The sequence below is a fragment of the Streptomyces sp. GC420 genome (assembly GCF_009916105.1).
GTDB lineage: Bacteria > Actinomycetota > Actinomycetes > Streptomycetales > Streptomycetaceae > Streptomyces.
Window position 1 is genome coordinate 1 of the sequence record NZ_JAAAXQ010000016.1, and the last position, 42042, is coordinate 42042.

At 72.2% G+C, this 42042-nt stretch carries 45 protein-coding genes and 1 pseudogene; 18 read left to right on the forward strand and 28 right to left on the reverse strand.

What is annotated here, in order from left to right:
- Positions 1–485 precede the first annotated feature (485 nt).
- The gene (serB, locus tag GUY61_RS03585) at positions 486–1712 is read left to right on the forward strand and encodes a phosphoserine phosphatase SerB (RefSeq protein ID WP_166628560.1); all 1227 of its coding nucleotides are present in this window, start codon (positions 486–488) and stop codon (positions 1710–1712) included.
- A gap of 220 nt (positions 1713–1932) precedes the next feature.
- Here the strand turns inward: serB and GUY61_RS03590 are convergent, their stop codons facing one another.
- From GUY61_RS03590 to GUY61_RS03600, 4 genes are all read right to left on the reverse strand, one after another.
- Positions 1933–2484, reverse strand: a complete 552-nt coding sequence (locus GUY61_RS03590; RefSeq protein WP_166628561.1) for a histidine phosphatase family protein — start codon at positions 2482–2484, stop codon at positions 1933–1935.
- Between the two features lie 237 nt (positions 2485–2721).
- Positions 2722–2937 (reverse strand): hypothetical protein, encoded by a 216-nt coding sequence (locus GUY61_RS03595; protein ID WP_166628562.1) that lies wholly within the window; start codon positions 2935–2937, stop codon positions 2722–2724.
- 240 nt (positions 2938–3177) lie between these two features.
- Entirely contained in the window at positions 3178–3294 is a 117-nt protein-coding gene (locus GUY61_RS41085) for an SGM_5486 family transporter-associated protein (protein ID WP_279576758.1), read from the reverse strand.
- A gap of 16 nt (positions 3295–3310) precedes the next feature.
- Positions 3311–4702, reverse strand: a complete 1392-nt coding sequence (locus tag GUY61_RS03600) for an MFS transporter (protein WP_166628563.1) — start codon at positions 4700–4702, stop codon at positions 3311–3313.
- 339 nt (positions 4703–5041) lie between these two features.
- Between GUY61_RS03600 and GUY61_RS03605 the strand changes: the two genes are divergently transcribed.
- On the forward strand, positions 5042–5749 hold the full coding sequence (locus tag GUY61_RS03605; RefSeq protein ID WP_166628564.1) for a FadR/GntR family transcriptional regulator: 708 nt from the start codon (positions 5042–5044) through the stop codon (positions 5747–5749).
- A gap of 51 nt (positions 5750–5800) precedes the next feature.
- Here the strand turns inward: GUY61_RS03605 and GUY61_RS03610 are convergent, their stop codons facing one another.
- The 6 genes from GUY61_RS03610 to GUY61_RS39695 form a co-directional block, all read right to left on the reverse strand.
- Entirely contained in the window at positions 5801–6184 is a 384-nt protein-coding gene (locus GUY61_RS03610; protein WP_208105517.1) for a hypothetical protein, read from the reverse strand.
- A 129-nt stretch (positions 6185–6313) separates the two neighbouring features.
- Entirely contained in the window at positions 6314–7093 is a 780-nt protein-coding gene (gene fabI / locus GUY61_RS03615) for an enoyl-ACP reductase FabI (protein WP_166628565.1), read from the reverse strand.
- Between the two features lie 5 nt (positions 7094–7098).
- On the reverse strand, positions 7099–7803 hold the full coding sequence (gene fabG / locus GUY61_RS03620) for a 3-oxoacyl-[acyl-carrier-protein] reductase (RefSeq protein WP_166628566.1): 705 nt from the start codon (positions 7801–7803) through the stop codon (positions 7099–7101).
- A gap of 271 nt (positions 7804–8074) precedes the next feature.
- A complete protein-coding gene (locus GUY61_RS03625; protein WP_166628567.1) occupies positions 8075–8527 on the reverse strand; it encodes a type II toxin-antitoxin system VapC family toxin in 453 nt (150 codons plus the stop codon).
- On the reverse strand, positions 8517–8756 hold the full coding sequence (locus GUY61_RS03630) for an AbrB/MazE/SpoVT family DNA-binding domain-containing protein (protein WP_166628568.1): 240 nt from the start codon (positions 8754–8756) through the stop codon (positions 8517–8519). Before GUY61_RS03630 ends, GUY61_RS03625 begins: the two co-directional genes overlap by 11 nt.
- Before the next feature lie 77 nt (positions 8757–8833).
- Entirely contained in the window at positions 8834–9151 is a 318-nt protein-coding gene (locus GUY61_RS39695) for a hypothetical protein (RefSeq protein WP_243766163.1), read from the reverse strand.
- On the opposite strand from GUY61_RS39695, the gene GUY61_RS41450 reads away from it, so the two are divergent.
- Positions 9150–9404, forward strand: a complete 255-nt coding sequence (locus GUY61_RS41450) for a hypothetical protein (RefSeq protein ID WP_313896497.1) — start codon at positions 9150–9152, stop codon at positions 9402–9404. The genes GUY61_RS39695 and GUY61_RS41450 overlap by 2 nt on opposite strands.
- Here GUY61_RS41450 and GUY61_RS41455 read toward each other — a convergent pair.
- The 3 genes and pseudogenes from GUY61_RS41455 to GUY61_RS03645 all read right to left on the reverse strand — a co-directional run.
- Positions 9297–9716 (reverse strand): annotated as a pseudogene (locus tag GUY61_RS41455) (hypothetical protein); the annotation flags it as partial. The gene GUY61_RS41450 and the pseudogene GUY61_RS41455 sit on opposite strands and share 108 nt — an antisense overlap.
- A 60-nt stretch (positions 9717–9776) precedes the next feature.
- Entirely contained in the window at positions 9777–10664 is an 888-nt protein-coding gene (locus tag GUY61_RS03640; protein WP_166628569.1) for an AlpA family transcriptional regulator, read from the reverse strand.
- A 574-nt stretch (positions 10665–11238) separates the two neighbouring features.
- Positions 11239–11697 carry an ATP-binding protein gene (locus tag GUY61_RS03645; protein ID WP_166628570.1) on the reverse strand — a complete coding sequence of 153 codons (459 nt, stop codon included), beginning with the start codon at positions 11695–11697 and terminating at the stop codon, positions 11239–11241.
- On the opposite strand from GUY61_RS03645, the gene GUY61_RS03650 reads away from it, so the two are divergent.
- The 4 genes from GUY61_RS03650 (at position 11687) to tyrS (ending at position 17017) form a co-directional block, all read left to right on the forward strand.
- The gene (locus GUY61_RS03650; protein WP_313896490.1) at positions 11687–12586 is read left to right on the forward strand and encodes a DUF397 domain-containing protein; all 900 of its coding nucleotides are present in this window, start codon (positions 11687–11689) and stop codon (positions 12584–12586) included. The two genes, GUY61_RS03645 and GUY61_RS03650, sit on opposite strands and share 11 nt — an antisense overlap.
- A gap of 163 nt (positions 12587–12749) precedes the next feature.
- A complete protein-coding gene (locus GUY61_RS03660; RefSeq protein ID WP_166628572.1) occupies positions 12750–14282 on the forward strand; it encodes a TldD/PmbA family protein in 1533 nt (510 codons plus the stop codon).
- Positions 14279–15670: a metallopeptidase TldD-related protein gene (locus GUY61_RS03665; protein ID WP_166628573.1), complete on the forward strand. Its 1392-nt coding sequence runs from the start codon at positions 14279–14281 to the stop codon at positions 15668–15670. Before GUY61_RS03660 ends, GUY61_RS03665 begins: the two co-directional genes overlap by 4 nt.
- A gap of 78 nt (positions 15671–15748) precedes the next feature.
- Entirely contained in the window at positions 15749–17017 is a 1269-nt protein-coding gene (gene tyrS / locus GUY61_RS03670) for a tyrosine--tRNA ligase (protein WP_166628574.1), read from the forward strand.
- Positions 17018–17082: 65 nt separating this feature from the next.
- On the opposite strand, the gene GUY61_RS03675 is transcribed toward tyrS, so the two are convergent.
- A complete protein-coding gene (locus tag GUY61_RS03675; protein ID WP_166628575.1) occupies positions 17083–17367 on the reverse strand; it encodes a GlsB/YeaQ/YmgE family stress response membrane protein in 285 nt (94 codons plus the stop codon).
- A gap of 210 nt (positions 17368–17577) precedes the next feature.
- On the opposite strand from GUY61_RS03675, the gene GUY61_RS03680 reads away from it, so the two are divergent.
- Together GUY61_RS03680 and GUY61_RS03685 are read left to right on the forward strand one after the other, a co-directional pair.
- Positions 17578–17964 (forward strand): DUF3099 domain-containing protein, encoded by a 387-nt coding sequence (locus tag GUY61_RS03680; protein WP_166628598.1) that lies wholly within the window; start codon positions 17578–17580, stop codon positions 17962–17964.
- 222 nt (positions 17965–18186) lie between these two features.
- Positions 18187–18435, forward strand: a complete 249-nt coding sequence (locus GUY61_RS03685; RefSeq protein ID WP_166628576.1) for a hypothetical protein — start codon at positions 18187–18189, stop codon at positions 18433–18435.
- Between the two features lie 121 nt (positions 18436–18556).
- Here the strand turns inward: GUY61_RS03685 and moaA are convergent, their stop codons facing one another.
- The 3 genes from moaA to GUY61_RS39060 form a co-directional block, all read right to left on the reverse strand.
- Positions 18557–19546 (reverse strand): GTP 3',8-cyclase MoaA, encoded by a 990-nt coding sequence (gene moaA, locus GUY61_RS03690; RefSeq protein WP_313896491.1) that lies wholly within the window; start codon positions 19544–19546, stop codon positions 18557–18559.
- A 185-nt stretch (positions 19547–19731) separates the two neighbouring features.
- Positions 19732–21312, reverse strand: coding sequence for a cation acetate symporter (locus GUY61_RS03695; RefSeq protein ID WP_208105523.1), 1581 nt, complete (start codon positions 21310–21312; stop codon positions 19732–19734).
- A gap of 71 nt (positions 21313–21383) precedes the next feature.
- A complete protein-coding gene (locus GUY61_RS39060) occupies positions 21384–21761 on the reverse strand; it encodes a DUF485 domain-containing protein (RefSeq protein WP_166628578.1) in 378 nt (125 codons plus the stop codon).
- 742 nt (positions 21762–22503) lie between these two features.
- Here GUY61_RS39060 and GUY61_RS03705 point away from each other — a divergent pair.
- Both GUY61_RS03705 and GUY61_RS03710 read left to right on the forward strand, forming a co-directional pair.
- Positions 22504–24036 (forward strand): S8 family serine peptidase, encoded by a 1533-nt coding sequence (locus tag GUY61_RS03705; RefSeq protein ID WP_166628579.1) that lies wholly within the window; start codon positions 22504–22506, stop codon positions 24034–24036.
- A gap of 218 nt (positions 24037–24254) precedes the next feature.
- Positions 24255–24578: a hypothetical protein gene (locus tag GUY61_RS03710; RefSeq protein ID WP_166628580.1), complete on the forward strand. Its 324-nt coding sequence runs from the start codon at positions 24255–24257 to the stop codon at positions 24576–24578.
- A 355-nt stretch (positions 24579–24933) separates the two neighbouring features.
- Here GUY61_RS03710 and GUY61_RS03715 read toward each other — a convergent pair whose 3' ends face one another.
- Together GUY61_RS03715 and GUY61_RS03720 are read right to left on the reverse strand one after the other, a co-directional pair.
- Positions 24934–25638, reverse strand: coding sequence for a lysoplasmalogenase (locus GUY61_RS03715; protein WP_313896493.1), 705 nt, complete (start codon positions 25636–25638; stop codon positions 24934–24936).
- Positions 25635–26537, reverse strand: coding sequence for a sterol desaturase family protein (locus GUY61_RS03720; protein WP_166628581.1), 903 nt, complete (start codon positions 26535–26537; stop codon positions 25635–25637). The genes GUY61_RS03715 and GUY61_RS03720 overlap by 4 nt, the downstream gene beginning before the upstream one ends.
- 188 nt (positions 26538–26725) lie before the next feature.
- Between GUY61_RS03720 and GUY61_RS03725 the strand changes: the two genes are divergently transcribed.
- The 5 genes from GUY61_RS03725 to GUY61_RS03745 all read left to right on the forward strand — a co-directional run bounded on the left by GUY61_RS03725 (position 26726) and on the right by GUY61_RS03745 (position 31814).
- Positions 26726–27772, forward strand: a complete 1047-nt coding sequence (locus tag GUY61_RS03725) for a DEDDh family exonuclease (protein WP_166628582.1) — start codon at positions 26726–26728, stop codon at positions 27770–27772.
- Between the two features lie 64 nt (positions 27773–27836).
- On the forward strand, positions 27837–28070 hold the full coding sequence (locus tag GUY61_RS03730; RefSeq protein WP_166628583.1) for a hypothetical protein: 234 nt from the start codon (positions 27837–27839) through the stop codon (positions 28068–28070).
- Between the two features lie 91 nt (positions 28071–28161).
- Entirely contained in the window at positions 28162–28980 is an 819-nt protein-coding gene (locus GUY61_RS03735) for an SURF1 family protein (protein WP_166628584.1), read from the forward strand.
- Positions 28981–29265: 285 nt separating this feature from the next.
- On the forward strand, positions 29266–31053 hold the full coding sequence (locus GUY61_RS03740; RefSeq protein ID WP_166628585.1) for a glycoside hydrolase family 15 protein: 1788 nt from the start codon (positions 29266–29268) through the stop codon (positions 31051–31053).
- Positions 31054–31058: 5 nt separating this feature from the next.
- Positions 31059–31814: an SDR family oxidoreductase gene (locus GUY61_RS03745; protein ID WP_166628586.1), complete on the forward strand. Its 756-nt coding sequence runs from the start codon at positions 31059–31061 to the stop codon at positions 31812–31814.
- Positions 31815–32501: 687 nt separating this feature from the next.
- On the opposite strand, the gene amaP is transcribed toward GUY61_RS03745, so the two are convergent.
- From amaP to GUY61_RS03770, 5 genes are read right to left on the reverse strand one after another with little or no spacing between them, the layout of a single operon-like run.
- The gene (amaP, locus tag GUY61_RS03750; RefSeq protein WP_166628587.1) at positions 32502–33089 is read right to left on the reverse strand and encodes an alkaline shock response membrane anchor protein AmaP; all 588 of its coding nucleotides are present in this window, start codon (positions 33087–33089) and stop codon (positions 32502–32504) included.
- Between the two features lie 9 nt (positions 33090–33098).
- Positions 33099–33788 carry a DUF6286 domain-containing protein gene (locus GUY61_RS03755; protein WP_166628588.1) on the reverse strand — a complete coding sequence of 230 codons (690 nt, stop codon included), beginning with the start codon at positions 33786–33788 and terminating at the stop codon, positions 33099–33101.
- Positions 33785–34138 (reverse strand): Asp23/Gls24 family envelope stress response protein, encoded by a 354-nt coding sequence (locus GUY61_RS03760; RefSeq protein WP_166628589.1) that lies wholly within the window; start codon positions 34136–34138, stop codon positions 33785–33787. Before GUY61_RS03760 ends, GUY61_RS03755 begins: the two co-directional genes overlap by 4 nt.
- A gap of 6 nt (positions 34139–34144) precedes the next feature.
- Positions 34145–34330 (reverse strand): hypothetical protein, encoded by a 186-nt coding sequence (locus GUY61_RS03765; protein WP_166628590.1) that lies wholly within the window; start codon positions 34328–34330, stop codon positions 34145–34147.
- A gap of 27 nt (positions 34331–34357) precedes the next feature.
- Positions 34358–34807 carry an Asp23/Gls24 family envelope stress response protein gene (locus GUY61_RS03770; protein ID WP_166628591.1) on the reverse strand — a complete coding sequence of 150 codons (450 nt, stop codon included), beginning with the start codon at positions 34805–34807 and terminating at the stop codon, positions 34358–34360.
- A gap of 147 nt (positions 34808–34954) precedes the next feature.
- On the opposite strand from GUY61_RS03770, the gene GUY61_RS03775 reads away from it, so the two are divergent.
- Positions 34955–35881, forward strand: coding sequence for a hypothetical protein (locus GUY61_RS03775; RefSeq protein WP_313896494.1), 927 nt, complete (start codon positions 34955–34957; stop codon positions 35879–35881).
- 161 nt (positions 35882–36042) lie between these two features.
- Here GUY61_RS03775 and GUY61_RS03780 read toward each other — a convergent pair whose 3' ends face one another.
- From GUY61_RS03780 to GUY61_RS03790, 3 genes are all read right to left on the reverse strand, one after another.
- Positions 36043–36834 carry an enoyl-CoA hydratase/isomerase family protein gene (locus GUY61_RS03780; RefSeq protein WP_166628593.1) on the reverse strand — a complete coding sequence of 264 codons (792 nt, stop codon included), beginning with the start codon at positions 36832–36834 and terminating at the stop codon, positions 36043–36045.
- Between the two features lie 174 nt (positions 36835–37008).
- Positions 37009–37230, reverse strand: a complete 222-nt coding sequence (locus GUY61_RS03785; protein ID WP_006123601.1) for a helix-turn-helix domain-containing protein — start codon at positions 37228–37230, stop codon at positions 37009–37011.
- A gap of 631 nt (positions 37231–37861) precedes the next feature.
- Complete coding sequence (locus GUY61_RS03790) at positions 37862–39460, reverse strand: ABC-F family ATP-binding cassette domain-containing protein (RefSeq protein ID WP_166628594.1); 1599 nt, start codon at positions 39458–39460, stop codon at positions 37862–37864.
- A 266-nt stretch (positions 39461–39726) separates the two neighbouring features.
- Between GUY61_RS03790 and GUY61_RS03795 the strand changes: the two genes are divergently transcribed.
- A complete protein-coding gene (locus GUY61_RS03795) occupies positions 39727–40131 on the forward strand; it encodes a VOC family protein (RefSeq protein ID WP_166628595.1) in 405 nt (134 codons plus the stop codon).
- Positions 40132–40262: 131 nt separating this feature from the next.
- Here GUY61_RS03795 and GUY61_RS03800 read toward each other — a convergent pair whose 3' ends face one another.
- Positions 40263–41690, reverse strand: a complete 1428-nt coding sequence (locus tag GUY61_RS03800; protein WP_313896495.1) for a hypothetical protein — start codon at positions 41688–41690, stop codon at positions 40263–40265.
- Positions 41691–42042: the final 352 nt, after the last annotated feature.

The following is a 42042-nucleotide window of genomic DNA, read 5'->3' on the forward strand; positions in this document are numbered from 1 at the left end:
GGACCGGGCCGTACCGGTACGCCGCGCCCGGCCGGCGGGCGGAGACCGGGGCCGCCGCGGGTCCCGGGCACGAGTCGGGGCAGGGCCCAGGGTCGGATTCCGGGCAGAATTCGGGGCGGGAGCCGGGGCGTGCCCGTCCCGACCAGGCGTACGGGCGCGGCCCCTACAGTCCCTCGCCGCAGTACCGGCCCGCGTCCGGGGAGACCAACCCCTACCTGAGGCCACCGGAGCCGCCCGTGTACGGTGCCCCCACGGTCCCGGGGAGGCCCGTCACTCCCCCGCCGCGGCGCGGCCGGCGGCCAGGGCCGCCTCCGCCCCCGGAGCCTCCGCCGCCGCGGCCGCCCGATCCGCCGCAGGGCCGCCACCGGGGTCCGTAACAGCGGGTGTCCGCGCAGTGACCTGCGGTTGTCGGTTCGGCGACGATTGCCCGCCGGGACAGCACCGGTGGGCGGTTTGTCGGCGGAGCCCGATAACGTGGATTCATCATGAACGCACCGCAGACCACTCCAGAAGCCCCGCGCAGCGAGGACGAGCCGACGCTGCTCGTCAAGATCTTCGGCAAGGACCGGCCGGGGATCACCGCCGGTCTGTTCGACACCCTCGCCGCCTACGCGGTGGAGGTCATAGACATCGAGCAGGTCGTGACACGGGGCCGTATCACCCTGTGCGCGCTCGTCACCCCGCCGACGGTGAGCAGTGAGGGCGATCTGCGGGCCACGGTGCACAGCTGGGCCGAGTCGATGCGGCTGCAGGCCGAGATCATCAGCGGCCGGGGCGACAACCGGCCGCGCAGGCTGGGGCGTTCGCATGTGACTCTGCTCGGTCATCCGCTGACCGCCGAGTCGACCGCCGCCATCGCGGCCTGCATCACCGGCACCGGCGGCAATATCGACCGTATCTTCCGGCTCGCCAAGTACCCGGTGACAGCGGTCGAGTTCGCTGTCTCGGGCACGCAGACCGGGGCACTGCGGACCGCGCTGGCGCCCGAGGCGGCGAGGCTGGGTGTCGATGTCGCCGTGGTCTCCGCGGGACTGCACCGGCGGGCGCAGCGGCTCGTCGTCATGGACGTGGACTCGACGCTGATCCAGGACGAGGTCATCGAGCTCTTCGCCGCGCACGCGGGCTGCGAGGAGGAGGTGGCCGAGGTGACGGCGCGGGCTATGCGCGGCGAGCTGGACTTCGAGCAGTCGCTGCACGCGCGGGTGGCACTGCTCGAGGGGCTCGATGCCTCGGTGGTGGAGAAGGTCCGCGCCGAGGTGCGGCTGACCCCGGGCGCCAGGACCCTGATCCGTACGCTGAAGCGGCTGGGCTACCAAGTGGGTGTCGTCTCGGGCGGGTTCACCCAGGTCACGGACGATCTGCGGGAACGTCTCGGGCTGGACTTCGCCTCCGCCAACACCCTGGAGATCGTGGACGGCAAGCTGACCGGTCGTGTCACCGGTGACATCGTCGACCGGGCGGGCAAGGCGCGGCTGCTGCGCCGGTTCGCCGCGGAGGCGGGCGTCCCGCTGGAGCAGACCGTCGCCATCGGCGACGGGGCCAACGACCTCGACATGCTCAACGCGGCGGGGCTGGGTGTCGCGTTCAACGCCAAGCCGGTGGTGCGCGAGGCCGCGCACACGGCCGTCAACTTCCCCTTCCTGGACACGGTTCTCTATCTGCTGGGCATCACCCGCGAAGAGGTCGAGGCCGCCGACAGCCAGGGCGTCTAGCCCGCCCCCGGCCCGCGTCCGGGGGACGGCGGGGGGCTGCCACGGGCCCGAAGGCCCGTGACACGGGGACACAGGTCGTGAGGACGGGATCGGCCCGCTGCCGGTGCGGTCCGGCGGCGTCACGGAGTCACGGAGCGAAGAGACCCGGGGCCGTGACGACACGCGGGGTGAGGGAGTGAGGACGCGCGGCTCCGCGGCGTGGGCGCGAACGGCGAGGTGCTCAGTCGTGCGGCGCCCAGTAGTCCAGCAGGGTGCCCACGCCGTGTTCCACGGACTTCCAGGGGCCGTTGAAGCCGACCACGGCGAAGGCCGAGGTCGGGAACCCGCCCCTGCTCATACGGGCCAGGGCGTCGGGCTCACCGTCGTCGGCCAGGGCATCGGCGAGGGCGTGCATGCCCGGGTTGTGACCGATGAGGATGAGGTCGTCCACGTCCTCCGGTGTCTCGTTGAGCAGCGCGAGGAGGTCTCCCAGCGATGCCTCGTACAGCCGCTCCTCGTACACCGTCCTCGGCCGGTGCGGCATCTCGTGCACAGCGAGCTTCCAGGTCTCGCGGGTCCTGACGGCGGTGGAGCAGAGGGCGAGGTCGGGGACGATCCCGGAGTCTGCGAGCTTCCGGCCGGCGACCGGGGCGTCCTTGCGGCCGCGGTCGGCAAGTGGTCGCTCGTGGTCGGACACCTGTGCCCATTCGGCCTTGGCATGCCGGAGTAGGACGATCCTGCGGGTCATGGAGGATCCGGAGGCTTGCCCCCGGGAAGACACAGCGGCGCTCATGCTCCCCAGCTTCGCACGAAAGCAGCCACGAGGCGCAGGGGGTTGGCGACTGCTTGCCGAGGAGGGTGAACGAGGCCGAATCGGCTCGATCGTGTGATGGCCGGCTCGCAGGCTTGCGGCGTTCCGGGCCGACCGGGGCAGCGTGAGCGTGCGATCCGGGACGCCGGGTGCGGTGTCCGGGGGCGCCCACGGCGATAGCCGGAGGGGGTGACCCGCCGTTCGACCGAGGCGGCGGACTCACGGCGTCGTGAGGATCAGAACCTGGTGGATCTGCTGGACGACATCGCCGAGACGCCCTTCTCCGCCCGCCGCCCGCGCACCGGTGGAGCCGGCCAGCAGCGTCAGCAGAGCGGCGAAGGCGATCGCGGGCAGCACCAGGGCCCACCAGGGCAGCCGGGCCCCGACGCCGCGGGCCGCACCGGACTCGGACCGGGTGCAAGTGGGGACCGGCATGGCCACCGCCTCCGTGGGCTTCGGACAGGGGCTCTCCCTGTCCGCTTCGAATCTACGGAGGACGAGCGCCCCTTCCCATCCGGTGATCCACCCACTTCACCCTGACACTGGCCCCCTAGGGGATGGTGGGGAAAACCCCCGTTCCCGCGGGCGGGACACCGGTCGTGGACACGGCCGCGGCTGCGGCGGCTGCGGTTGGATTGCCGCGGCGTGCGGCCGCGGCGGCGAGGGCTGCGGTTGCTAGGGAGCGAAGATGCTCGCGACGATGCCGATGACCACCGTGATGGCGATCATGGCGCCGAAGACGAGCAGCAGCTTCTTCTGGCCGTTCTGGGGATTCGGATCGAGCACTGGCATGGCGCCAGTGTCCCACTCAGCTCCCGTCCTCCACGAACCGGTCCCTCCCCGCCAGCGTTCCCGCCACGATCTGCGGGACCAGCAGCGCGGTCATCAGCCCGAGCGGTACTCCCCAGCCGCCGCTGTGCTGGTAGAGGACGCCGACGAGCAGGGGGACCGGAACGGCGATCAGGTACCCGGCGCTCTGGACGAACGCGGACAGGCCCGTGACGCCCGCCGCACTCCTCGCGCGCATGCCGATCAGGGTGAGGGCGAGCGGGAACGAGCAGTTGGTGAGGCCGAGGAGGATCGCCCAGAGCCAGGCGCCGCCGGCCGGGGCGAAGTGCAGGCCCGCGTACCCGGCCAGTCCGCAGGCGCCGAGTGCGGCGGCGAGGACTCCCTGGCTGCGCATCCGGGCCGCGACGCTCGGCAGCACGAAGGACAGCGGAACGCCGAAGCCCATGGTGAGGGCGACCAGCACGCCCGCGGTCGAGCCGGGGACACCCGCGTCGCGGAAGATCTGCGGCATCCAGCCCATGGCGACGTACGCCCCGCCGGCCTGGAGGCCGAAGAACACGGCGAGCGCCCACGCGGTGCGGCTGCGGGTGACGCGTACCGGCCGGGCGGATGCGGCCGGTACGCCGGCCGGCCCCGCGGCCGGCTCCGGCGCGGCCCGGTCGCGCAGGTGCGGCAGCCAGAGCAGTACGGCGATCACGGCGGGCACCGCCCAGACGGCGAGCCCGGTGCGCCAGTCGCCGCCCAGGACCCCGGTCACCGGCACGGTGACGGCGGCGGCGAGGGCGGCCCCCAGCCCGAGCGCCATGGAGTACAGGCCGGTCATCGGGCCCACCCGGCGCGGGAAGTAGCGCTTGACGAGGACCGGCATCAGCACATTGCTGAGCGCTATGCCGGCCAGGGCGAGCACGCCGGCGGCGAGGAAGCCGGCGGTGGTGCCGAGGAAGGGCCGCACGGCCGTGCCCGCCGCGATCGCGGCCATGCCCGCGCAGACGACGGCGGCGGGCCCGAAGCGCCGGGCCAGCCGCGGCGCGGCCACCCCGAACAGGGCGAAGCACAGGGTCGGTACGGAGGCGAGCAGCCCGGCGACGGTGCCGCTCATGCCGAGTCCGTCGCGGGCCTCGTCCAGCAGCGCGCCGAGGCTGGTGATGGCCGGCCTGAGGTTGACGGCGGCGAGGACCAGTCCGGCGGGTAGCAGCAGCGTGGCGAGCCCGGCCGGGTCGCGGGCCGGTCCGGGACCATCGGGCCGCCCCGGCACACCGGGAAGGGAAACGGGAACGGGAACCGGTCCGGGCGAGGTGGCGGCGGCCGTGCGGCGCTCGGGGCAGTGCACGGGCGCCGGCTGCCCCGACGGCGGTGCGAGGTCCGGCCCCTGGGTGTGTTCGGCGCGTGGGGACTGCTCGGCGTCGGGCATGCACCCATCATAGAATCATAGGATGAATTACCGTCCAGGGTTCCGTGGCACCGGCCGGCGTCCACTGGTGCCGCGTCGGTCGGGGTTTGCCCGCTGAGGAGCGGCGTCCGGTGCTCGGGGCAGGGGGAGCATCGCAAGGCGGCCGGAAGCCCTCGTAGTGGGCCTGCTCGGGCTTTCGGCCAACGCAGCGTGGGGGTACCTCCCGCGCCCGGAGGGCTGCGGGGGAGTGCCGTGCAGGGCGTCGCGACGGGGCGAACCCTGGCTGACTCGGCACTAGCCTCTGGCTGCCGCCACGGCGGCCCGAGGACCACGAAGGACACGAGGAACACGAGGAGTCCCATGCCGCTGTCCTCCCCCCGCCGTTCCGCGCTCGCCGATCAGGTGATCGCCGCCCTGCGCAACCAGATCACCTCGGGCGAGTGGCCCGTGGGCTCCCGCATTCCCACGGAGCCGGAGCTCGTCGAGCAGCTCGGCGTGGCGCGCAACACGGTGCGGGAGGCGGTGCGCGCGCTGGCGCACAACGGGCTGCTGGACATCCGCCAGGGGTCCGGCACCTATGTCGCGGCGACGAGCGAGCTGGCGGGGGTCATGCAGCGGCGGTTCGCCGGCGCCGACCCCCGGCACGTCGCGGAGCTGCGCTCGGCCCTGGAGGCATCGTCGGCGCGGCTGGCCGCCGAGCGGCGTACGGAGAAGGACCTGGCCCAGCTGGAGGCCCTGCTCAGGCACCGTGAGGAGGCCTGGGAGTCGGGCGACCGCGAGGCCTTCGTGGCCGCCGACTCCGCCTTCCACATGGCGGTCGTGACGGCCTCCCACAACGACGTGATGACGACGCTCTACGCGGATCTGGGCGATGTGCTGCGGGACTGGCTCCGCGAGGACGTGGACCGGGACATGCGGCCCGAGCGGCTGATGGACCACGGGCGCCTGGTCGCGGCGATCCGGGCCGGTGACGCGCGTGCGGCCGGGGCCGGGGCCGCGCGCTACGCGTTCGGATCGTCGGGTTCCTGCGCCCCCGCGCCCGGGGCCTCCGCACCGGACGGCGCGTGACCCGCGGCCGCGTCGCACCGGACCGGCGCGCCTGCGTCAGCCGCGCCACCGTCAGCTGCGCTCGTGGCTGACCCAGACCGCCCGGACCTCCTTCCAGCAGCGGCCCGTCAGCTTCACCGTCCGCGCGGGCCGTGCCATGAGGGGCGCGCTGTCCGCGTCGACGTCCCACCAGCGGTCGCACTCGATGTGCAGCCGCACCCGGTCGGTCGCCGGGTACGGGTTGAAGCAGTGCGCCGTGACGTGGGAGCCGTGGATGCTCGTACGGCACTCCGCACCGAAGGGATCTCTGGTCTGCACGGGGTGCCGCTCGCCGACCACGCCGGGCACGCCGGGCACGGTCGGCGCCGCCAGCGCCGGGACGGCCGCCGAGGGCAGGGCCGCGAGCAGGAACACCCCCGCCAGGGCCTGGGCCACACCACGCGAGCCACGGAACATGACTTCAGCGTGCCTGCGACGCGCCGGTCCCGCGCGGCACGGGACCCGAACGGGCGACGCCCCCGGTCCCTGTGGAGCAAGGGGACCGGAGGCGTCGTCGTACGGCCGGCGGGGGCGAACCCCGGAAGGTCAGGCGCCGATGGCGTGCAGACCGCCGTCCACGTGGACGATCTCGCCCGTCGTCTTCGGGAACCAGTCCGACAGCAGGGCGCAGACGCCGCGCGCGGCCGGCTCCGGGTCGGACAGCTCCCACTTCAGCGGGGAGCGGTCGTCCCAGACCGTCGCCAGGTCCTCGAAGCCGGGGATGGACTTGGCGGCCATGGAGCCGATCGGTCCCGCCGAGACGAGGTTGCAGCGGATGTTCTTCGGACCGAGGTCACGGGCCAGGTAGCGGCTGGTGGACTCCAGGGCCGCCTTGGCGACACCCATCCAGTCGTACTTCGGCCAGGCCACCTGCGCGTCGAAGTCCATGCCCACGACCGACCCACCGCGCTTCTCCAGCAGCGGCAGCAGGGCCATGGTCAGCGACTTCAGCGAGTACGCGGAGACCTCGACGGCCGTCGCGACCGAGGCCCACTCGGTGTTGAGGAAGTTGCCGCCGAGCGCGTCCTGCGGCGCGAAGCCGATGGAGTGGACCACACCGTCGAGGTTGGCGTCCTCGCCGAAGTGCTCGGCCACCTTGGCGGCGAGGGAGTCGAGCTGCTCCTTGTTCTGCACGTCCAGCTCGATGACGGGAGCGGGCTTGGGCAGCCGCTTCGCGATGCGCTCGACGAGCGAGACCCGGCCGAAGCCGGTCAGTACGACGTCCGCGCCCTCTTCCTGGGCGAGTCTGGCGACGTGGAAGGCGATGGACGCCTGGGTGATGACACCCGTCACCAGGATGCGCTTGCCTGCGAGAAGTCCACTCATGGCGATCAGTGACCCATGCCCAATCCGCCGTCGACAGGGATGACGGCTCCGGTGATGTACGAGGCGTCGTCGGAGGCGAGGAAGCGCACCGCCGCGGCAATCTCCTCCGGCCGCGCGTAGCGGCCCAGCGGGACCTGCGCGACGATGCCGGCGCGCTGCTCCTCGGTGAGCACCTTGGTCATGTCGGTGTCGACGAAACCGGGCGCGACGACGTTGAACGTGATGTTGCGGGAGCCCAGCTCGCGTGCGAGCGAGCGGGCGAAGCCGACCAGGCCGGCCTTGGAGGCGGCGTAGTTCGCCTGGCCCGCCGAGCCGAGCAGCCCCACGACGGAGGAGATGAGCACGACCCGGCCCTTCCTGGCCCGGAGCATGCCGCGGTTGGCGCGCTTGACGACGCGGAAGGTTCCGGTGAGGTTGGTGTCGACGACCGTGCTGAAGTCCTCTTCGGACATCCGCATCAGCAACTGGTCCTTGGTGACACCGGCGTTGGCGACGAGGACCTCGACGGGACCGTGTGTCTCCTCGATCTCCTTGTAGGCCTGCTCCACCTGTTCGGGGTCCGTGATGTCGCACTTGACCGCCAGGAAGCCCTCCGGGGGCTCGCCGGAGCGGTATGTGATCGCGACGTTGTCGCCCGCCTCCGCGAAGACGCGGGCAATGGCGAGGCCGATGCCCCGGTTTCCTCCGGTGACGAGAACCGAGCGGCTCAACGGATCACCCTTTCGATAGCGGTCTGGTACTGCGAAAACCTATCGGTCCCCGGACCGATCCGGGCAATCGGCCACCCACAGCACCTGCGCGCCGCGTCTGTCGGGTCCCTACAGAAGGCCGGGTCGCTCGATCAGGAGTGCGCAGGACTCCCGCTTCCCTTCTTGTGCTCTCGCCCCGAAGCGTCCTGCACTCCGGCCCAAACCGCGCCCGCGCGGGGCCGCGCAGGGGCCGTGCCGGGAGGACGGCCCCTGCACCGGTCCACCGGGGCACTCACGGCGGAGCGATGATGTCCAGACGCGGGAAGTACGTGCGGTAGCGCGCCGCGTCCCGGGTGAGCAGCCGGTGCCCGGCGACGGCGGCATGGGCACCGATGTAGAAGTCGGGCAGCGGCGAGCGCTTCTGCCCGCCGTTCGCCCGGTACCGCTTGAACGCCTTGCCCGCCAGGAAGCCGGCCGACCAGGGCAGGGGGTGCCGCTCGTAGTCGTCTCCGAGCATCTCGTCCAGGGCCTCGACCGTGTCGAAACCCACGGAGATCTCCGCGTAGATCAGGGGACTGACCACCAGGACGCCCTCGTCCCTCGCCCGGGCAATCCTGTCGGCAGACCATTCACTCCACGTGGGGTCGCCGGTCACCACGTCGAGGATGACGCGGGAATCGACGAGCACCGAGGCGGGCGACTGCGCCGCGCCGACCAGGCGCGGCCGGGAACGCTCAGTCGCCACGCAGCAACTCCATGATCTCGTCGGTGGACATACCGTCCACGTCCTTGCTCACGCGACTGCTCCGCATCCGGCGGACGAGCCGCTGTCCGGGTGTCTCAGCCCCTTCGACGCGGACGATCCGCAGGACTCCGTCATCCTCTATGACGTCGACCTCGTCGCCCTCGTGAAGGTTGTACTTGGCTCGCAGAGCGGCGGGGATGGTGACCTGCCCCTTGCTGTTGAGGAGCATCTCGACCTCCAGTCCGGCAGGGTATCGCGTGGTAGACGTACCACGTAATACTACCTCGGTCTCCGAGGCGCCTCGTGTCATGCCGTCCCGGAATCACTGCCTCCCGCGATGAGCAGGCGGTAGCCGTAGTCCATGGACTCCCTGGTCAGCAGGTCGGCGTGGCGGCGCTGCCAGGCTCCGGACGCCAGGTCCGCGTGCAGTTTCGCGATCGCCGGTTCGACTACGGACGCCGGAAGCTGGGCGAACGTGGAACTCGCCTGACGGATGACGGGGTCCAGGTAGAACTCCGGGCGTCGCCAGTAAACCGTCGGCGAAGTCGTGCGCGACGGGGAAGGGCAGCACGGTGTGCGCGCCCAGGGCTTCCACCACGGTGGACAGGGGCGTGAAGCGGGCATGTTCGAGCTGCCGGATCTCAGGAAGGTACTCCTCGATCAGCCACAGCTCCGGCAGATGCCGGGGATCCCAGGTGAACACGACCTGCCTGCGGGAGACACGCCGCAGTTCCCCGAGCCCTCGGTGAAGATCGGGCCAATGGTGCACGGTCATCACCGCCATCGCCGCGTCGAACTCGCCGTCCCCGAAGGGCAGGTTCTCCGCACCGGCCGGCACCTTCCGTCGACCGGGGTGCTGGTCCAGCATGGCCTGTGACGGGTCGACCGCGGTGCTGGTCCAGCATGGCCTGTGACGGGTCGACCGCGGTGACGTCTGCGTCGGCCGGCTCGTAGGACCCCGTGCCCGCACCGACGTTGACGACCGTGCGGGGCGCCGACCAGGGCCTCGCGTATGACAGCGGCCAGGCGCGGGTCGGGCCGGCGGACATGTCGGTAGCCGATGCCGATGCGGTCGTACGTCGCCGTCGCCGGGGCTCCCCCGGAAGCAGAAGCGTTCATACGCCGGATCCCACCAAGGCCGATCATCGACCCGGCAAGAGACCCGGCAGTCCTGCACCTGCCGCCTCATCGGCGGCCGCCTCGCCTGCAGCAGCGCGCTCACGGAGGTCCGACGGGTGCGCCGCGGTGTTCAGGACAGCGCGAGAGGCGTCGTCGGCTCCACAGAACCGGAGGCGACCACCAGCAGCAGGTCCCCCACGGTGGCGTTGCCGCTCAGTCCGAGCCGGGACAGCGGAACGGTGCCCGGCAGGGCCCGGGAGGCCACACCCAGCAGATGCAGGACGGTGTCGTCGCCCCGTACGGCGAGCAGGGCCGAGGCGTCGTCGGGTGCGATCTGTTCGAGAACGGCACTCAGCCGGTCCTGGACGACAGCGCACACCACGGACAGCCTGTCGGGCTCGCTGCGGGGCAGTGCCGCCACCGTGCGCATGACCTCGGACCGCCGTAGCGCGTCCTGGAGAACCTGCATCACCGCCGTGCGCTCGCCCTGCCATTCGTCCTGCGCGCAGAGAATTCTGACCATGGGCAGCCCGTCGTCCAGAGCATGCTGCCACTGGGGCAGCATGAGGTCGATCAGCAGTGCTTCCTCCCTGAGTGGCGCGGCCGAGCCGTCCCCGGCGCCGATCCCTTGAAGCCACTGGTTCACCTCGGCCCACCGCCACACGAGGGACCGGCCCACGGCTCCCTCGGGTTCGGGGAACGGCCGGTCGGCGTGACGCGCGCCATCCGCCCACTGCAGGACGTTCTGCCGGCTGCGGCCGGTCCGCTCGGCAATGTCGGCCACCCCCACCAACTCGGGGTCGAGCCGGACGATCCGCAGTCCCGGCAGTGCCCGGCGCAGCCGGGCGACGAGGCGGTGAGCAGCCTCGACAGCGTTCGCCCCGGTTCCTGCCACGTCCAGCAGGTGGCGGTTGCGGTGCCGGGTCAGCAACCCGTCGAACTCGTCGAAGACCACCCCGACGGCGATGTCGTCATCGACGTCGATTCCCTCCACGACAAACAGAAACTCGTACTCCATGGCCCCTCACTCCCCCGGGTCGCAGGCACCCTCCGAACCCCTGCGTCAGAGCCCGCCTCCCCTGTCAGCAGGGTTACCCAGCGGACCCCCGTTGTCAAACGACAACACTCCTTACGGGACACGCCTCGGATCGCCTTCCGGCAACGGACAGAGCGTGGCCCTGCCCGCGATCCTCCGGGCCGCGCGGTCGGCGTTCTGCGGAGTCCCCGGCACGGGAATCGTCAGGCACCGCCCTTCACAGGGGCAGTACAGTCGCCCCCAGTGGCCCTCCTTGCGGAGCGCCCACCCCTGGGCCAGCAGTCTGTCGAGGATCAGCCGGACCTCCTTCTTCGGGTGATCCGCGGCGGACAACTCACGCCCGACCATGCATGCCCTCCCCAACGGCCGTTCTGACACGAGAAGTTGACCGTCAGCCTCCCGTGCCGCACGACACTACCCCTGAAGTACGACATTCGACGAAACCGCACGTCAACATGGCAACCGGGATCAGTTCGGCCATACCGGCCCGCCTGGAGGTCCATCCGTACACACGCCCCACGCCCGGGGTGTCCCGGGATCACGGCACAGCCGGCGGTCAGCGGGCGAGGTGGCAGCGGATCTGCTTGCCGATGGCCGACCTGCGGATCTGCCAGCCGGGAGCGAGCAGGTCCAGCAGAGCCAGCCCCCACCCGGACTCCGCTTCCGCACTGTCCGGCGCGACGGCGCGGCGCCGGGGCAGCAGCACCGGGTCCGGGTCGTGGACGTTCACGGCGACCCCGAAGGCCGTGGCGTACACCTCCACGACCAGCGGCACGTGATCCCCCAGCGCACGGACCGAGTTGCCCGCCAGCTCCGAGACCACGAGCTGCGCACTCTCGGCGGCGTCCGCATCCACGTCGTACTCCGCGAGTACCTCGGCAGTCAGCGCGCGTACCGAACGGAAGGAGCGCACGGAGGCACTGAGGTGCGCGGCGAAGCCCTGGTTGCGGCGGCGGACCGCCAATGCCCACATCCGGCCGGCCGAGGTGTCACCTCTCCTGAAGGTGTACGGCATCGACGATCCCGAGGTGATCTCCGCTCTGGAAGGACTGGCCAAGGACGCCCGCAAACAGGGGTGGTGGCAGACCTACAGCGACATCGTCTCGCCGGCTTACGCGGACTACATCTCGCTGGAGTCCGATGCCGAGAGTGTCCGCGAGTTCGCCCCGCTCCTGGTGCCCGGCCTGCTGCAGACTGCCGCGTACGCGCGCGAGACCATCGCCGCCAACGCCATCACCCGTACACCCGCGGAGGTAGCCGCGCTCACAGAGGTCCGTCGGGCCCGCCAGGCTGTCCTGACCACCCCCGAACGGCCCCTCAAGCTGTGGGCCGTCGTTCACGAGGCCGTGCTGCATCAGCGCTTTGCCGTTCGTCCGGAAACCATGCGCGACCAGCTCCAACGCCTGCTCGACGTATCCCATTTGCCGAACGTGACCATTCAGGTCATGCCTCTCGACGCCACCCCTCACCCCGGAAGTGTTGGCGGTTTCAGCCTCGTTGGCTTCCCTGGCCCCATGCCGGACGTCGTCCTGCTGGAGAATCTCATCGGATCGTCCTACGTTGAGGGAGTCGACGACGTGCGAACCCTCGCCGATGCCTTCGAACGCATCGTGGCCGCCGCCAATGTCGACCGACGATTCGTTGGCCCTGATCGCCCGCATGGAAGAGAGACAACTCCGGTGAACGACGAGCGCACGGCCGAGCTGTACGCCTACGACCTGTCGGCTGCCGTCTGGCGCAGGGCGTCCGCCAGCGGCGGAGAAGGCAACTGCGTCGAGGTGGCCGACCTCCCCGGGGGCGGCAGGGCCGTGCGGGACTCGAAGCGGCCCGAGGCCGAGCCCCTGCGGTACACGGCGTCCGAGTGGGCGGCGTTCCGGCAGGGCGTGATCTCCGGGGAACTCTGACCCGGTCAGTGTGCTCGTGGCCGCCCGCCGGACGTCCGGGGGCGGCCACAGGCATGTGCGCGCACATCGGGCGGGGGCGGAATGCGATGGCGGCCGGAAAATCGGCACCGCATGATTCACTTCGGACGAGTACACCTCGGTCGGTGAGAAGGGGAGGCCGCTCGTGGCCCATGAGGTCGATCAGTCATTCCTGGTACTGCCCATGAGGGCGTTGGCCGACGCGGCGCTGGCCCGGGCGCGGGCACTGGGCGCCGAGCACGCGGACTTCCGCTTCGAGCGGGTGCGCAGCGCGGCCTGGCGGCTGCGCGACGGCAGACCCTCCGGTTCGCACGACACCACCGACCTCGGCTACGCGGTGCGCGTCGTGCACGGCGGCGCCTGGGGTTTCGCTTCCGGGGTGGACCTGACCATGGACGCCGCCGCCAGGGTGGCGGGGCAGGCGGTGGCGATGGCGAAGCTGTCGGCGCGGGTGATCGCGGCGGCGGGCTCCGACGAGAGGGTGGAGCTCGCGGACGAGCCGGTGCACTCGGAGAAGGTGTGGGTGTCCTCGTACGAGATCAATCCCTTCGACGTGCCCGACGAGGAGAAGACGGGGCTGCTGGCCGAGTGGAGCGGGCGGCTGCTCGCGGCGGACGGGGTGGCGCACGTGGACGCCTCGCTGCTGACCGTCCAGGAGAACAAGTTCTACGCGGACACGGCCGGAACGGTCACCACCCAGCAGCGGGTGCGGCTGCATCCCTCCCTGACCGCGGTCGCCGTGGACGAGAAGACCGGCGAGTTCGACTCGATGCGGACGATCGCGCCTCCGGTGGGCCGCGGCTGGGAGTACCTGACGGGCGGCCGCGCGGCCGGCTGGGACTGGGACGCGGAACTGGCCCGGATCCCCGGGCTGCTGGCGGAGAAGATGGCGGCGCCGAGCGTCGAGCCCGGCTCGTACGACCTGGTCGTCGATCCGTCCAACCTGTGGCTGACCATCCACGAGTCGATCGGCCACGCCACGGAGCTCGACCGCGCCCTGGGCTACGAGGCGGCGTACGCGGGAACGTCGTTCGCCACCTTCGACCGGCTGGGCAAGCTGAAGTACGGCTCCGAGATCATGAACGTCACCGGTGACCGTACGGCCGAGCACGGGCTCGCCACCGTCGGCTACGACGACGAGGGCGTCGAGGCGCAGTCCTGGGACCTGGTCAAGGACGGCACGCTGGTGGGCTACCAGCTGGACCGGCGGATCGCGCGGCTGACGGGACTCGGCCGGTCCAACGGCTGCGCGTTCGCCGACTCCCCCGGTCATGTGCCGGTGCAGCGGATGGCGAACGTGTCGCTCCTGCCCGCGCCCGAAGGACCGTCCACGGACGAGCTGATCGCGGGCGTGGAGCACGGCATCTATGTGATCGGCGACCGGTCCTGGTCGATCGACATGCAGCGCTACAACTTCCAGTTCACCGGGCAGCGGTTCTTCCGGATCGAGAACGGGCGGCTCGCGGGTCAGCTGAAGGACGTGGCGTACCAGGCGACGACGACGGACTTCTGGGGCTCGATGGCGGCGGTCGGCGGCCCCCAGACGTATGTCCTCGGCGGCGCCTTCAACTGCGGAAAGGCCCAGCCCGGCCAGATCGCGGCGGTCTCCCACGGCTGCCCCTCCGCCCTCTTCCAGGGCGTCAGCATCTTGAACACCACGCAGGAGGCGGGGCGATGACAGTCACGAACAAGCCGCACGAGATCGTCGAGCGGGCTCTCGAGCTGTCCACGGCCGACGGGTGCGTCGTCATCGCGGACGAGCACTCGACCGCGAACCTGCGGTGGGCGGGCAACGCGCTGACGACGAACGGGGTGACCCGCGGCAGGACCCTGACGGTGATCGCGACTGTGGACGGTGCCGAGGGCACCGCCTCCGGCGTGGTGTCCCGCTCGGCGGTGACCGCGGACGACCTGGAGCCGCTGGTGCGGGCCGCCGAGGCGGCCGCGCGCGGCGCCGGCCCCGCCGAGGACGCGCAGCCGCTCGTCACGGGGGTGCCCGCCTCGCCCGCCTTCACGGACGGGCCGGCGGAGACCTCGTCCGCCGTGTTCGCGGACTTCGCCCCGGCGCTCGGCGAGTCGTTCGCGCGGGCGCGGGCCGGCGGGCGTGAGCTGTACGGCTTCGCCAACCACGAGCTGGTGACCAGCTATCTCGGTACGTCGACGGGGCTGCGGCTGCGGCACGACCAGCCCACCGGCACGCTGGAGCTGAACGCCAAGTCCCCGGACCGCACCCGCTCGGCGTGGGCGGGCCGCTCCACGCGGGACTTCAAGGACGTGGACCCGGCGGAGCTGGACGCCGAGCTGGCGGTCAGGCTCGGCTGGGCGGAGCGGCGTGTCGAACTGCCGGCGGGCCGGTACGAGACCCTGCTGCCGCCGAGCGCGGTGGCGGACCTGATGGTGTACCAGATGTGGTCGTCGACCGCCCGGGACGCGGCGGAGGGCCGGACGGTCTTCAGCAGGCCCGGGGGCGGCACGCGGATCGGCGAGAAGCTGGCGGAACTGCCGCTGACGCTGCGCAGCGACCCGAACGAGCCGGGGCTGGAGTCGGCCCCCTTCGTGCTCACCCACTCCTCCGGCGACGACGCCTCCGTCTTCGACAACGGGCTGCCGCTGGCGCCGACGGAGTGGATCGGCCGGGGCGAGCTGACGCGGCTGCTGACCACGCGGCACAGTGCGGCCCTGACCGGGCTGCCCGTGGCGCCTGGCATCGGCAACCTGATCATGGACGGCGGCGACGACCGTTCGCTCCGGGAGATGATCGCGGACACGGAGCGCGGCCTGCTGCTGACCTGTCTGTGGTACATCCGCGAGGTCGATCCGTCGACGCTGCTGCTCACCGGTCTGACCAGGGACGGCGTGTATCTCGTCGAGGGCGGTGAGGTGGTCGGCGAGGTGAACAACTTCCGGTTCAACGAGTCGCCCGTCGACCTGCTCTCCCGGGCGAGTGAGGCGGGGCGTACGGAGAAGGCCCTGCCGCGCGAGTGGAGCGACTGGTTCACGCGGGCGGCGATGCCCGCGCTGCGGGTGCCCGATTTCAATATGAGCTCAGTCAGCCAGGGCGTATAACCTCGTACGCGGGCCGCTCATGTGCGGCCGTCGGCCGCCGTGTGCGGCCCGCGGAAACGATCAAGGAGCTATGAGACCGTGACGGACATCGTCGACGAGCTGAAGTGGCGTGGGCTGATCGCCCTCTCCACGGACGAGGACGCATTGCGCAAGGCGTTCGCGGACGGTCCTGTCACGTTCTATTGCGGCTTCGACCCGACCGCGCCCAGCCTTCACCTCGGCAATCTGGTGCAGATCCTCACCATGCGGCGGATCCAGCAGGCGGGCAACCGCCCGCTGGGTCTGGTCGGCGGCGCCACCGGCCTGATCGGCGACCCGAAGCCGACCGCCGAGCGGACGCTCAACGACCCGGAGGTGGTGGCCGGCTGGGTGGAGCGGCTGCGCGGGCAGGTCGAGCGGTTCCTGGACTTCGAGGGGCCCGACGCGGCGACGATGGTCAACAACCTGGACTGGACGTCCGGGCTGTCGGCGATCGGGTTCCTGCGGGACGTCGGCAAGCACTTCCGGGTCAACAAGATGATCGCCAAGGAGGCCGTCGCGCGGCGGCTCAACTCCGACGCCGGAATCAGCTACACCGAGTTCAGCTACCAGATCCTGCAGGGCATGGACTTCCTGGAGCTGTACCGGCGGTACGGCTGCACGCTGCAGACCGGCGGCAGCGACCAGTGGGGCAACCTCACGGCGGGAGCCGACCTGATCCACAAGGTCGAGCCGCACGCCGCGGTGCACGCCCTGGCCACTCCGCTGATCACCAAGGCGGACGGTACGAAGTTCGGCAAGACGGAGAGCGGCACGGTCTGGCTCGACCCCGAGCTGACGACGCCCTACGCCTTCTACCAGTTCTGGCTGAACGCCGACGACCGGGACGTCCCGGCCTTCCTGCGGATCTTCTCCTTCAAGTCGCGCGAGGAGATCGAGGAGCTGGAGCGGCAGACCGCGGAGCGGCCGCAGGCGCGGGCGGCGCAGCGTGCGCTGGCCGAGGAGCTGACGACGCTGGTGCACGGCGCCGGTCAGTGCGCGGCGGTCGTCGCGGCGTCCCGGGCGCTGTTCGGGCAGGGGGAGCTCGGCGAGCTGGACGAGGCGACGCTGGGTGCGGCGCTGTCGGAGCTGCCGCGGGCCGAGGTCGGTGCGCTGGGGCCGGTGACGGACCTGTTCGCCGAGGTCGGTCTGGCACCGAGCAAGTCGGCGGCCCGCCGGACGGTGAAGGAGGGCGGGGCGTACGTGAACAACGTCAAGGTGACCGCCGAGGACGCCGTCGCCACGGCGGAGGAACTGCTGCACGGCCGCTGGCTGGTGCTGCGGCGCGGCAAGAAGAACCTGGCGGCCGTCGAGGTCGTCCAGGGCTGAGCAAGCGGTGGCGGCGCCGCGGCCGGGAGGGTTCCGGCCGCGGCGCCGTCGTGTGTCACGGCGGTTCAGACCCGTTCGCGGCCCCTGCCCCGGCCCCGCATGGAGACCCACACCCGGTCGCCCAGCGCGACGAGCACGATGGCCGCGGCGAGTTGGAAGATGTGCCTGCCCCAGTCGATGCCGCTGGTCTCCTCGATGCCCAGGGCGGCGGCGATGGCATTGCCCGCGACGGCGCCCAGGATGCCCAGGATCGTCGTCAGCCACAGCGGGATGGCCTGCTTGCCGGGGATGATCGCCTTCGCGATCAGACCGAGCACAAAGCCCACGATGATCGCCCACAACCAGCTCATGTCGTCTCCTCGCGCGGCGTCGTGTGCGCTGGTGCCAGTCTGTGTCCATAACGCCTACGTCGCACGTCGGGCGGCGGTGTACGCGATGCGACGTGCCCGGTACGTAGCGGATCGGGGTGCCCCGGTCTCGTCGGCGGCGCAGCCTGGGCGTACCGTGAAAAGGTCCAGGACCGGGGGTGGGCCGGTGTTTCAGTGAGGTGGTGGAACGTGATGCGGAAGCAGGGCAAGGCACAGGTCTTCCGGATCACGGGGGCTCGGCAGGGGCTCGCCGAGGATGTGCGCAGACGGCAGCGTCGCTATGTGATCTCGATGTCGGTCCGGACGGTGTCGGTCGTGCTGGCGGCGGTGCTGTGGGGCGTCGAACGCCATGTGGCGATCGTGGCGCTGGTGCTGGGCGCGGTCCTTCCCTACGTCGCCGTGGTGATCGCCAACGGGGGACGGGAGAACGCGCCCTCGCTGCCCTCCACGTTCGTGTCCGTGCCGACGCCGCCCGTGATCGAACCGCCCTCCGCGGCCGCGCACGACGGGCCTGCGGAATCCGCGGCGGAATCCGGACCGCGGGAGCGGGCGCAGGATCGGGAGCGGGAGCACCGCTGACCGGGGCCGCTCGGGGCCGGCCGTCGAAGCTCAGGAAAAGCTCAGATCAATCATGTGGTTCCGGTGCACCGCGCAGGGTCGCGCGTGACATACTTCCTACGCGCTCCGCATCCCCCGTCGGAGCGACGGACCGACGCCGGGCAGCTCCCCCCGTGGCTGCTCGGCGTCGCCGTGCGAGGGGTGCCGCCGGTGCCTGCCGGGCGGGCGGGTTAGGGTCGGGGCGTGATTGTGCCGCTCGACTCCCCGACCTCGCCGATCTGTTCCGCGAAGGGCTGCCGCGCCGCCGCCGTGCACGTGCTGGCGTGGAACAACCCGAAACTGCACACGCCGGAGCGCCGCAAGACCTGGCTGGCCTGCGAGGAGCACCGCGAGCACCTGTCGCAGTTCCTGGCCGTACGGGGCTTCCTGAAGGACGTCGTGCCGCTGAGCGAGTGGGAGCGGCGGGAGCGGCAGGACGGCCCGGAGGGCTGACAGCGTCGTGGAGGGCGCCGCGCGGGCTCTTGTTCCCGGGGCGGTGGGCCCGAGGGCGAGAGTCTCGGGATACCGGGCTCGTAGGGCGCACGCGGGGCCCGGAGGGGCCGGGGCGGCGCAGTCAGCCGCCGATCGCGGACATCGGACGCTCGGGCTGCGCGAAGCCGGGGTCGTCGAGCCCGGAGCCGGCCTTCTTGCCCCACATCGCCAGCCGCCAGATCCGGGCGATCTCCTCGTCCGGGGCGCCGGAGCGCAGAGCGGCGCGGAGGTCGGTCTCCTCGGTGGCGAACAGGCAGGTGCGGATCTGCCCGTCGGCGGTCAGCCGGGTGCGGTCGCAGGCGCGGCAGAACGGCCGGGTGACGGAGGCGATGACGCCCACGCGGTGCGGTCCGCCGTCCACGATCCAGCGCTCGGCTGGGGCCGAGCCGCGCTTCTCCTCGCCCTCGGGGGTCAGCTCGAAGCGGGTGCGCAGGGAGACCAGGATGTCGCCGGCGGTGATCATGCCGTCGCGCTTCCAGCCGTGCTGGGCGTCGAGGGGCATCTGCTCGATGAACCGGATCTCGTAGTCGTTCTCGACGGCCCAGGCGAGCAGGTCGGGGGCCTCGTCCTCGTTCAGCCCCGGCATCAGCACGGCGTTGACCTTGACCGGGCTGAGACCGGCGGCGCGGGCGGCCCGCAGGCCCTCGATGACGTCGTGGTGCCGGTCGCGGCGGGTGAGCCGCTTGAAGACGTCGGGGCGCAGGGTGTCGAGTGAGACGTTGACCCGGTCGAGGCCGGCGGCCTTGAGTGCGGGGGCGGTGCGCCGCAGGCCGATGCCGTTGGTGGTCAGGGACATCGTGGGCCGCGGCTCGAGGCCGGCGCACTGCTCCACGATCCCGACGAGACCCGGGCGCAGCAGCGGCTCGCCGCCCGTGAAGCGGACCTCGGTGATGCCCAGATCGGTGACGGCGATACGGATCAGCCGGACGATTTCCTCGTCCGTCAGGAGATCGGGCTTGGCCAGCCACTGCAGGCCTTCTTCCGGCATGCAGTACGTGCACCGCAGGTTGCACCGGTCGGTGAGTGAGACACGCAGGTCGGTGGCCACCCGGCCGAAGGTGTCGATGAGCACGCGGGGCCCCCTCGCCCGTCGGATCCATGTACGTGCTGTCGAGCCTACGGGATGGCACTGACACGGCGCGCAGGTCGTCGGCGGGGAGGAGGGCACGGAAAACGGCCCGGCCGCGCCGCAGAGCCCCTGTGGGGGCTCACGGCGCGGCCGGGCCGGGATGTGGACCGGAGCGCGTGACCTGGGGGTCAGTGCTGGACGGCCCCGGCCACTCCGGTGCCGGTGAGGGACTTGACCTCGAGTTCGGCGTACTTGGCGACGTCCGGCTCCTCCTTGCTGAACTTGGAGCCGAGGTAGCCGAGCAGGAAGCCGAGCGGGATGGAGATCAGGCCCGGGTTGCTCAGCGGGAACCAGTGGAAGTCGGCCTCGGGGAACATCGAGGTGGGAGCGCCGGAGACGACCGGCGAGAACAGCACCAGGCCCACGGAGACGCTCAGACCGCCGTAGATCGACCACAGCGCGCCCTGGGTGGTGAACCTCTTCCAGAAGAGGCTGTAGAGGATGGTCGGCAGGTTGGCCGACGCCGCGACGGCGAAGGCCAGGGCGACCAGGCCGGCCACGTTGAGGTTGCGGGCGAAGATGCCGAGGAAGATGGCGACCGCACCGATTCCGACGGTGGCCCAGCGGGCGGCGCGGACCTCCTCCTTCTCGGTGGCCTTCCCCTTGCGGATGACGTTCATGTAGATGTCGTGCGCGAAGGAGGAGGACGAGGCCAGGGTCAGACCGGCGACCACCGCGAGGATGGTGGCGAAGGCGACCGCGGAGATGATCGCGAGCAGCGCCGCGCCACCGGCGGAGTCGGCTCCGCCGCCGACCTCCTGGGCGAGCAGCGGTGCCGCGGTGTTGCCCGCCGCGTTCGAGGAGATGATCTCGTCCGGGGAGAGCAGTGCCGCCGCGCCGAAGCCGAGCGCGATGGTCATCAGGTAGAAGCCGCCGATGATGGCGATGGCCCAGTTCACCGAGCGGCGCGCGGCCTGCGCGGTGGGCACGGTGTAGAAGCGGATCAGGATGTGCGGCAGACCGGCGGTGCCCAGGACCAGGGCGATGCCGAGGGAGATGAAGTCGATCTTCGAGGTACCCGTGGCGCCGTACTTCAGACCGGGCTCCAGGAAGGCGGCTCCCTTGCCGCTGTTCTCGGCGGCCTGGCCGAGCAGGTCGGAGATGTTGAAGTTGAACTTCAGCAGCACCAGGAAGGTGATCAGCAGGGTGCCCGCGATGAGGAGCACGGCCTTGACCATCTGGACCCAGGTGGTGCCCTTCATGCCGCCGACGGAGACGTAGACGATCATGAGGATGCCGACTCCGGCGACCACGGCGATCTGGCCGGCGTCGCCGGTGATGCCGAGGAGCAGGGAGACCAGGACGCCCGCGCCCGCCATCTGCGCCAGCAGGTAGAAGATCGACACCACGATGGTGGAGGTGCCCGCGGCGGTGCGGATGGGCCGCTGGCGCATCCGGTACGCGAGGACGTCACCCATCGTGAACCGGCCGGAGTTCCGCAGCGGCTCGGCGACCAGCAGCAGCGCCACCAGCCAGGCCACGAGGAAGCCGATCGAGTACAGGAAGCCGTCGTAGCCGTAGAGGGCGATGGCGCCCGCGATGCCCAGGAAGGACGCGGCGGACATGTAGTCGCCGGAGATGGCGAGGCCGTTCTGGAAACCGGAGAAGGAGCCGCCGCCCGCGTAGAAGTCGGAGGCGTTCTTGGTCTGCTTGCCGGCCCAGATGGTGATGCCCAGGGTGGCGAGGACGAACGCCCCGAAGAGCGTCATGATCAGCGGACGGTGCTCGCTCGCACCGGCTGCCGCGAGGCTCGCGTCGGCGGCGAGCTGAAGGGTCTGGCTCACTTGCCGGCCTCCGGGTACTCAAGACGGTTCTTGATCGCCTCGGACTTGGGGTCGAGCTTCTTCGCGGCGTGGTCCGAGTACAGCCAGGCGATGAGGAAGGTGGTGGCGAACTGGGCGAGCCCGAAGACCATGGCGACGTTGATGTTGCCGAAGAGCTTGGTGCCCATGATGTCGCCGGCGTAGTTCGACATCAGCACGTAGAGCAGGTACCAGAGGCTGAAGGCGACCGTCAGGGGGAAGGCGAACGATCGGTACGTGCGGCGCAGATCCGCGAACTCCGGGCTCTGCTGTTCCTCCAAGAAGTCCTCGGGCGTGGGCTGCACGGGGCGGACGTCCGTCCTGGTGCCGGGCGGCGGCGATGAAGCGGTGGCCACGGACTCTCCTTGCGGGGTGCGAGGGGAAGATGACAGTTGACACAAGGCAAATGCTGTGCAGCAGCTGCCGGGGCGGAGGCGCCGCGTCCCGGCGGCCGTCCTCCTTCTGACAACGGCACGGCCCCCGGCGGGGAACGGTTCATCCCGGACCGGAAGTCGATTCGAGGACGACCGGGTGCGTTCGGATTCCGTCGCGGTGGAGCCGGACACACGGGGGCCGTGAAGCCGGACACGCATGGGCTGTGACGGACACCGCAGCTCAGGGCGGGTCTCCCGGCGGTTGCGGACGGGCGCCCGCGATGGACCCGCCTCTCCGGCGATGCGGCCTGCCTGCCGGTCCGCGGCCGCTTCACGACCGCTTCACGGCCGGTTCGCGACCGGTTCGTGGCCGCTTCGTGGCCGGTTCGTGGCCGCCCGAGTCGTCGGCGGTGCGGAAAACGGCTGTTCGGGGACCGCCCGCCGCCGCGGTACGGCACGGCCCTGGGCGAACCGGGTGTGGTCGCCGTCCACGCCCCGGCGGCCGGTGACCCGTCGCACCGCGGCCCCGGTGGCCGGAAACGGCCGCCTCCGGCGCGGCGAGCCCGTTCGAGAAACGCCGGTCTGACATCTCTTCAGCGGAGTGTTCGAAATTTGTTCCGGAACTCATTGAAGTGCCGGGATGATCAGCGATAGCTTCCTTCGTCATGTACCTGTCCGCGCGTAGACCGCGCGCGGGCGGATTCACTGACGATGTGGAGTACCCATGGCTCATCTCCGCTCCAGACACCGGCGCGCCGCCCTCGCGGTGCCGCTCGGTCTGGCGCTGACCGCGTCACTCGGGTTCCTGCCGAGTGCCGCGTCCGCCGCCACGCAGGACACCCCTGCCGCGGTGACCACGGACGGCCCCAACCTCAGCTACGTGGTGAACACCAAGGCCGACCGGCGCACCATCGCCTCGGTCAAGAAGTCCATAGCCAAGGCCGGCGGCACCGTCGTCACCACGCACGAGAAGATCGGCGTCATCGTCGTCCACTCGACGAACCCCGGCTTCGCGCAGCAGATCCGCCAGGTGAAGGGCGTGCAGACCGCGGGCGCGACCCGCACCGCCCCGCTCCAGGCCGCCGGCACGACGGAGGTCGGCACGCCCGACTACGTCTCGGCCGCCGAGGCCGCTGCCGCTGCCGAGGACGCCGCGGAGGGCGCCGAGCCGCTCGAGGCCGACCAGTGGGACCTGCGGGCGATCGGCGCCGACAAGGCCGCCGGGATCAACCCGGGCAGCAAGAAGGTCACCGTCGCCGTGATCGACACCGGCGTCGACGACACCCACCCGGACATCGCGCCCAACTTCTCCGCGAGCCAGTCCGCGAACTGCGTGGGCGGCGTCGCCGACACCAGCGAGGGCGCCTGGCGTCCGTACACGAGCGACGACTACCACGGCACGCATGTCGCGGGTGAGATCGCCGCCGCGCGCAACGGCGTCGGCGTGGCCGGTGTGGCGCCGGGCGTGCAGGTCGCCTCCATCAAGGTGAGCGAGCCGGACACCAGCCTCTTCTTCCCCGAGGCCGTCGTCTGCGCCTTCGTCTTCGCCGCCGACCACGGCATCGAGATCACCAACAACAGCTACTACATCGACCCGTGGCTGTACAACTGCCTGGACGACCCGGACCAGCGGGCCATCGTCGACGCGGTCAACCGGGCGTCGCTGTACGCCCAGAAGAAGGGCACGCTGCACCTGGCGTCGGCCGGCAACTCCAACGACGACCTGGCGTCCGACGCGATCGTGGACGACAGCAGCCCGGACGACACCACTCCGGTGGAGCGCACCATCGACCCGTCCAAGTGCTGGGACATCCCGACCCAGCTGCCGGGCGTCGTCACGGTCACCGCGACCGGTGTGCAGAACCTCAAGTCGTACTACTCCAGCTACGGCCTCGGTGTCGCCGACATCGCCGCGCCCGGCGGAGACAAGTACCAGATTCCGGACACCCCGTCGAAGAACGGGCGGATTCTGTCCACCATGCCGAACAACGGCTACGCGTACCTGCAGGGCACCTCGATGGCCAGCCCGCACGCCGCAGGTGTCGCCGCGCTGCTGAAGTCCGTCCACCCGAAGGCGAGCCCGCGCCAGCTGCAGGCCATGCTCAAGGCGCAGGCGGACAACCCGGGCTGCCCGACCGGTCTTTACGACCCCGACGGCAACGGTGTCGCCGACTCCACCTGTGAGGGCGGCGAGTCGTACAACGGCTTCTACGGCCACGGCATCGTCGACGCACTCGACGCCGTGACGGAGGACTGAGCCGACCGCTCAACCGCTGTGACCACGCCGGGCCGGGGACTTCCCCGGCCCGGCGCCTGGCGTTCACGCCCCGGCACGCAGCCGCAGCCGCACCGGTACGGCACCGCCCAGGTACCGGGCAGCCGCACCCGCACAACCGGTTCCGGCACCACGGGCACCGGGATGGAGAACCGATGACCTGAGCGCCTCGCACGGTCCCGTCCCGCCGCGTCCTCGCCGTGCCCGCGGGCACGGCCCTCGCCTCCGCCCTCGCGCTGATGCCCGGCACGGCGGACGCGCGCCGGGCCGGCGGCGCGGCGGCGGCTCCCGCGGCGGCGGACACGGACTCCCCCACACTCAGCCACGTCGTCAACGTGCTTCCGGGAAGCGGCGATCCGGTATGCGTCCAGAGGGCCGTCGCCAGGGCGGGCGGCGCCGTCGTCCACGCGTACGACCGGACCGGCGTCATCGTCGTGCACTCCGCGAACCCGGACTTCGCCCGTATCGTCCGCACCGTGCGCGGCGTCACTTCCGCGGGCGTCACCAGGAACGCCCCGCTGTGACACGACGGACGGCGCCTGGCGTCCCGGCGCGAAATCACTCCGGTGGAACGGGGCACCGCACTCCGACGCCGTATCCGGCGTTCCGGATCGCACGACCACCGGAGCCCGAACAGCCCGGCACACCGCAAGCCCGCCGGCCGGCCATCACACGGCGAGCTCACCCACCCGACCTCGCGCCGCTCCCCTGCATGGGCGTGGCCGACGCGCCGGACGCGGTGACGAAGACGGAGTGAAGTGACGCCGGCGGCTGCGCACCGGGCGGCGCCCCGCCGCGGCCGTCGCGGCCGGGCCGTTCCGCCTACCCGGCGCTCTCCCGGCGTTTTCCCGGCGTTTTCCCGGCGGGGCGGCCCCTCGCTCAGACCGCGGTACGGGCCTCCCCGCGCGCCGTCCCTGCAGCGGCCCGGCGCTCCGGCGCCACCGCCCGGAGGATCCCCTTCGTCAGCAGGAACTGGGCGGCGAGATAGGTGCCCATGACCCACAGGTCCGCGAAGGGCGGCTGCGGCCACTGGGCCACACCGGTCGCGATGAGGGTGTCGGAGAGCAGGAACAGCGCCCCGCCCACGCCCGCGTGCAGGCCGAACCGGCCGGCGCGGAACGCCATGGCGGTGAGGAGCAGGCTGTACGCGGCGACGGGTGCCCGCATGCCGGCGGGCAGATCGTTCCACAGCAGGGCGAGGGTCACCGCGAGCGCGACCGCGTAGCCGCCGCCGAGCAGGACCGGCGTCCGGCCCTCGCCGCGGCGGCCGTGCCGGGCGGACAGCACCAGGTAGCAGACGTGTCCCGCCGCGAAGGATCCCATTCCGGCGAGGAAGGCCGCCTCGGCGTCGAAGAGCAGCAGCACGTCGCCGCCCCAGCCGCACAGCAGCGCCGCGAGCAGCAGCCGGGGCGCGCCGCGGCCGGCCGCGTACGCCAGCAGCAGCGGCATGAGGAGGGGTTTTGCGATCCGGTGCCCGGTCGACACGTCCGCGACGAGGGAGAGCAGGTCCGCGGCGACCGCGAGGACGAAGGCGGAGAGGAAGAGGCGGGTGATCCGCTCGCGGCTGATCCCGGCGCGCGTCACGCGGCGCGCTCCGCGGCGGTGGCGGACGCGGGGGCCGCCGGAGCGGTGTCCGCGGCGCCCGGCCCGGTGTCCTTCGGCTGCCAGCCGGGACCGCGCAGGACCCGGCCCGCGCGCTCGCGCCAGCTCGCGGCCGCCCGCAGGTCCCTGGCGATGGCCACGTACTCGTGGGTTGCGACGCGCAGCGGGTTGTAGGTGCTGATGTTCTTCGTCAGCCCGTAGACGGGCCGCTCGGTCTCGGGCGTGAACGAGCCGAAGAGACGGTCCCAGACGATGAGGATCCCGCCGAAGTTGCGGTCCAGGTAGCCGCCCTGCGAGGCGTGGTGCACCCGGTGGTGCGAGGGGGTGTTGAAGACGAACTCGACGGGGCGCGGCAGTGTGCCGATCCGTTCGGTGTGGATCCAGAACTGGTAGACGAGGCTGACCGAGGAGCAGAAGGCGACCGCGGCCGGGTGCACTCCGAGCGCGATCATCGGCACGTAGAACGGCCACGACGTCAGGCTCGTCCAGGGCTGGCGCAGGGCGGTGCTCAGGTTGAACTTCCGGCTGGAGTGGTGCACGACGTGGCAGGCCCACAGGATGCGGATGACGTGGTGTCCGCGGTGGCTCCAGTAGTAGAAGAAGTCCTGTGCGAGCAGCATCAGCGGGATCGTCCACCACAGGACCGGGACCCGGAACGGGGTGAACTCGTATATCGCGGCGTAAATCGCCACGATCGGTATTTTCCAGAAGGCGTCGAAGAGCAGACTCCCCAGTCCCATACCGATACTGGTCGCGGCATCCTTCGTCTCGTACCCCTCCGCGTCCTCGTCGGGATGGATGCGATAGCTCACGATCTCGACGACGGTGAGCAGGAGGAAGGCGGGTATGGACCACAGCACGACATCGGGCAGGTTCGGCATGGCGGCACGATAGGTCCGCCCGGCGGGCGCCCGCTAGATGTGGTTACCGCTGAGTATTCGTAAGCGTCGCCGAACACTCGCGGGGACTGGCAGGGATGACGCCGGGTGAACTCCCCGGCCGGTGGGCGCGTTCGGGCCGGCCGGTCCGGCGCACGGCGTGTCAGTCCGGGCCCGTATCCTCATGGACCATGCTCGAAGACCGTACGACCGCAGCCTCTTGGCCGGCCGCGTACCCACAGGGGTACGCGGTCGTCGACGTGGAGACCACCGGCCTCGCCCGTGACGACCGGATAGTGTCGGCTGCCGTCTACCGGCTCGACTCACAGGGCAATGTGGAGGACCACTGGTATTCGACGGTCAATCCGCAGCGTGATCCCGGGCCCGTGTGGATCCACGGCCTGACGAGCGCGATGCTCGCCGACGCGCCCCTGTTCCCGGACATCGCCGGGGAGCTGTCGGCGCGGCTCGACGGGCGGGTCCTCGTCGCGCACAACGCGGCCTTCGACTGGTCCATGCTGGCGCGGGAGTTCGCGCGCGCCCGGCTCACCGCTCCGGTCAGGCAGCGGCTGTGCACCATCGCGCTGGCGAAGGAGCTGGCGCTCCCGCTGCCGAACCACAAGCTGGAGTCGCTCGCCGCGCACTACGGCGTGGTGCAGGAGCGCGCGCACCACGCGCTCGACGACGCCCGGGTGCTCGCCGAGGCGTTCCGGCCGAGCCTGCACCGCGCGGCGCGGGACGGGCTGCGGCTGCCGCTGCTCGAGTGCCGCCCGCTGACGGAGTGGACCGAGTCCCCGGTCACCCCGAGGGCCGGCCACCGGCCGCCGTACGGGCACGGCAGCTGGCGCCCCTCCCGCAAGCGCCCGCCGTGCCCCTATCCGAACCCCGGGCGTTACGAAACGGGCAAACCGCTGATGCAGGGCATGCGCGTGGCGTTCTCCGGCGACACCTCGGTCGACCGCGAACTGCTGGAGGACCGGGCGGCCGAGGCCGGACTGCACATCGCGTCAGGCGTCTCCCGGCTCACCAGCCTCCTGGTCACCAACGACCCGGACTCGGGCACGTCGAAGACGGTCAAGGCGCGGTCCTTCGGTACGCCGATCGTCGACGAGGCGGCCTTCGCCCAGCTGCTCCGGGACGTGGCCCCGGCCGCCTCCCCGGTGCCCGCGCCCCGGACCGCGGCGGCCGGTGCGGGGGCGCGGACGGCAGCGGGGAGCACGGCGCAGACAAAGGAGTGAACCGGGCGCGACTCGCCCGGTGCCCGCTCGCCCGCCGCCGCCCTCGCGCCGCACTCTGTGGCGCATGGCACGTTGCGAGGTCTGCGGAAACGATTACGGCATGTCCTTCGAGGTGCACGCGCAGGGCGTCGTGCACGTCTTCGACTGTTTCGCCTGCGCCATCCATCGCATGGCACCCATCTGCGAGCACTGTCGCGTCCAGATCATCGGCCAGGGGGTCGAGGTCCAGGGCCACTGGTACTGCGGTGGGCACTGCGCCCGCGCCGAGGGGAGGACGGGCATCGTCGACAAGGTCTGACCGTGCGCGCACCCCGGTCTCCCCGTACTTCCCCGGCCCTCTGGCGGCACCCGCCGCGAGAGGGCCGTTCCGTTCCGGGTACCGTCGAGGGGTGTACCGCTTCCTGTTGTCCCGGCAGTGGGTGATCCTCACCCTCGTCTGCCTCGGCCTCATCCCCACCATGGTCGAGCTGGGGTTCTGGCAGTTCCACCGCCACGAGAACCGGGTGGAGCGCAACCAGCGGATCGCGGACGCCCTGACCGCCGACCCCGTGCCCGTCCAGCGGCTCACCTCCCCGGGTCACGAGGTGCCGGACGAGGACCGCTGGCACCCGGTGACCGCAACAGGCACCTTCGACGGCGAACACGAAGTGGTGGTGCGCCGCAGGACGGCCGCCGACGAGCAGACCATCGGCTTCTACGTCGTCACCCCGCTGGTCCTCAAGGACGGCGGCACCGTGCTCGTCAACCGCGGCTGGGTCGCGCCCGGCGCCGACCAGACCGCCTATCCGGACGTCCCGGCCGCGCCGAAGGGCGAGGTGACGGTCACCGGGCGGCTGATGCCGGACGAGACGACCGAGGCGAGCGGCATCAAGGACCTCGCCGGGCTGCCCGACCGCCAGGTCATGCTCATCAACAGCGAGCAGCGGGCGAAGGCCCTGGGCCGCGAAGTGCTCGGCGGGTACATCGAGCTGACCGCGCCCGAGCCCAGGGGCGGCAAGCCCGAGCCGGTCGCCGAGCCGGACCACGACAGCATCGGCACGCACATGGCGTACGCCGTGCAGTGGTGGCTGTTCGCGGCGGGCGTGCCGGTCGGCTGGGTGGTCCTGGTCAGACGGGAGCGCAGGGACCGGCTCGCCGAGGCCGCCAAGGACCGGGGCGACGGGCAGGCCGGCGCGCCCCGGTTGCCGGAGCCCGCCGCGGCGGACTGAGAACGCCGGGCGGCGCCGACGGCACACCGTCAGGCGCACACCGCAGCCAGCGCACCGTCAGGCAGCGCACCGTCAGCCGGGCCCGTCGGCGGCGTATCCCCCTTCCGAGTGACATACGTCCCCGCCTCCGGGGCGCGGGACTCCGGGCCGCCGGCGAGCAGTCCGACGCCCCAGAAGTGACCGAAAGCAGGCAGAAGCGGGCAGAATTGTGCGGACCCGCGGGTGACTCGCTGGACTGGCGGCGGAGCGCTTTTGTCACCGGTGAGCGGGGGAAGGCGGCTCTGCGTGGCGCTACGCATAGAGGACTACGCCCTCATCGGCGACCTTCAGACCTCCGCCCTGGTGGGCACCGACGGGTCCGTCGACTGGCTCTGTCTGCCCCGCTTCGACTCCGGGGCCTGCTTCGCCGCGCTCCTCGGCGACCACGAGAACGGGCACTGGCGGCTCGCCCCGGCGGACGCGGGACCGACCTGCACCTGCCGCTCCTACGTCGACGGCTCGCTCGTCCTGGAGACCTTCTGGGAGACCCCGTCCGGCGCCGTCAAGGTGACCGACTTCATGCCTCAGCGTGACCGCGCGCCCGATCTGATGCGGATCGTCGAGGGGATCTCCGGCAGCGTCGACATGGTCGGCGAACTGCGGCTGCGCTTCGACTACGGCCGGGTCGTGCCCTGGGTGAGGCGTGTCGACGGGCACCGGGTCGCCGTCGCCGGCCCCGACTCGATGTGGCTGCGCTCCGAGCCCGAGGTGAAGACGTACGGCAAGGGCCTCAGCACCTGTTCGGAGTTCACGGTCCGCAAGGGCGAGCGGGTCTCCTTCGTCCTGACCTGGCATCCCTCGCACGAGCCGCGCCCCCGGCAGGTGGACCCTGGCAAGGCGCTGGCGGGCAGCCTCGCGGACTGGCGGGAGTGGTCCGGCCGGTGCACGTACCGAGGGCCTCACCGGGACGCCGTACTGCGCTCGCTCATCACCCTCAAGGCACTGACCCACCAGCCTACCGGCGGCATCGTCGCCGCTCCCACCACCTCCCTGCCCGAGGGCATCGGAGGCGTCCGCAACTGGGACTACCGCTTCTGCTGGCTGCGCGACTCCACCCTGACGCTGGGCGCGCTGCTCAGCGCCGGCTACCAGAAGGAGGCCGTCGCCTGGCGGGACTGGCTGCTGCGCGCCGTCGCGGGCGATCCCGCCGACCTGCAGATCATGTACGGCCTCGGGGGCGAGCGCAGGATCCCCGAGACGGAGCTGCCCTGGCTCGCCGGGTTCGAGGACTCGGTCCCGGTGCGCATCGGCAACGCCGCCGTCGATCAGCTGCAGCTCGATGTGTACGGCGAGGTCATCGACAGCCTCCATGTCGCCCGCGCCGCGGGAATGCCCACCAAGAAGCACGCCTGGTCGCTCCAGCAGGCCCTGCTCGACTTCCTGGAGTCGAACTGGCGCCGGCCGGACCAGGGCCTGTGGGAGGTGCGCGGACCGCGCCGGCACTTCGTGCACTCCAAGGTGATGGCCTGGGTGGCCGCCGACCGTGCCGTGCGGCTGCTGGAATCGGGTGCCGAGCATTCGGGCGACCTCGACGCGTGGCGCAGGATGCGCGACGAGGTGCACCGGGAGGTCTGCGAGAAGGGCTACGACGCCGAGCGGGGCACCTTCACCCAGTACTACGGCTCCGCCGAACTGGATGCCGCGACACTGCTGATCCCCCGCTTCGGCTTCCTGCCCGCCGACGACCCCAGGGTCGTCGGTACGGTCGACGCGGTCCGGCGGGACCTGGGCCACCACGGTCTCGTACGCCGTTACAGCACCGACGGTGTGACGGTGGACGGCCTGCCCGGCAGTGAAGGAACCTTCCTGGCCTGCTCCTTCTGGCTGGCGGACGCGCTGCACCGCATCGGCCGCGAGCGGGCGGCGCACGAGCTGTTCGAGCGGCTGCTGGCCCTGCGCAACGACGTGGGCCTGCTCGCGGAGGAGTACGACCCGGTGTCCGGCCGCCAGCTCGGCAATTTCCCCCAGGCGTTCAGCCACATCGGGCTGATCGGCACCGCCCTCGCCCTCGGCGGGGAGGAGACGGCAGGATAGGGGCTATGGATCTTGGACTGAAGGACCGTGTGTACGTGGTGACCGGGGCGAGCCGCGGGCTCGGCTTCGCATCCGCGCGTGAACTGGTCGCGGACGGGGCGAAGGTCGTCGTCTCCGGCCGCGACGAGAAGTCGGTCGCGGACGCGGCCGCGGAGCTGGGCGAGGGCGCGGTCGGCGTGGTCGCCGACAACGCCGACCCCGCCTCGGCCGGGCGGCTGATCGCCGCCGCCCGCGAGCACTTCGGCCGTTTCGACGGTGTGCTCGTCAGCGTCGGCGGCCCGGCGCCCGGCTTCGCCGCGGACAACACGGACGAGCAGTGGCAGGCCGCGTTCGAGTCGGTGTTCCTGGGAGCCGTGCGGCTGGCCAGGGCCGCGGCGGCCGAGCTGGGAGAGGGCGGGGCCATCGCCTTCGTCCTGTCCGGGTCCGTGTACGAGCCGATCCCCGGCCTCACCATCTCCAACGGGCTCCGCCCGGGGCTCGCGGGGTTCGCCAAGTCGCTGGCCGACGAGGTGGGACCGCGTGGCATCCGCGTGGTGGGCGTGCTGCCCGGCCGGATCTACACCGACCGGATGAAGCAGCTCGACGAGCTGTCCGGCGACCCGGACGCGACGCGCGCGGCCAACGAGTCCCGCATCCCGCTGCGCCGCTACGGCACCCCGGCGGAGTTCGGCCGCACCGCGGCCTTCCTCCTCTCGCCCGCGGCGTCGTACATCACCGGAGTGATGCTCTCGGTGGACGGCGGCGCGCGGCACGGCTTCTGACCCACGGAAGCCGTGAGCGACCCGTCCCCCGCGGCGGCAGGCCCCCGGCTCGACCGCCCGGCCGGGGGATCGTCCTCCCGTACGCCCCACGGGCCGTGCCGCCCCTGGCTCCCCCGGCCGGGCGGTCAGGAACCTGCAACCGGTCGGCTGCCCCGCACCCGCCACGCCCCGGCCGGGCCGGGCGGCCGATGGAAAGCAACGACGGCCGGACGCGCCCAGGGACGCACCCCGCACCCGGCCGGGGCGGGCCGGTCACAGGGTGGGGCAGCCCGGCGCACCCACGGACGGCACCGGCGCACCCGCCCCGGGCACACACCCGGGCCGAAGGCCCCGCAGGGCCGGGCCCGGAACCACAGCCCCGCACGGAACCGGCGACCGACAGCCATACGGCCGGACCCCGGCCCGGGCAGGCGGGCCGACCGCAGGATGCGGCACCGCTTCCACGGACGACACAAACACACCCGCCCCGGGCACACACCCGGGCCGAAGGCCCGGCAGCAGCAGGCCCCGGCGGGGGCACGTCGGCACCGGCGCCACTGGCCGAAGGGGCGAGGTCGGAGAGGCGCCGCCGTGCCGTGGCATGCGCCCGGACGCTGGGCATCGGCCGGGGTAGGACACCAACCGGGTCGGCGGTCCGGTACCGCCGCAGGTGTCCCGGCCCGGGGGCGGGACCGGCGCCGGGAGACGTCAGAGCACGCGGCGGGCGCGGTGACGGGCCTCGCGGAGGCGGACCTCGGCGGGCAGGGCAGCGAGGCCGGCCGAGTCGCGGGCGTGGGCCAGCGCGTGGTCCGTGAGCTCCCGCAGGGTCGCGGCGGGGCGGGCGTACGGTTCCAGGACGAGCCCGGCCCCGACCCGGGGGGCCGTACGGCGCCCGGTGAGCCTCGCCGTCGCCGACCGCACCCCTTCCATGTCCCCCAGCTCCCGCGTGAGCGCCCCCTCCAGCGCCTTGCCCCGCAGCCGCGCGCCCTCTCCGTCGCCGGAATCCACCAGCACCTCGCCGAGCCGGTGCCTCCGGAACTGCGCGAGGAGCCACCACAGGGCGAGGAGCACGAGCAGCGCCAGGACGGAGATGACGGCGGGCCACCACCAGCCCTCGTCGCGCCACCTGCCCCGGTCCTCGTCGGCGAGCAGCACGTCCCCGTGCCCGTCGAAGGGCCACCACGACGGCACGTCCGCACCTGCCCCGGCGGCCAGGACCGCCCCGCCGAGCAGGACGAGGACGAGACCGGCGAGACCGGTCAGCAGCCGGTTGCACACTTTGAGCCGCCTGTTCACGCCGCCTCCCTATCCCTTCCGGTTCGCCCGGCGGACGCGTACGGACAGGCCGGGCTCCCTGGCGAGTCCGAGGTCCGGCAGCGCGTCCGCGAACACCGCGTCAAGATCGGCGTGTACGTCGTCCGGGTCGCGGAAGTGGGACAGAGCCCGCACCTTCACCTTGCGCCGGCCGACGACGACCCGCACGGAGCGTACGCCGGGGACTTCCATGGCACGGTCGCGCAGCATCAGCTCGGCGGCGGCCCGCGCCAGGGCGGCCCGGACGTCGGAACGGTTGCGCCGCATCGGCAGCAGGCCGCGCAAGCCCGGTGTGACGGCAAGGACCAGCAGCCAGATGCCGAGCGCCGTGGCCACCGAGGCGCCCGCCAGCACCCAGACGTCGTCCAGCGGCCGCGTGGCGAGTTCGTCGGTGAGACTGCGGCGCAGGCGCGTCGCGGACCGACCGGCCCGTACCGAGACGATGTCGTACAGCAGCAGGCCCGCGCCCGCCAGGACGACCGCGGCGACCAGCGCGGCGGGGACCCGGCGCTCCGACCAGAAGCGGCGCTCGCGCCGGTCCTTCACCTCGTCCCCCGGGGCGGGGGTGGGGGGACCGGAGGAAGCGGACCGGTCGAGTCCCTCCTGCGGCTCTCCCGGACCGGGCGGGGATTCGACGACGGGGAGTTTCCGTGTGCCGCCTTCGGGCGGGGTGTCGCTCATCGGACTCTCCCACGCGCGCCGACGGAAAGCGCCGAGTGCAGCCGTTCCACGCGTACGGAGACACCTGGCACCCGCATCCCGGCCAGCGTCTCCACCCGCTCGGTGACGCGGCGGCGGACATCGGCGCACTGGCGGCCGATGTCGGAGGGGTAGCCGAGTTCCACGGTCACGCCGACCCTGGCGATGTCCCGGTGCACGTCGACGGTGGCGTGCGGAGCGTTGCCGTCATCGGGCAGGCCGTGCAGCGCCTCGCGGGCGGCCTGCGCGGCGATCTTCGCGACGACCCGGTCGGCGATGCGGAGCCCGCCCCGCTTCCCGGGCTCCACCTGCTGCTCCGCGTCGGACGGCACCCGGGCTCACCGCCGCCGGCTGTCGCGCGAGCGGAAGAAGTCTCCGGGCTCCAGGTCGCCCTCCAGCAACCTGCCCGCCACGAATCCGACGGCGCCGAGCGCCGCTACCAGCAGAAACGCGCCGAAGCCGCCGAAGTATCCGGCGAATCCGAGCCCCATGCCGGCCAGCAGTCCGATTACGGCCATGCTCATCGTGTGCTCCTCGCGTGCTGCTGAGGGTTAATGGAGCCTCGGTTCCGACTCGTCCTCTTCGCCGGGCAGCTTCACGTCGGTGACCGCGATGTTGACCTCGACGACCTCGAGTTCGGTCATGCGCTCGACGGCCGAGATGATGTTCTCGCGCACGTCACGTGCGACTTCGGCGATCGCGACGCCGTAGACGACGACGATCTCCAGATCGATCGCCGTCTGCACCTCGCCGACCTCGACCTTCACGCCCCGGCTCACGGAGGGCCGGCCGCCGGGGACGCGCTCGCGCATGGCGCCGAACGCACGTGAGGCGCCACTGCCCAGGTCGTGGACACCGTCCACATCGCGTGCCGCGAGCGCGGCGATCTTCTCGACGACGCCGTCGGCGATGGTTGTCTTGCCCCGGGTCGCCGGATCGCCGCCGCCACGCACGGTCTTCGCGGTGGGACCCGCTGCCTCGTTGACTGTTGTCTCGGTCATGATGCGCTTCTCTCTCCGGGTGGAGCTCCGGGCCACGTCGCCCACACTAAGTCCGCGTACCCGGTCTCGCCCCGGGGATGCGTCAAGCTGGGGGAACGTCCGGCGGAAGGAGTGATCACGGTGACTGCGGACCAATGGACCCGAGCCGTGAGACGACAACTGGGTCTGGGGCGGCTGCTGCCCCTGGGCGGACCGTCGGACGGCGCCTGGATCGCGGAGAGCGCGGCGAGGGCGGTGCTGAGGGACGCCGCACGTGCCGTTCCGGGAACCCGGCTCGGTGCTCTGCGGCTCTCCCTCCCCCCCGGCGCCACCGTGTCCGCACCCGTCGTGAACGCACCGCCGAGCGGCCTTCCTCCGGCCCCGCTCCTGCTGACCGCCGACTTCGCGGCGACGGCGGAGCGCCCCTTGCCGACGGCCGCGGCCGGCCTGCGGGCCGTTCTGGCGGAGGCGGCGGACACCCGGCTGGGGCTGGTGCTGGACGCGGTGGATCTGCGGGTGTCGGGGTTGCTGGACGTCGGGGAAGGGGGCGGGGCAGGTCCTGACGCGACCGCAGGCAGCGTCGGCGCAGGGTACGGAGAGACCCCTGCCGGCGGATCGCGGTCCGCGGCCCGGTCGTCGGACGGGAAACCGGTCGCGGCGGGAGGCCTCCCCGGCACGGAAGCCCTGGGAGACGGCCCCGGCACGGGAACAGCCGGAGCGGGCCCCGTCGGCGGCGCCTCCGGGGCCGCGCCCGCGACCGGCGGCGAGGGCGGCGGTGGGGCCGCCGACGGTACGGAGCCGGCGGCGCAGGCACGGGCCGCGGCCGCCGCCCAGGCGGTGCCGGGGGTGGCCGGGCTGACCGGGATGCTGCGCGGCCCCGGACGCTCCGTACTCGTCGAGGAACGGCCCGCACCCGGCGGCCCGGCGCTGCCTGCCACGCACATCCAGGTGGAGCTGGCCGTACGTGCCGGTCACCGCGCGCTCGACGTGGCTCTGGCGGTGCGGCGCGCGGTGGCCGCGTCCTTGAGCGGCCGTCCGGAGTCACCCGTGTCGGTGGCCGTCGTCGTCACGTCCGTCGAAGGCGTGGGTGAGTGAGCGAGCGGGCCCGTGCGGGTCACCCGCGGGCGGCGGTCGCCCGCGGGTGTCCCGCACGGGCCCGCCCCGCCCGTTCCGGAGCGTGCGGGCGCGGCGCAGGGACACCCCTCGGACGCCGTCGCCGGACACTGTCTCCCGGCCCGGGCGCGGCGGCGCGGCCGTCAGTCCGCGAGGCCCGCGAGGTCGCGGAGCCGGCGGCCCTGGGCCGCGCGCTCGGCGGCGCGCTGCTCGTCATACGTGCGGGACGCGGCCTCGCGCAGCAGCGCCTTGGTCTCGATGACGGCGTCCCGGGGAGCGGCGAGCAGGGCCGCGGCGAGATCCTGCGTGGCGGCGTCGAGTTCGGCGGCGGGCACCACAAGGTTGGCCAGGCCGGTGCGCCCGGCCTCCTCCGCGTGGACGAAGCGTCCGGTGGCGCAGATCTCCAGGGCACGCGCATAGCCCACGAGGCCCACCAGGGGGTGGGTGCCGGTGAGGTCGGGGACCAGGCCGAGGCTGGTCTCGCGCATGGCGAACTGCACGTCGTCGGCGACGACGCGCAGGTCACAGGCGAGGGCCAGTTGGAAGCCCGCGCCGATGGCGTGGCCCTGGACCGCCGCGATGGTGATGACGTCGTTGCGCCGCCACCACGTGAAGGCCTCCTGGTACTCGGCGATGAGCGCGTCGAGTTCCGCCTCGCCGCCGCGGGCCATGTCGAGGAACGACGGCTCGCCCTCGAAGCCCTCGGGAGTGAATGCCTGGCGGTCGAGCCCGGCGGAGAACGACTTGCCCTCCGCGCGCAGCACCACGACCCGGACGTCGCCGGGAAGCATCCGGCCGATTTCGGCCAGCGTCCGCCAGAAGGCGGGCGACTGCGCGTTGCGCTTGGCCGGATTGGCCAGTGTCACCGTGGCAATCGCGGCGTCGACGGTGAGCCGTACGCCGTCCTTCTCCAGGACATGGTCTGGCTTGGCCATGGGGGGCACCTCCGGTTCGGGTGTGTGTGCGGCGCGTGGCCGTACGCCCGTACGGCCTGCTGTCCCGTGCGTCCATCGGTGGACCGCAGGAGACAAGCTACTGCACAGTAACCACCCGGCCGACACAACGATCGACCGGGTGGCCACCCGAAGAGCCGGTAAGCCGCCCCAGTGTCAGGCCGAGGCCGCCTTCTTGCCCCGTGTCGCTCCGCCGCGCCCTCGCAGCGTCACGCCGGACTCGCTGAGCATCCGGTGCACGAAGCCGTAGGACCGGCCGGTCTCCTCGGCCAGTGCCCTGATGCTTGCGCCGGAGTCGTACTTCTTCTTCAGGTCTGCCGCGAGCTTGTCGCGCGCGGCGCCGGTCACCCGGCTGCCCTTCTTCAGAGTCTCGGCCACCCGTGCCTCCTCATGGGAAGTGCGCTCTGGACTCTCATGATCACCCCTTCCGAGCTTCCTGGCCACCCATTCGGCAAGGTCGATGGTCAACCTTTTTCGGCCTCGGCGGCCTTCGAAGCATCCGGAGTTCCCGGTTCCAGCAAAATGTTGCGCTTGCCACATATCGACGGCGAGACGAAAAGCGCAGGTCAGAAAGGTGCGGACGACCGCGGCGGTGCCGCCTCCGCGGACCGGGAGGCTTCGGGGCGGTCCCGGCGCGCGATGGCGAGCGACGCGCCGGGGTACGAGAGCTCATCACTCAGATGACGGATCACCCCTGAGCCGAATGATCCATAGGAAGTGGATCACGCCCTTACCGGCCCGGGAAGCCGTGCCGGAGGCCCTCCCGGAAGGCCGGAAACGCGGTGGACGCAACGGCGAGGTCCCGCTCCGGGCGGGACGGACCGCGGGGACGGGGAACCGCCCGCGACAGCGACGAGGCCGGGCCCGGAGAGGGCCCGGCCTCGGAGCGGGACCGGGGTGAGACCGTGAGGGCGGACGCGACGGCGGCCACGGGCGAAGGCAACCGCCGTGCGGCCACGGGCGGAACAACCGCCGTGCGGGCTCGGGCGAAGGCGACCGCCCGGCGGGCTCAGGCGAGGGCGACCAGGTCCGCGTAGCCCGCGCCCCACAGGTCCTCGACGCCGTCGGGAAGCAGGATGATCCGCTCCGGCTGGAGCGCGTCCACCGCGCCCTCGTCGTGGGTGACCAGGACCACCGCGCCCTTGTACGTGCGCAGCGCGCCCAGGATCTCCTCGCGGCTGGCCGGGTCGAGGTTGTTGGTGGGCTCGTCGAGGAGCAGGACGTTCGCGGAGGAGACCACCAGCGTCGCCAGCGCCAGGCGGGTCTTCTCTCCGCCGGAGAGCACCCCGGCCGGCTTGTCGACGTCGTCACCGGAGAACAGGAACGAGCCCAGCACCTTCCGGACCTCGACGAGGTCGAGGTCGGGCGCGGCGGAGCGCATGTTCTCCAGCACCGTGCGGTCCGGGTCGAGCGTCTCGTGTTCCTGCGCGTAGTACCCGAGTTTCAGGCCGTGCCCGGGTGTGACCTGGCCGGTGTCGGGCTTCTCGACGCCCGCGAGCAGCCGCAGCAGGGTCGTCTTGCCGGCGCCGTTGAGGCCGAGGATGACGACGCGGGAGCCCTTGTCGATGGCCAGGTCGACGTCGGTGAAGATCTCCAGTGAGCCGTACGACTTCGACAGGCCGTCCGCCATCAGCGGCGTGCGGCCGCAGGGCGCGGGCTCCGGGAAGCGCAGCTTGGCGACCTTGTCGGACTGGCGGACGTCCTCGAGACCGGAGAGGAGCTTCTCCGCACGGCGGGCCATGTTCTGCGCCGCGACGGTCTTGGTGGCCTTGGCGCGCATCTTGTCGGCCTGGGCGTTGAGGGCCGCGGCCTTCTTCTCGGCGTTCTGCCGCTCCCGCTTGCGGCGCTTCTCGTCGGCCTCGCGCTGCTGCTGGTACAGCTTCCAGCCCATGTTGTAGACGTCGATCTGCGAGCGGTTGGCGTCCAGGTAGAACACCTTGTTGACGACGGTCTCGACGAGGTCGACGTCGTGGGAGATGACGATGAAGCCGCCGCGGTACGACCTGAGGTAGTCGCGCAGCCAGACGATCGAGTCGGCGTCGAGGTGGTTGGTCGGCTCGTCGAGCAGCAGCGTGTCGGCGTCCGAGAACAGGATCCTGGCCAGTTCGATACGGCGCCGCTGACCGCCGGAGAGCGTGTGCAGCGGCTGGCCGAGCACCCGGTCGGGCAGGCCCAGGGCGGCGGCGATCGTGGCGGCCTCGGCCTCGGCGGCGTACCCGCCCTTGGTGAGGAACTCGGTCTCCTGGCGCTCGTACTGCCGCAGTGCCTTCTCGCGCGTGGCGCCCAGCCCGTTCGCGATGCGCTGTTCGTTGTCGCGCATCTTGCGGATCAGAACGTCGAGGCCCCGGGCGGAGAGGATGCGGTCGCGGGCCAGCGTGTCGAGGTCGCCGGTACGCGGGTCCTGCGGGAGGTACCCCACCTGACCGCTGCGGGCGACGGTTCCCGCGGCGGGCATGCCCTCGCCCGCGAGCACCTTGGTGAGGGTGGTCTTGCCGGCACCGTTGCGGCCGACGAGGCCGATGCGGTCGCCCTTGGCGACGCGGAAGGTGGCGGACTCGATGAGGACACGGGCGCCGGCGCGCAGTTCGATGCCGGATGCGGTGATCACGGAAAAACTCCAGGGCAGGTGGACGGCGGCAGGGACGGGCGGATGCGTTCTTGCGCCGTCTAATGCACGAGGAGATCTGCCATGGGGTTAATTCTAACGGCCGTGTGCAACTGCTTTTTCTGCTCGCGTCCGTCCGGCACGTCGCGGCGGCGGCCGACCGGGGCCGCCGTCAGGGCCGCTTGCCGGGGCCGTTGTCGGTGGCGGCTGCGAGACTGAGACACAGCTCACATCATGGGCAGGAGCGAGAGCGAGGAGGAGTGATCCACATGGCAGACGCTCCGAGCATCTGTCCGGCGCTGGTGTACGAGGACGCCGGAGCCGCGATCAGGATGCTGACCGACGCCTTCGGATTCACCCGGAACGCCGTGTACGAGGGCGAGCAGGGGCAGGTCGTGCACGCCGAACTGTCCTACGGCAACGGCATGGTGATGCTGGGCAGCAAGGGCATGGGCGGGGAGTACGACAAGCTGATGGCCGGCGCGGGGCCCAGCGGGGTGTTCGTGCATGTCGACGACGTGGACGCGCACCACCGCCGCGCGGCCGAGTACGGCGTGGAGATCGTCATGCCGCCCACGGACCAGGACTACGGCTCCCGTGACTACATGGCTCGGGACCACGAGGGCAACATCTGGAGCTTCGGCACCTACGCGCCGCCGGTACCGGGCGGGTAGACGGACCTTCCGGCGGCCGGTGCGGGGCGACGGGGCTCGACGGGGCATCCTGTGGCTCTCCCGGAGGGCTCGTGGCTCCCGTGGCGCTGCGGGGGTTCCGCCGGCCCCGGGCGGCCGCCCGGGGCCGGCGGTCAGACGCCTCCGGTGTGCACCTGGAACGCCGCCCGGCGCACGGCCTTGGAGAGTGCCGGGTCCGGGTGCGCGGCGGCCAGCGCCACCAGCACCTGCACGGTGCGCGGATGACCGACGACCCTGACCTCCTCGATCAGTGCGGGGACCGTCCCCTGGACCGCGGACTCCAGGTGACGGACCAGCAGTTCGGTCTCGCCGTGGTCGGCGACGGCGGCCGCGGTGTCCACCCAGAGCCAGGTGGCCTCCTCGCGGGTGAGCGCCTCGTGCGCGTCCTCCGCGTCGGCGCCCTCGTACTCCGCGAGCCACAGCAGGGCGTAGGGGCGCAGCGAGGGCTCGGCGGCGGCTGCCCTGACCTCGGGCTCGGCGGGGGCGCCCACGACGCGCAGCGCCTCGAAGGCCAGGCCGCGCAGCAGGGCGTCCTCGCCGCGGGCGGCGTCGAGGAGTTCGGTGACGGCGCTGCCGACGGGCCGGGCGGCCAGCCAGGCACGGTACTCCGCGCGCGCCGGTCCGGGCGTGAGTCCGGCACAGCCGCGCAGCATGTCCTCGGCGGACTGCTCGATGTTGCCGGCGGGACTCTGCGCGGCCACGCAGATCTGCTCCAGCTTGACCCAGACCGCCCAGCTGCCGAGCGGGGTGAGGGTGGCCGACTCCTCGTCGAGGGTCAGCGCGCCGACGGAGGCGAAACCCTCGAGGGCCCAGCGCAGGAGTCTGTCCAGGGGCACGCCCTCCGGCCGGGGCGGTGCGGGCGCGGGGGCCTGTGCGGGCAACTGCGCGGGGATCCGCGCCGACTCGGGTCCGTAGGGGACCTCGCAGCGCTCCTCGCGCAGTTCGGCGACGCGCTGCTCCAGCAGGTCGAGCAGGGCCGGGATGAGGACGGGGCCGGCGGAGAGCTGGAGCAGGGAGAGGACCTGGGGGACGGCTTCGACGACTTCGGCGACGGCTCCGGAGGCGAGCGCCTCCGGGGCGGGGTGCACCAGCGACCATGCGTCGAACAGCGCCACCCAGCCGCGCAGCACGGCGCTGTCGTCGCGGTCCCAGGCGCGCAGACGCCAGCCGGGGCGCGCGGTGTCCCCGTGCAGTTCGACCAGTCCGGCGAGCCGCGCACGGTCCCAGCCGGCCAGCACCTGGCGCGGTGTCAGGCCCAGGGTCTCGGCGGCGCGTTCCGCGGTCCCGGTGGAGAGCGTGACGCCGTGTCCGGGCCGCAGGGTGGCTCCCCGGGCGCACTCGGCGTCGGCCCAGCGGGCGACCCGCACGGCGTCGGCCAGGAGGGCCCGGGCGTGGCGGGCCAGTTCGGCCGCGGGCGGAGTGCCCTCGGGTGGCTTGGGAGCGGGTCGCGTGCGGCGGTTCGTCACGGCCCTTCGGGCGGTGGCGAGTGGTCGCGGGCGGACAACACGGAGCCTGGAGTCGCGCGGGGTACGAGACGTCACGGGAGCAGTCTCTCCGGTGACGGCCCGAAAGCCCAATCGGAACCCGGATACCCGATCCGCACGCGCGCCGGCGAGTGCTCGTTCACGGCATCCGGCCCGGTCGCGGGGCCGCTCCGGCGCCCCCGCCCGCTCCGCCGCGCCGGCACCGCGAAGACCCGGAGCGCCACCGCCCCGCCCGCCGGGTCTCGCCGCGGTGTTCCGCACGGTCTCGGCCGCGGCGGTCCGCGGGTGCGGTACGCGCCACGGCGCACCTGGCGCCGCCCGGGCGGAGGGAGGTCCCGGCGTGGGCGCCCGGCGGGCGCCGCGGAGTCGCCCGCATGCCGGCGCGGCCCCGGCGGGGGCGGTCGCACGA

Bases quoted from the DNA above. Each gene is read 5' to 3' on its own strand.
- serB (WP_166628560.1), top strand. From the start codon at position 486: ATGAACGCACCGCAGACCACTCCAGAAGCCCCGCGCAGCGAGGACGAG.
- GUY61_RS03590 (WP_166628561.1), bottom strand. From the start codon at position 2,484: ATGAGCGCCGCTGTGTCTTCCCGGGGGCAAGCCTCCGGATCCTCCATG.
- GUY61_RS03595 (WP_166628562.1), bottom strand. From the start codon at position 2,937: ATGCCGGTCCCCACTTGCACCCGGTCCGAGTCCGGTGCGGCCCGCGGC.
- GUY61_RS41085 (WP_279576758.1), bottom strand. From the start codon at position 3,294: ATGCCAGTGCTCGATCCGAATCCCCAGAACGGCCAGAAGAAGCTGCTG.
- GUY61_RS03600 (WP_166628563.1), bottom strand. From the start codon at position 4,702: ATGCCCGACGCCGAGCAGTCCCCACGCGCCGAACACACCCAGGGGCCG.
- GUY61_RS03605 (WP_166628564.1), top strand. From the start codon at position 5,042: ATGCCGCTGTCCTCCCCCCGCCGTTCCGCGCTCGCCGATCAGGTGATC.
- GUY61_RS03610 (WP_208105517.1), bottom strand. From the start codon at position 6,184: ATGTTCCGTGGCTCGCGTGGTGTGGCCCAGGCCCTGGCGGGGGTGTTC.
- fabI (WP_166628565.1), bottom strand. From the start codon at position 7,093: ATGAGTGGACTTCTCGCAGGCAAGCGCATCCTGGTGACGGGTGTCATC.
- GUY61_RS03630 (WP_166628568.1), bottom strand. From the start codon at position 8,756: ATGCTCCTCAACAGCAAGGGGCAGGTCACCATCCCCGCCGCTCTGCGA.
- GUY61_RS41450 (WP_313896497.1), top strand. From the start codon at position 9,150: ATGTTCGAGCTGCCGGATCTCAGGAAGGTACTCCTCGATCAGCCACAG.
- GUY61_RS39695 (WP_243766163.1), bottom strand. From the start codon at position 9,151: ATGCCCGCTTCACGCCCCTGTCCACCGTGGTGGAAGCCCTGGGCGCGC.
- GUY61_RS03640 (WP_166628569.1), bottom strand. From the start codon at position 10,664: ATGGAGTACGAGTTTCTGTTTGTCGTGGAGGGAATCGACGTCGATGAC.
- GUY61_RS03645 (WP_166628570.1), bottom strand. From the start codon at position 11,697: ATGCCGTACACCTTCAGGAGAGGTGACACCTCGGCCGGCCGGATGTGG.
- GUY61_RS03665 (WP_166628573.1), top strand. From the start codon at position 14,279: ATGACAGTCACGAACAAGCCGCACGAGATCGTCGAGCGGGCTCTCGAG.
- GUY61_RS03675 (WP_166628575.1), bottom strand. From the start codon at position 17,367: ATGAGCTGGTTGTGGGCGATCATCGTGGGCTTTGTGCTCGGTCTGATC.
- GUY61_RS03680 (WP_166628598.1), top strand. From the start codon at position 17,578: ATGCGGAAGCAGGGCAAGGCACAGGTCTTCCGGATCACGGGGGCTCGG.
- GUY61_RS03695 (WP_208105523.1), bottom strand. From the start codon at position 21,312: ATGACGCTCTTCGGGGCGTTCGTCCTCGCCACCCTGGGCATCACCATC.
- GUY61_RS03705 (WP_166628579.1), top strand. From the start codon at position 22,504: ATGGCTCATCTCCGCTCCAGACACCGGCGCGCCGCCCTCGCGGTGCCG.
- GUY61_RS03720 (WP_166628581.1), bottom strand. From the start codon at position 26,537: ATGCCGAACCTGCCCGATGTCGTGCTGTGGTCCATACCCGCCTTCCTC.
- GUY61_RS03725 (WP_166628582.1), top strand. From the start codon at position 26,726: ATGCTCGAAGACCGTACGACCGCAGCCTCTTGGCCGGCCGCGTACCCA.
- GUY61_RS03730 (WP_166628583.1), top strand. From the start codon at position 27,837: ATGGCACGTTGCGAGGTCTGCGGAAACGATTACGGCATGTCCTTCGAG.
- GUY61_RS03745 (WP_166628586.1), top strand. From the start codon at position 31,059: ATGGATCTTGGACTGAAGGACCGTGTGTACGTGGTGACCGGGGCGAGC.
- GUY61_RS03755 (WP_166628588.1), bottom strand. From the start codon at position 33,788: ATGAGCGACACCCCGCCCGAAGGCGGCACACGGAAACTCCCCGTCGTC.
- GUY61_RS03765 (WP_166628590.1), bottom strand. From the start codon at position 34,330: ATGAGCATGGCCGTAATCGGACTGCTGGCCGGCATGGGGCTCGGATTC.
- GUY61_RS03770 (WP_166628591.1), bottom strand. From the start codon at position 34,807: ATGACCGAGACAACAGTCAACGAGGCAGCGGGTCCCACCGCGAAGACC.
- GUY61_RS03780 (WP_166628593.1), bottom strand. From the start codon at position 36,834: ATGGCCAAGCCAGACCATGTCCTGGAGAAGGACGGCGTACGGCTCACC.
- GUY61_RS03795 (WP_166628595.1), top strand. From the start codon at position 39,727: ATGGCAGACGCTCCGAGCATCTGTCCGGCGCTGGTGTACGAGGACGCC.